The organism is Pseudomonas sp. GW821-FHT01A09, from assembly GCF_058986725.1.
Map to the genome: position 1 here is coordinate 1 of NZ_JBYSWB010000030.1, position 55,471 is coordinate 55,471.

The following is a 55,471-nucleotide window of genomic DNA, read 5'->3' on the forward strand; positions in this document are numbered from 1 at the left end:
CCTCCCTCCCCCCCCTCCCCCCCCCCCCCCCCCCCCTTCCCCTCCCCCCCCCCCCCCCCCCCCCCCCCCCCCCCCCTCACTACAGGGATTGAGTGCCCATTCCATAAATTTTCGAACACCCCCTTGAGCCTTTGCATTTATGGTTGTACGATGACGTACGACTTCGGCAATGGCTGCTGAAGCCCATGCCTTCATCTCATTACTTTCAAGGGTGTTCGAACAATGACTCCACAAGAACTCAAGTCCATCCTCTCGTCCGGCCTGCTGTCTTTCCCGGTCACCGACTTCAATGCCCAGGGCGATTTCCACAAGGCAGGCTACATCAAGCGCCTCGAGTGGCTCGCTCCGTACGGCGCCAGCGCGCTGTTCGCCGCCGGCGGTACCGGTGAGTTCTTCTCCCTGGCTGCCAGCGAATACTCGGAAGTCATCAAGACTGCCGTCGACACCTGCGCCAAGAGCGTGCCGATCCTCGCCGGTGTCGGTGGTTCGACCCGCCAGGCCATCGAATACGCTCAAGAAGCCGAGCGTCTGGGCGCCAAAGGCCTGCTGCTGCTGCCGCACTACCTGACTGAAGCCAGCCAGGACGGCGTTGCCGCTCACGTCGAAGCCGTGTGCAAATCGGTCAAGATCGGCGTGATCGTCTACAACCGTAACGTCAGCCGCCTGACCGCTCCGCTGCTGGAGCGCCTGGCCGAGCGTTGCCCGAACCTGATCGGTTACAAGGATGGCCTGGGCGACATCGAACTGATGGTCTCGATCCGTCGCCGTCTGGGCGACCGCTTCAGCTACCTGGGCGGCTTGCCGACCGCTGAAGTCTACGCCGCTGCCTACAAGGCGCTGGGCGTGCCGGTCTACTCCTCGGCCGTGTTCAACTTCATCCCGAAAACCGCGATGGACTTCTACCACGCGATCGCCAAGGATGATCACGAAACCGTCGGCAAGCTGATCGACGATTTCTTCCTGCCGTACCTGGACATCCGTAACCGCAAGTCGGGTTACGCTGTAAGTATCGTCAAGGCCGGCGCCAAGATCGCGGGCTACGACGCAGGCCCGGTGCGCACCCCGCTGACCGACCTGACCGGCGAAGAGTACGAAATGCTCGCTGCCCTGATGGACAAGATGGGTCCGCAGTAACGCTGTGGTGAGGGGGCTTGCTCCCGAGAGGTCCTGACTGATTCACCTTGGTGTGTCAGTCAAGGCCTATCGGGGGCAAGCCCCCTCGCTACCTGGATGCCAGGTGCAGCTTTCGCACCTGTGGATCACCCGGCCACAAGCCCCCGATCCTGACCTTCCTATTGGCTGCCTCGCGCAGCACCCAGCGCGCCACGAGCGCGCTTTTTTATGGGCGGCTGGCTATGATAGCCAGCTAACGACAGGCAACAGGTCCCCACCGCATGATGGCAATCTTTCTGCAGACGCTCGCTATCACCGCTCCGGTGTTCGTCATGTTGTTTCTGGGGCTGATGCTCAAGCGCATCGAGTGGATCGACGACAACTTCATCCGCGTCGCCTCGGGCCTGGTCTTCAACGTCACCATGCCGGCGCTGCTGTTCCTCGGCATCCTCCACGCCGACTTGCGCACGGCGTTGCGTCCTTCGGTGCTGATCTACTTTATCGCGGCGACCTTGCTCAGCTTCGCGGCGGCCTGGGGCTGGGCCATCTGGCGCTGCCCCAAGGTCGATCGCGGGGTGTACGTGCAAGGCGCCTTTCGTGGCAACAACGGCATTATCGGCCTGGCGCTGGCGGCCAGCATGTACGGTGCCTACGGGATCTCCATGGGTGCCGTGCTCGCCGGCCTGGTGATTCTGTTCTACAACGCCCTGTCGGCGATCATCCTGGCGATCTACAGCCCAGTGATGAAGTCCGATCCGTGGAGCCTGTTCGTCAACATCGTGCGCAACCCGTTGATCATCAGCGTGGTCGCGGCCATTCCCTTCGCCTACTGGCAGATCGGCTTGCCGCGCTGGCTTGAGGGCTCGGCGCAGAGCCTGGGCAACATGACCTTGCCGCTGGCGCTGATCTGTGTGGGCGGCACCTTGTCACTGGCGTCGCTACGAGAAAGCAGCCGACTGGCGATCAGCGCCAGCCTGGTGAAGATGGTCGGCTTGCCTTTCATCGGCACCCTGGGCGCCTGGCTGTGCGGGTTCCGCGGCGCCGACCTGGGCATCCTGTTCCTGTATTTCGCCGCGCCCACGGCCTCGTCCAGCTACATCATGGCCCGCGAGGCCAAGGGCAATCACCAACTGGCGGCCGCCATCGTGGTGATCACTACGGTCGCGGCGGCGGTGACCACCAATATCGGTGTGTTCATCCTGCAGTGGGGTGGGTGGATCTAAGCGCTCTTCGCCGCCGAACGCGCAATTGTGCAGCCAACTCTGTGGGAGCACAGCTTGCTGGCGAAGGGGCCGGTACAGCTTGCCCAAAACCATAGAATGTCCGAAGGTGCAGAGCCGCACCCCTGGCGTCGCTACGGGAAAGCAGCCGCCTGGCTATCAGTGCCAGCTTGGTGAAGATGGTCGGCTTGCCGTTCATTGGCACGCCGGGTGCCTGGTCAGGTATTTGCAGCCACAGTGTCGTGCACGCTCGAAGCATTGATTGATCGGTTATTGGTAGTTTGGTTGACGACCAAAAGCGATAGTGCCTGCCCTTTTCCCCAATAAGCCCGTGACGCCACGCTTATACGTTGTGAGGCGCGGGGGCAGCCCCCTTAGCCTATCGTCGGGTCATTAGCCATGCCGTTTTCGATCACCAACAATAGTTCAGCGCATCCACCCGCAGGTATCAAGACTCCACCGGAAACAGGTTCACCTCTTCAGGCGGTATTGCAGTCGGTGCTCAACGTCTCGACAGCTATTCGCAGCGTCCCCGAGCCGATGCGTGGACATCTATCTTCCCAACATCCTCTTGCAGGGACACACCAGGGTGCTGATTTGCCTCCGGTCGTTGGCGGAGTCAATAACCATGAACTACCTCCAGCCATTGCACGCATGCTGTATGAGGGAGGGGCCGGGCCAGATGATTTCAAGCCTGTTGTTCTGCCTGAGCGCTTTGGCGCTTCAACCTTGGCAGGGCAAGATGTTGCGTCCCGGGCTTATAAGGAGCTTGTGAAACGGGGATTTTTCGAACGACACCCCGAGATCCAGACCTGGAACAACGTAGCCAGCTTCCTGAACGAGCGGCGCGATGCTATTGCTGAGGCTCTGGGTCGCGGTGTATGCCCAGAAGGAGTAACACGCACCGAGGACTACCAATGTTTACACTATTTGTTGCAAAGCGCTAAAAATCGTTCACAGCAATTGTTTTCAATGGGAATAGCTGGGTATAGCCCTGAGCAATTTGAAAACCTTAAAGAAAATACTAAGCTTTTCGAGCGATTAGCAGAGAAGGCGTTGGCACTTTGGGAGTCTGAAGCGGTGCTCATCGAGCATCACAAGGATCCTGACCTCGCCAGATCGTCTTCAGCCAACACTCCGGTGAGTCTGCTGAGCGATGCGCCTGAAGCCTATACACCAGTTTAGCAGGCATTCATTCCACCAGATTGCTACTTCAGCCCGGATCTTTCTGCCGTGGTGCTGGCGGCAAAGAAGGTTGCGCCGCATTACTTGGGCTCTCCCAGGTATTTGCCGGGAAGGCATGTAGGCACCATGCCTTATTGGTCAGAGTTTACGAAGGAACAAGGCGTCATCCGGACACTGCATAAAACCGGGCATCAATTCAGGGCTGATGCCCAATACGAGAGCAAGATCGAAGCCCATCAATGGACGTTTCGCGCCAACTACCGGCATGGTGGCGCTTATGCGAGTGAGATCTTCGCGAGTCACTATCTAGCTATAGCGAAAAAAGACGGCTTTCTTGGCTTGCTTCCCAAGGTAGTCAAGCGAGAGGAGGTCGTCAACGTAGATACCAATTCGATAATGAGCAGGTTCCTCAGTGGATCGCCAGAAGCGCTCGACCAGTTCCTCACGTCGACGGCAAATGGCAAGAGTACCCAGCGTATTTTAGATTTGTTCGGGTTGAAGGCGTTAAGCGTAACTTATGATCGCACCATGGAGGCTGGACGTGATTACTATATTGCGGTTGAACTCAAGTAGCGAGATCCATTTAAAAGCGGCCTCGGCTCTGCTTTGTGTTCTGGCACCTGGCCTAAGTTATTTGGCATAAGGAATTCTCAGGGTGCCAATATCATCGTTGACAACTAATCATTCAAACAGCGCTGTGCCTATCGCTGCCAATCAGCCGACGCGTAATATCTTGTTGCCCGGTTTTAGCTGCGCAAATAACGCCCCTGGCGTCATGCGTCCTGTCGAGGAGGTATCAAGTAGTGCAGACAAGTCCCTCGCGAGCCGGTTGGTAAATCAGAACGCAGGTGCAGTCGAATTAGAGCTGTGTGGCGACGCCCATCAGGGCTTCGCCTCTATTATGACGGGCATAATGGCTGCAGCCAGCCGAGTTCAGCCGCATTTTGAATGCACTGCGGCAGAGCACTCGCGGGTCGGGAAGGATGTGTTGTCCTACTGCTCCAGCATATCTGTTTCGGGAAGCATAACGACTACGTATAGCTCGGGATGTGCCTCCATAAAGCGGAGTAGCTACATTACCAACATAAAACAGGACGTTTGGGAGTTTTGGTGCAATTATCGGTACGAGGGGGTGTATGCCAGTGAGATTTTCGCCAAACAATATGTCCTTTGTGCTGAGAAAGCTGGTTTCTCAGGTCTGCTCCCTCACACAATAGCGCGCCGGTGCGTCTTCAATATTCAAACCAATGCGTGTATGCATCAGTATGAAAGCGATACGCCCGAAGCCTTGGAGGCGTTTCTTGAGCGTACCAAAACGGCAAAAGTACAGCGCGCATAATGCACCTGTTCGGACTCGAAGCGGTCAGCATCAAGTATAAGAAAAAGCCGAGTGCAGCGCGGAGCCATGCTTATCTCTTGACCGTCCGGCCTATTTCTACTGCCGCGATTCAAAGCATGTAGAAGAGCGCCAGCGCGAGCGACCGGCTCTGGTGATCCTTTTGCCGGACGATTACGCGCTTCGGCGGGCCGGCCTCAATGCTGTCGCCGCCAGGCGCGCCAGGTGCCAAACGCGATCAACACCCCAATCGGCGGCAGCACATAGCGCAGCATCGCGTGTTCAAGCCGGGCCGCAAGCGGCATGCCGGTGGCGAAGGACACCAGATGCAGGCCGTATAGCGCGTACAGCGCCAGCAGCATCAGGCCCTCGCCGCGGGTGATGCGCAGCCCTGAATAGAACAGCGGCAGGCTCAGCGCCGCCACCCCGAGCATCGCTGGCAGGTCGAACGCCAGCGCATTGGGGGAGATCGACAGCGGCAGCGGTGCCAGCAGCGCGGTGAACCCCAGCACCCCGAGCAGATTGAGCAGGTTGCTGCCCACCACATTGGCCACGGCGATGTCACGCTGGCCACGCAGGGCGGCGATCAGTGAGGTGACCAGTTCCGGCAGCGAGGCGCTGACGGCCACCAGCGTCAGGCCGATGACCCGCTCCGACAAGCCCAAGTCGCCGGCCACGTCGACCGTGGCCTCCAGTAGCCAATGGCCGCCGCCCACCAGCAGACCGATGCCCACCACGAACATGATGGTGCAGCGTGGCCAAGTGCGGGTCGGTACCGGCGCGGCCGGATAGGTGCGGCCATGTTCCCGGGCCTGGCGCAGCAGCAACAGCAGATAACCCGCCAGGGCCGCCAGCAGTACGATGCCTTCGACCGGGCCCAATGGCCCCTTGAGCGCCAGCACGAAGACCAGCGCACTGGCACCGAGCATCATCGGCAGATCCAGGCGCACCAGTTGCCGAGACACTCGCAGCGGAGTGATCAGCGCGCAACAGCCCAGGGTCACCAGCAAGCTGAAGACGCTGCTGCCGATCACGCTGCCGACGGCGATATCGGGCGCATCATTGAGGACCGCCTGGGTGCTGATCGCCATTTGTGGCGCACTGCTGCCGAAGGCCACCACCGTCAGGCCGACGATCAGTGGCCGCACCTGCAGCCTGGCGGCGACGCGCAGGGTCGAGCGCACCATCAGCTCGGCGCCGACGACGAGCATCATCAGGCCCAGAGCCAGTTGCATCAGGCTGAAGGCGGGCAGGTTGGCGAGGTCGAAGATAAGTGTGCTTCCTTGTCAGTCGATAAGGTCCTGGACGCGGACCGGAGCGGTACCGGTGCCGATCATGCCCAGTTGTTCGGCCGCCGCGCGCGAGACATCGACCAGGCGATTGCGCGTGTGCGGGCCGCGGTCATTGATGCGCACTACTACGCTGCGGTCGTTGTTCAGGTTGGTGATCTTGACCCGCGTACCGAACGGCAGTCGCCGATGGGCCGCGGTGAGGTCATGCTGATCGAAGCGCTCACCGCTGGCGGTGCGATTGCCTTGATGAGCAGAACCGTAGAAAGAGGCTACGCCGGTTTCGTCATAACCGTGCGGATCGATGGGGGAGTCGTCCTGGCTGGCACAGCCGGCGAGCAGGAGGAGGGCGACAGCGAAAAACGGGTAGCGCATTGCCGGTTCCTGGTAATCAAGACACATGTAGCGAGGGGGCTTGCCCCCGAAAGATAGTCAGGCACCGCGAAGTGTCAGACATACCGAATCGGGGGCAAGCCCCCTCGCCACAGAGATCAGCCCTCGAGCTTGCGCTTGAGCAGTTCGTTCACCTGTTGCGGGTTGGCCTTGCCCTTGGAGGCTTTCATGGCCTGGCCGACGAAGAAACCGAACATCTTGCCGCGCTTGGCCTCGTCGGCGGCGCGGTACTGTTCGACCTGCTCGGCGTTGGCCGCGAGCATTTCGTCCAGCACCTTCTCGATCGCGCCGCTGTCGGTGACCTGCTTGAGGCCCTTGGCTTCGATGATCTGATCGGCGCTGCCTTCGCCATTGGCCATGGCTTCAAAGATCACCTTGGCGATCTTGCCGGAGATGGTGTTGTCCTTGATGCGCAGCAACATGCCACCCAACTGTTCGGCGCTGACCGGTGAGGCGTCGATCTCGACGCCGAGCTTGTTGAGCAGGCTGCCCAGCTCGACCATCACCCAGTTGGCAGCCAGCTTGGCGTCGCCACTGATGCCCGCGACCTGTTCGAAGTAGTCCGCTTGCTCGCGGCTCGACGCCAGCACGCTGGCGTCGTACAGCGACAGACCGAACTGGCTCTGGAAGCGCTCGCGCTTTTGCGGCGGCAGCTCGGGCAGCGTGGCGCGGGTAGCCTCCAGGAAGGCGTCCTCGATGACCACTGGCAGCAGGTCCGGATCGGGGAAGTAACGGTAGTCGTTGGCTTCCTCCTTGCTGCGCATGGCGCGGGTTTCGTTGGTGTTGGGGTCATACAGGCGCGTCTGCTGGATGACCTTGCCACCGTCTTCGATCAGCTCGATCTGGCGCTGGATCTCGCTGTTGATCGCCTTCTCGATGAAGCGGAACGAGTTGACGTTCTTGATCTCGCAGCGAGTGCCGAACTCGACCTGGCCTTTGGGGCGAATCGACACGTTGCAGTCGCAACGCAGCGAGCCTTCGGCCATGTTGCCGTCGCAGATGCCCAGGTAGCGCACCAGCGAGTGCATGGCCTTGACGTAGGCCACGGCCTCCTTGGCGCTGCTCATCTCGGGCTCCGAGACGATTTCCAGCAGCGGTGTGCCGGCGCGGTTGAGGTCGATGCCGGTGCTGCCGGCGAAGTCCTCGTGCAGGCTCTTGCCGGCGTCTTCTTCAAGGTGCGCGCGGGTCACGCCGATACGCTTGATGGTGCCGTCTTCCAGAGTGATGTCCAGGTGGCCCTTGCCGACGATCGGCAGCTCCATCTGGCTGATCTGGTAGCCCTTGGGCAGGTCCGGGTAAAAATAGTTTTTGCGCGCGAACACGTTGTGCTGGCCGATTTCGGCATCGATGGCCAGGCCGAACATCACCGCCATGCGCACGGCTTCCTGGTTGAGCACCGGCAATACGCCGGGCATGCCGAGGTCGACCAGGCTGGCCTGGGTGTTGGGCTCGGAGCCGAACGTGGTGGCGCTGCCGGAGAAAATCTTCGACTGGGTGGCGAGCTGGGTGTGAATCTCCAGCCCGATCACGACTTCCCATTGCATAGTCATAATTCCTTAAAAGCCCTGAGGAGCACGGGTGTGCCAGTCGGTGACTTGCTGGTACTGGTGCGCCACGTTGAGCAGGCGGCCTTCCTGGAAGTACGGCGCCAGCAGTTGCACGCCCACCGGCAGGCCGTCGGCGAAACCGGCCGGCATCGACAGGCCAGGCAGGCCGGCGAGGTTGGCGGTGATGGTGTAGACGTCCTCGAGGTACGCGGCAGTCGGATCGGCGTTCTTGGCGCCGAGCTTCCAGGCCGGGTTCGGCGTGGTCGGGCTGAGGATCAGGTCGACATCGTGGAATGCGGCCATGAAGTCGTTCTTGATCAGGCGACGGATCTTCTGTGCCTGCAGGTAGTAGGCGTCGTAGTAGCCGGCCGACAGCGCGTAGGCGCCGACCAGGATGCGGCGCTGCACCTCGACCCCGAAACCTTCGGCGCGCGAGCGCTTGTAGAGGTCGGTGAGGTCCTTGGGGTTTTCGCAGCGATGGCCGAAGCGCACGCCGTCGAAGCGCGACAGGTTGGACGAGGCTTCAGCGGGCGCGATCACGTAGTAGGCCGGGATGGCTTGCTGCATGTTCGGCAGGCTGATCGGCACGACCTGCGCGCCGAGCTTCTCCAGCTCCTTGATGCTGGCCTGGACCAGATCGGCGATGCGAGCGTCCAGGCCGGCGCCGAAGTATTCCTTCGGTACGCCGATGCGCAGGCCTTGCAACGGTGCGTTGAGGGTGGCGCTGTAGTCCGCCACGGGCTCGTCGATGCTGGTGGAGTCGAGCGGGTCGAAGCCGGCCATGCCTTGCAGCAGCAGCGCGCAGTCTTGCGCGGTGCGGGCCAGCACGCCACCCTGATCAAGGCTTGAAGCGTAGGCGATCATGCCCCAGCGCGACACGCGGCCGTAGGTAGGCTTGATGCCGGTGAGGTTGGTGAAGGCCGCTGGCTGGCGGATCGAGCCGCCGGTATCGGTGGCGGTGGCCACAGGCAGCAGGCGCGCCGCCACCGCCGCCGCCGAGCCACCCGACGAACCACCAGGCACGTGCTCGAGGTTCCACGGGTTCTTGACCGCGCCGTAGTAGCTGGATTCGTTGGCCGAGCCCATGGCGAACTCGTCCATGTTGGTCTTGCCCAGGGTCACGGTGCCGGCGGCGGCCAGCTTGGCGACCACGGTGGCGTCGTAGGGCGCCTTGAAGTTGTCGAGCATCTTCGAGCCGCAACTGGTGCGGATGCCCTGGGTGCAGAACAGGTCCTTGTGCGCCAGCGGGGCACCCAGCAGGGCACCGGTCTCGCCTTGGGCGCGGCGGGCATCGGCGGCCTGGGCCTGGCTGATGGCCAGCTCCTCGGTGACGCTGATGAAGCTGTTGATCTGCGGATCCAGCTGGGCGATACGCGCCAGCAGGGTGCGGGTCAGTTCTTCGGAAGAAAACTTTTTATCGGCGAGTCCGCGAGCGATCTCGGCCAGAGTCATTTCATGCATGGCAGGCTCTTTTCCCTTACTCGATGACTTGCGGAACCAGATACAGGCCGCTTTCGACCGACGGCGCGATGGCCTGGTAGGCGTCGCGCTGATTGGTTTCGGTAACCTGGTCGGCGCGCAGCCGCTGGCTGGCCTCCAGGGGGTGGGCCAGGGGTTCGATACCCTGGGTGTCGACGGCTTGCATCAAGTCGACCAGCCCGAGAATGCTGTTGAGAGCGTCGAGGGTGTGTGGAATATCGGCTTCTGCCAGGCCCAGGCGGGCCAGGTGAGCGATCTTTTCCACGTCAGAGCGTTCAAGCGCCATGGGGAGTCTCCAGTGGAAAACAAAACGGATACATTCCGCCTGTCAGGGAACACAATTGCGATTTTACGGTCATATGGCGCGATTGTGTGGTGGCGTGTCCGGAAAAACAGCCAATTTAACATATTGGCGCCTTGCCCAAAATCCCCGTCGTTGTTAGAGTTTGCCGCACTTTTTTACCCACGCGTTGCCTAGGGTCACTTTCCCATGTTCAAGAAACTGCGTGGCATGTTCTCCAGCGATCTTTCCATCGACCTGGGGACTGCCAACACCCTTATTTACGTGCGTGAGCGCGGTATCGTCCTCAATGAGCCATCAGTTGTGGCCATTCGTACCCACGGCAACCAGAAAAGTGTTGTCGCCGTCGGCACCGAGGCCAAGCGCATGCTCGGCCGTACGCCGGGCAACATTGCCGCCATTCGGCCGATGAAGGACGGCGTGATCGCCGATTTCAGCGTCTGCGAGAAGATGCTGCAATATTTCATCAACAAAGTTCACGAAAACAGCTTCCTGCAGCCCAGCCCTCGTGTGCTGATCTGCGTGCCTTGCAAATCCACCCAGGTGGAACGTCGCGCCATTCGCGAATCGGCCCTCGGTGCCGGCGCTCGTGAAGTGTTCCTGATCGAAGAGCCCATGGCCGCCGCCATCGGTGCCGGTCTGCCGGTCGAAGAGGCCCGTGGTTCGATGGTCGTCGACATCGGTGGTGGTACCACTGAAATCGCGCTGATCTCCCTGAACGGTGTGGTCTATGCCGAATCCGTACGGGTCGGTGGCGACCGTTTCGACGAAGCCATCGTCACCTACGTGCGTCGCAACTACGGCAGCCTCATCGGTGAATCCACCGCCGAGCGCATCAAGCAGGAAATCGGCACCGCGTATCCGGGTGGCGAAGTCCGCGAAGTCGACGTACGCGGTCGCAATCTGGCCGAGGGCGTGCCGCGTGCATTCACCCTCAACTCCAACGAAGTGCTCGAAGCGCTGCAGGAGTCCCTGGCGACCATCGTCCAGGCGGTCAAGAGCGCGCTGGAGCAATCCCCGCCCGAGCTGGCTTCGGACATCGCCGAGCGTGGTCTGGTGCTGACCGGTGGTGGCGCGTTGTTGCGTGATCTCGACAAGCTGCTGGCACAGGAAACCGGCCTGCCGGTGATCGTCGCCGAAGATCCGCTGACCTGCGTTGCTCGCGGCGGTGGTCGTGCGCTGGAAATGATGGACAAACACACCATGGACCTGCTCTCCAGCGAGTAAGCTGGCCAGTCGGTATCAAGGTGCCCGGTTTACAGGCAGCGCCAGCGGTGCTACCTGTAAGCGTCGGGTCGACGCCCTCACGGGCGTTTTCTGTTTATCTGCATTTCAGTCGGTTTGTCTGCTCATGAATCACTCTTCGAACATCTCCCCGCGAGGAGCGGCTTATTAAACCGCTTTTCGCCAAGGGCCCCACACTGGGCGTACGCCTGCTGGTGCTGGCCGTGCTGTCGGTTGCGTTGATGGTGGTCGATGCCCGCTTCACGCTGCTCAAGCCAGTGCGCAGCCAGATGTCGCTGGTGCTGATGGAGTCCTACACCCTCACTGATCTGCCCGGGCGGTTGTGGCAGGGTGTGGCCAGCCAGTTCGGCAGCCGTACCGAGCTGATCGCCGAAAACGAAAAACTCAAGACCGAAGCCTTGCTGCTGCAAGGTCGCCTGCAAAAGCTAGCGGCCTTGACTGAGCAGAACGTACGGTTGCGCGAGTTGCTCAATTCCTCGACGCTGGTGAACGAGAAGGTCGAAGTGGCCGAGCTGATCGGCATCGACCCCAACCCCTTCACCCATCGCATCCTGATCAACAAGGGTGAGCGCGATGGCGTGGTGCTGGGCCAGCCGGTGCTCGATGCCCGCGGCCTGATGGGCCAGGTGGTCGAGTTGATGCCCTACACCTCGCGCGTGCTGTTGTTGACGGACAGCACCCACAGCATCCCGGTGCAGGTCAACCGCAACGGCCTGCGCGCCATCGCCAGCGGCACCGGCAACCCGGAGCGTCTGGAGTTGCGCCATGTGGCGGATACTGCGGACATAAAGGAAGGCGACCTGCTGGTGAGTTCCGGGCTGGGCCAGCGCTTCCCGGCGGGTTATCCGGTGGCGACGGTCAAGGAGGTCATTCATGACTCCGGCCAGCCGTTCGCGATCGTCCGCGCCGTACCTACCGCGGCCATGAACCGCAGCCGCTATGTGTTGCTGGTGTTTACCGACAACCGCACGCCGGAAGAACGCGCCGCCCAGGCGGCCCAGGCCCAGGAAGCGGCCGATGGACAGCCGGTGGCGCCGGGCATTGCCGCAGTGCGAGATTCTGCCGCGGCTGCAGCAGCGGCTGCCGCTGCTGCAGCCGCCGCAGCGCCCGCGGTGACCGCCGGAGGATTGGTGGGCACGGCTATCACTAAAAACGCCGCCGCTGCCCATGGCGCCGCGCCAGCCCACACCCGGGCACCGGGGGCCGCCGCCCCGGCGCATTCCGGCGGTGCGCCGGCCAATCCGGCCAATGCCACTCCAGCCAACCCTGCCACTCCAGTGGCGCCTGCCGCCAGCCCGGCACCCCGCGCCGCCGCCCCAGCTACCGTGCCTGCCCGCAGCACCACACCGAATGCTGCGCCTGCGCGTAGCGCCACCCCCGCCGCGCAGGAGAGGGAATAATGCCCAGTTCGCGTAAAAGCCGTGGGTGGATCGTGTGGTTCACCTTTCTCGTCGGGTTGCTGCTGACCATCTCGCCGTTGCCGCAGTTCATGGAGGTCTTGCGGCCGATGTGGCTGGCCCTGTTGATGGCGTTCTGGTCGCTGGAGTTGCCGCAGAAGATCGGCATGACCACCGCCTGGCTTCTGGGCCTGTGCATAGACGTGCTGTACGGCACCTATCTGGGGCAGAACGCCCTGATCCTGACGCTCATCACCTTCCTGGTGCTGTCATTGCAGCAGCGCATGCGCACCTTCCCGATGTGGCAGCAGTGCCTGATCATCCTGGTGGTGTTCGGCCTGGCGCAGCTGGTGCAGCTATGGCTCAGCGCGCTGACCGGCAATCGTCAACCGACCCTGGCGCTGCTGCTGCCGGCACTGGTGAGTGCCCTGCTGTGGCCGTGGGTGAGCTTCGGCCTGCGTGGCCTGACCCGCCGCTACAAAATCAATTGAGCCGCGCGCGCGTCCTTGGGTGACGCGCCCGTGCCGACAGGGAGATGTCTTGATGAACCCGATCTACCTGGCCTCCGGCTCCCCAAGGCGACGCGAACTGCTGACCCAGATCGGCGTGCCCTTCGTGCCCCTCAGCGCTTCCATCGATGAAACCCCGCAACCTGGTGAGGCACCGGCCGACTATGTCGCGCGCCTGGCGCTGGGCAAGGCGCGCACCGGATTTGCCAGCCTGCCCGCCCAGGCAGGTCAGGCCGTGGTACTGGGCGCCGATACCGCCGTGATCATCGACGGCCGCATCCTCGGCAAGCCCGTGGATCAAGCCGACGCCCTGGCCATGCTCGCCACCCTGTCCGGCCGCGAGCATCAGGTGCTGACCGCCGTAGCCCTGTTCGATGGCACGCGCAGTGAAGTGGTCAACGTCAGCGCGCAGGTCGGTTTTCGTGTCATCGCGGCGGCTGAGGCGCAGGCGTACTGGGCCAGCGGCGAACCGGTCGACAAGGCAGGTGGCTACGCGATACAAGGACTGGGGGCGGTGTTCGTCGCCAGCCTGCAGGGCAGCTATTCGGCCGTGGTCGGGTTGCCGCTGTGTGAAACCGCCGCCTTGCTGGGGCGTTTCGGCGTACCCTGCTGGCAATAGAGTTACGTCGACTGCGCCTCGGTGTGACAGTCGTCCTCAATAACAAGACTTCGCAATCGATGTCGACAACGCACGGGACCGCGCCATGAGTGAAGAGATTCTGATCAATATCACGCCAATGGAATCGCGCGTGGCGGTGGTGGAAAACGGTGTGCTGCAAGAAGTGCACGTCGAGCGCACGCAACGTCGCGGCATCGTCGGCAACATCTACAAAGGCAAGGTGGTGCGGGTATTGCCGGGCATGCAGGCGGCCTTCATCGACATCGGCCTGGAGCGCGCGGCGTTCATTCATGCCTCGGAAATCTCCCTGCGCGAAGGCTCCGCGGTCGAGACCATCAGCGCCCTGGTGCATGAAGGCCAGAGTCTGGTGGTGCAAGTCACCAAGGACCCGATCGGTTCCAAGGGCGCACGCCTGACCACCCAGTTGTCGATTCCCTCGCGCTATCTGGTGTACATGCCGCGGACCAGCCACGTGGGCATCTCGTTGAAAATCGAAGACGAAGCCGAGCGCGAGCGCCTCAAGCAGGTAGTGAGCGATTGCGTGGCCCAGGAGGGCATCAAGGAAACCGGCGGTTTCATTCTGCGTACCGCGGCCGAAGGCGCCCGCGCCGAAGAGATCCTCATGGACATCCGCTACCTGCGCCGGCTGTGGGATCAGATCGCCGCGCAGATCAAGACCGTCGGCGCCCCCACGGAAATCTACGAAGACCTCGGCCTGGCGCTGCGCACCCTGCGTGATCTGGTCAGCCCGAAGATCGAGAAGATCCGCATCGATTCCCGGGAAACCTTCCAGAAGACCACGCAATTTGTCGCCGAACTGATGCCTGAAATCGCCGATCGCCTGGAGCACTACCCAGGCGAGCGGCCGATTTTCGATCTGTACGGCGTCGAGGACGAAATCCAGCGCGCCCTCGATCGCAAGGTGCTGCTCAAGTCCGGCGGCTATCTGGTGGTCGATCCGGCCGAAGCCATGACCACCATCGACGTCAACACCGGCGCGTTCGTCGGCCACCGCAATCTTGAGGAAACCATCTTCAAGACCAATCTCGAGGCGGCCACGGCCATCGCCCGGCAGCTGCGCCTGCGCAATATCGGCGGCATCATCATCATCGACTTCATCGACATGGAAGACGAGGAGCACCAGCGCCAGGTGTTGCGCACGCTGGAAAAACAGCTGGAGCGCGATCACGCCAAGACCAACATCATCGGCATCACCGAGTTGGGCCTGGTGCAGATGACCCGCAAGCGCACGCGCGAGAGCCTCGAGCAGATCCTCTGCGAACCCTGCGCGTGCTGCGTCGGGCGGGGCAAGCTGAAAACCCCTGAAACGATCTGCTACGAAATTTTCCGCGAGATCTTGCGCGAAGCCCGTGCCTATCAGGCTGTAGGGTATAGAGTGCTCGCCAATCAGAAAGTGGTCGATCGCTTGCTGGATGAAGAGTCCGGCAATGTGGCGGAACTCGAAGCCTTTATCGGCCGCACCATCAGGTTTCAGGTAGAAACTTTGTACTCGCAGGAACAATACGATGTGGTGCTGCTCTGAATCAGCGTGAAGCCGCTGTAGTTACCGTCATGAGGGACCGGGCTGTCGAGTCGTTCCAGCCCGCTGCCCGTCTGCAAAGCGCTGCCCGGCTTGAGTCGCGGCGCGCCAATGTTCATTTTTTTGTTTCCGGGAAATTTCTTGCATGGGGCGTCTGACGCGTTTCCTCGGCGCCCTGACCCGCTGGGGCTTGGGGCTGGCGGCCTTGCTGCTGGTGCTGATGGCGCTGTACGTGAGCCTTGGGCGGCAACTGACGCCGCTGGTGGCGGAGTACCGTGATGAGGTGCAAAGCAAGGCCGCGACCGCGCTGGGCATGCCGGTGTCGATCGGCAGCCTCGAAGGCCGCTGGAGCGGCATGGTACCGATCATTCTGGTTCACGATGTGCTGGTGGGGCAGGGGCGCAATGCCTTGCGCCTCGATGACGTGCGGGTAGTGCCCGATCTATGGGGGAGCCTGACCCACCGCGAAGTCCGTATCGGTCATTTGCAAGTCAGCGGTCTGCAATTGACCGCGACCCAGGCGGCTGACGGCCAGTGGGCGCTCAAAGGGCTCCCGGCCACTGGCGCCGACGCGCCCGCTGCGGATCCGGCGCAGATGCTCCAGCGCTTGCAGCAGCTGGAGCAGATATCGATCCTCGACAGCCAGCTGACACTGGTGCCCAACGATCATGCACCCATGACCCTCACCTATGTGGGCGTCAATCTGCGCACGGGCTCCTCGCGTCAGCGCCTGGACCTGCGCCTGACCTTGCCGGATGGCCAGCCGCTGGCGCTCAACGTGCTGGCCCGGGTCAACCCCGAGCAATGGCGCGACAGCCAGGCGCAGGCGTATCTGAGCCTGCCGCAGAGCGACTGGGCCAACTGGTTGCCGCCTTCGCTGCTGCGGCAGTGGAAGGTGAGCAACTTCAAGGCAGGTGGCGAATTCTGGCTCGATTGGCGTGAAGGGGCGCTGCAAAGCGCGGCGCTGCGTTTCAATGCGCCGAGCATCAAGGCCGGTTACGCCAATCGCCCCCCCATTGCGCTGGACAATCTGGCGCTCAGCGCCTGGCTCAAGCGCACCAATGACGGCCTCACCGCCACGGTCGATTCGTTGGCCTTGAACCTCGGCAAGCAGCGCTGGGAGTCACGCCTGCAGCTGCAAGGCAGTGGCGCTGGAACTGCGGACGAGCGCTGGCACCTGCAGGCCGACCGTCTCGATCTGACCCCGGTGACGCCGGTGCTCGACGCCCTGGCACCCTGGCCCGACAAGGTCGCCGCGGTCATCGATGCGCTCAAGGTCACCGGCACCGCGCGCAACGTATTGCTCGACTACCGGCCGCAAGCCCAGGGCAACCAGCGCCTCGCGTTCGCCGCCAATCTCGACAAGGTCGGTTTCAATGCCACTCACGGCGCGCCGGCGGCCGGCAACGTCAGCGGCAGTATCAGCGGGGATCTCGGACAGGGCGAGCTGCGCCTCGATACAGACGACTTCATGCTGCATCTCGAGCCGATCTTCGCCAAACCCTGGTATTACAAACACGCCAACGCGCGCCTGACCTGGACCCTGACGCCGGACACCTTCACCCTCATCGCGCCCTACATCAAGGTACTGGGCGATGAGGGCAAGATCGCCAGCGACTTCCTTATTCGTATCCCGTTGGCACCCGATCACGAACCGTACATGGACTTGCGCGTCGGCATGACCGAGGGCGACGGCCGCTACACCAGCAAGTACCTGCCTACGGCGCTCAGCCCGCAAGTAACCGAATGGCTGAGCACGGCGATTCTCAAGGGCACGGTCGATCAGGGCTACTTCCAGTACCAGGGCTCGCTGGCCAAGGCCGCGCCGGATCACGCGCGCAGCATCAGCCTGTTCTTCAAGGTGCGCGATGCCAGCCTGGCGTTCCAGCCTGGGTGGCCGCAGCTCGATGGCGTCGATGGCAACGTCTATGTGCAGGACGGCGACGTGCGGGTCGAGGCCAGCAAGGGCCAGTTGCTCGGCGCGGCGTTGAGTCAGGTGGTGGTGCACGTGCCCCATGTGCCGGCCAGCGAACATGCCCATCTGTTCGTCAATGGCGCTTTTGACGGTGGCTTGGCCGATGGCATCAAGATTCTGCAGCAGGCACCGATCGGCACCGGCTCGATCTTCGCCGGCTGGCAGGCTGATGGTCCGCTGCGCGGCAAGGTCGACCTGGATATCCCGCTGGTCAAGGGCCAGGAGCCGAAGGTGGTGGTGGATTTCAACACCCAGGCGGCGCAGTTGAAAATCGCCAATCCGGCGCTGGACCTCAGCCAATTGAGCGGCACCTTCCGTTTCGATCTGGACAAGGGCCTCAGTGGCCAGGGTGTGACCGGTCAGGCGTTCGGCAAGCCAATCGCCGCGCAGATCATCGCCGACGGCAAACCGGGCAGCCCGCTGACTCGGGTCAACGTCAGCGGCCAGATCGGCCTCAAGACGCTTACCGACTGGTTGAACGTCAAGCAGACGCTGCCCGCGTCTGGCAATTTGCCCTACCAGCTGCAACTGGCACTCGGCGGCGCCGCCAGCCGGCTGACCATCGACTCCGATCTGAAGGGCCTGGCGGTCGATCTACCGGCGCCTTTCGGCAAAGGCGCCGACGATGTCCGTGCCAGCCGCTTCAGCATGAACCTGCAGGGCGATGAACGGCGCTTCGAGGGCTACTACGCCGAGCTGGCAAAATTTGCCTACGCGGCGCCGGCCAGCGACCTGGCCCAGGGTCGCGGTGAGCTGGCCGTTGGCGGCGGCCCGGCGACGGTGCCCGCAGACAAAGGCATTCGCGTCAGCGGTCAGCTCGCGGAGCTTGATCTGGCGCCTTGGCAGGCGGTAGCGGCGCGTTACACCGGTCAAAGTGCCACGGCGGCTCCGGGGGCTCCCGCCGGTTCCGCTACTGCCACGACGCCGCCAGCGACACCCGCTCCGGCCGGCGCGCCGAGCAGTTCATTGCTCAGCGGCCTCAATCTGCAGATCACCAAACTGAGCGGCTACGGCGTCACCCTCGATCAAGCCTCGGTGGCGCTCAAGCGTTCGACGGCGGCCTGGGAGGCCACCGTCGACAGCCAGCAAGTGACCGGTTCCGCACGGCTGCCGGACGCCAGCGGGCAACCGATCGTGGTCAATCTGCAGACGCTGCGTCTGCCGCCCGCAGCCACGCCGAAGCCGGACGCGCCGCCGCCCGAAGATACGCCTGACCCGCTGGCCACGGTCGATCCGCGCAAGATTCCGGCGGTGGACCTCAGTATCGCCAGTCTGTATCAAGGCGATGACCTGGTCGGGGCCTGGTCGATGAAGGTCCGGCCGACCCCCACCGGGGTGCTGTTCAGCGACCTCGACCTCGGGCTCAAGGGCTTGCAGCTCAAGGGCTTGCTGGGTTGGGACGGCAGCCCGGGGGCGAGCAACAGCTGGTTCCGCGGCCACCTGGAGGGCAAGAATCTTGCCGATGTGCTCAAGGCGTGGAAGTTCGCGCCGACGGTCACCAGCCAGGACTTCAGCCTTGAAGCCGAAGGCGGCTGGCCCGGCTCGCCGGCGTGGATTTCGCCCAAGCGCTATTCCGGCAGCCTGGATGCCACCCTCAATCGCGGCCAGTTCGTCGAAGTCGAGGGCGGTGCGCAAGCGTTGCGGGTGTTCGGTCTGCTCAATTTCAACTCTATCGGCCGGCGGCTGCGTCTGGATTTCTCCGACCTGTTGGGCAAAGGCCTGAGCTATGATCGAGTCAAGGGCGTGCTTGCCGCGAGCAATGGCGTGTATGTGACGCGCGTGCCGATTACCATGACCGGACCATCGAGCAACTTCGAGCTGGACGGCACCCTGGACATGGTTGCCGATCAGGTGCACGCCAAGCTGTCGGTGACCTTGCCGGTGACCAACAACCTGCCGATCGCCGCGTTGATCGTCGGGGCGCCGGCCATTGGCGGTGCGTTGTTCCTGGTGGACAAACTGCTGGGCGATCGTGTCGCGCGGTTCGCGAGTGTGCAATACAGTGTCGAAGGGCCGTGGAAGGAACCGAAGATCACCTTTCTCAAGCCGTTCAAGAAATAACCCTACACCTGTAGCGGGGGGGCTTGCCCCCGAAAATAGGGTCAGCGACACCGATGTGGCTGATAAACCTTTCGGGGGCAAGCCCCCTCGCTACAAGGGTCTTGCGCCGTCTCAGGAGTCTGGTTCATGTCATTCGCCGTCATTCAAATGGTCAGCCAGCCCGATGTCGCCACCAATCTGGCGCAGGCGCGCAAGCTCCTCGAACAGGCCGCCGAGCGCGGTGCGCGGCTGGCGGTGCTGCCGGAAAACTTCGCCGCCATGGGCCGCAAGGACGCCGCCATTGGCCGTGCCGAGGCGCTGGGTGAAGGTCCGATCCTGCCATGGTTGAAACAGACCGCCCGCGACCTCACCTTATGGATAGTCGCCGGCACCATTCCCCTGCCACCCGCCGAAGCGCCAGACGCCAAAGTCCGTGCCTGCTCGCTGTTGGTGAATGACCAGGGTGAAGTCGTCGCGCGTTACGACAAGCTGCACCTGTTCGACGTGGATGTTGCCGATGCCCGTGGGCGCTATCGAGAATCGGATGACTATGCTCACGGTCAAGACGTGGTCGTGGTGGATACGCCGGTAGGGCGGCTGGGTCTGAGCGTGTGCTACGACCTGCGCTTCCCCGAGTTGTACACGGCCCTGCGCGAAGCAGGCGCCGAGTTGATCACCGCCCCCTCGGCCTTTACCGCCGTGACGGGGGCAGCGCATTGGGACATATTGATCCGTGCCCGGGCCATCGAGAGCCAGTGTTATATGCTGGCGGCGGCACAGGGCGGCATTCACCCCGGCCCACGTGAGACTTACGGGCATGCCGCCATCATCGACCCCTGGGGGCGGGTGCTGACACAACAGGATTCAGGCGAGGCCGTGCTGCTGGCCGATCGCGACAGTAACGAACAAGCGTCCATCCGGGCGCGCATGCCGGTCAGCAGTCACCGGCGCTTTTTCTCGCAGGACGCCTTGCGGCCTGCGCACATCGCGGAGTGAATATGAGCGAGATGTTATCCACCGTCAGCGAACACCTGCTGGCCCCCGGCGGCCTCACCCTCGACAGCCTGCAATCGGTGCTGGGCGAGCTGGCCGGCCCGGGCATTGACGCCGCCGACCTGTATTTTCAAGGGCAGATCTCCGAGTCCTGGGCGCTGGAAGACGGCATCGTCAAGGAAGGCAGCTTCAACCTCGACCAAGGGGTTGGCGTACGTGCCCAATCGGCGGAAAAAACCGGCTTCGCCTACAGCAATACCATCACCGAAGATGCCCTGATGCAGGCCGCCCGTGCGGCTCGCTCGATCTCCCGCGCCGGGCAGAACGGCCGGGTGCAGACGTTCAGCTCCCACGATGTCACCCAGCTGTACGGTGAAGGCAATCCTCTGGAAGTGCTGACCCGTGCCGAGAAAGTCGACCTGCTCAAGCGCGTCGATGCCGCCACACGCCTGCTCGACCCGCGCATCCAGCAGGTCACGGTGAGCATGGCCGGGGTCTGGGAGCGCATTCTGGTGGCAGCCGCCGACGGCAGCCTGGCCGCCGATGTGCGGCCGCTGGTGCGCTTCAACGTCAGCGTGATCGTCGAGCAGAACGGCCGCCGCGAACGCGGTGGCCATGGCGGCGGCGGGCGTACCGACTACCGCTACTTTCTCGAGGACGACCGCGCCATGAGTTACGCCCGCGAGGCGCTGCGCCAGGCGCTGGTCAACCTCGAGGCGATTCCGGCGCCAGCGGGGACCTTTCCGGTGGTGATGGGCTCGGGCTGGTCCGGCGTGCTGCTGCACGAAGCCGTCGGCCACGGTCTGGAAGGCGACTTCAACCGCAAGGGCAGCTCCGCCTACAGCGGCCGCATCGGCGAGAAAGTCGCCTCTAGCCTGTGCACCATCGTCGATGACGGCACCCTGGCAGGCCGCCGTGGTTCCCTGAGCGTCGACGACGAAGGCACGCCGACCTCCTGCACCACGCTGATCGAGAACGGCGTGCTCAAGGGCTACATGCAGGACAAGCTCAATGCTCGGCTGATGGGCGTGGCCCGCACCGGCAATGGCCGGCGCGAGTCCTACTCGCATCTGCCGATGCCGCGAATGACCAATACCTACATGCTGGCGGGCGAAAGCGACCCGGCGGAAATCATTGCCTCGGTGAAAAAGGGCATCTACTGCGCCAACCTCGGCGGCGGTCAGGTGGACATCACCAGCGGCAAGTTCGTGTTTTCCACCAGTGAGGCGTACCTGATCGAAGACGGCAAGATCACCGTCCCGGTCAAGGGTGCGACCCTGATCGGCAATGGCCCGGAGGCGATGAGCAAGGTGTCGATGGTCGGTAACGACCTGTCGCTCGACAGCGGCGTGGGGACTTGCGGCAAGGATGGCCAGTCAGTGCCGGTCGGCGTTGGCCAGCCGACCCTGAAGATTGATGCGATCACTGTCGGTGGTACCGGCGGCTGATGTTGATCATTGTAGGAGTGAGCGCTGCTCGCGAAGCTATCAAAAGCCTCGCGGGTAGAACCCGCTCCCACTGGGGGAGCATCAACGCAAGCCGCGTTTGCTCTCGTCCAGTTCGCGGATGTACTTGAAGATTTTACGCGTGGACGCCGGTGGCTTGTTATGGGCGTTCTCGTGCTGGGCCTGACGGATGAGGCCACGCAGGTGTTGCCGATCGGTATCGGGATATTCGCTGAAGAAGGTCTCCAGGACCGCATCGGTGCCCGTGATCAGGCGGTCACGCCAGCGTTCCAGGTTGTGGAAGCGCTCGTTGTACTGGCGCGTGGAGGCGTCGAGCTGGTCGAGCAACTGCAGGATGGCGTCAGTGTCCTGGTCGCGCATCAGCTTGCCGATGAACTGGATGTGCCGTTTGCGAGCGATGTTGGCCGTGTGCTTGGGCGCATCGGCCAGCGCCTTGCGCAGCGCATCGGTCAACGGCAGCTTGTTCAGCGTGTCCGCCTTGAGAGTGGTCAGGCGCTCACCAAGATCCACCAGCGCATGCAACTCGCGCTTGACCTGAGTTTTGCTTTTTCCCTCGTCGAGGGAGTCGTCGTAAGAATCAACCATGGGGGCAGTCCGAAAATAATCGCCGCCATGATAACCAGTCGGGGGCCGCTTGTCCGGCCCGGTCGTAGATTGACCCGTGCCGAACACAGAATTTGAGTGGAGAGCACTATGAGCGCAGTCCAAAGCGTCGGTCCGCAGGCCTTGCCGGCACTGCAGGAGCAAGTCGAGCAGATCATCGCCGAAGCCAAGCGTCAGGGCGCCAGTGCCTGTGAAGTGGCGGTGTCCCTGGAGCAGGGGCTGTCGACGTCGGTGCGTCAGCGTGAAGTCGAGACCGTGGAATTCAACCGTGATCAGGGTTTTGGTATCACCCTGTACGTCGGTCAGCGCAAGGGCTCGGCCAGCACCTCGGCGAGCGGTCCGGAGGCCATTCGCGAAACAGTCGCGGCAGCGCTGGCGATCGCCAAACACACGTCTGAAGACTCCGCCTCCGGGTTGGCCGATGCCGCCCTGATGGCCCGCGAGCAGGCGGATTTCGATCTGTACCACGCCTGGGATATCAGTCCGGAGCAGGCCATCGAGCAGGCACTGGCGTGCGAGGCCGCGGCCTTCGACGCCGACCTACGCATCAAGAACGCCGATGGCACCACCCTCAATACCCATCAGGGCTGCCGTGTGTACGGCAACAGCCACGGTTTTGTCGGGGGTTACGCGTCTACCCGCCACAGCCTCAGCTGCGTGATGATCGCCGAGGCCGACGGCCAGATGCAGCGCGACTACTGGTATGACGTCAATCGCAAGGGCCCGTTGCTGGCATCGGCGCAGAGCATCGGCCAGCGTGCTGCGCAACGGGCGGCCAGTCGCCTGGGTTCGCGGCCGGTGCCGACGTGCGAAGTGCCGGTGCTGTTTTCCGCCGAGTTGGCGGGTGGCCTGTTCGGCAGTTTTCTCGGGGCCATTTCGGGGGGCAACCTGTACCGTAAATCGTCCTTCCTCGAAGGCACCATGGGCCAGCGGCTATTTCCTGAGTGGTTGACCCTCGATGAGCGTCCGCACCTGCGCGGCGGCATGGCCAGTGCCGCCTTCGACGGTGATGGCCTGGCGACCTACGCCAAGCCGTTCGTCGAAAACGGTCATTTGGTCTCCTACGTGCTCGGCACCTACTCCGGGCGCAAGCTGGGCCTGCCGAGTACCGCCAACTCTGGCGGCGTACACAACTTGTTCGTCACCCACGGCGTCGAGGATCAGGATGCGCTGATCCGGCGCATGGGCCGAGGCTTGCTGGTAACGGAGTTGATGGGCAGCGGCTTGAACATGGTCACCGGCGATTACTCCCGTGGAGCGGCCGGTTTCTGGGTGGAAAACGGCGAGATCCAGTTCCCTGTGCAGGAAATTACCATCGCCGGCAATATGAAGGATATGTTCCAGCAGATTGTGGCGATTGGCAGCGATCTGGAAACCCGCAGCAATATCCACACGGGCTCCGTTCTGATTGAGAAAATGACCGTAGCAGGCAGCTGACGTCCATTTGTAGCGAGGGGGCTCGCCCCCGAAAATCCATCTGGCAACGCCACTCTTTGGCTGGAAGTTGAATCGGGGGCAAGCCCCCTCGCTACAGTAAAGGGGGTGGACACGAAGGGGCGCGCCGTTATGAACGGCGCGCCCTTTTGTTATTGGCACTTGCTGGCACTTGCTTCGATTCTCAATATCAAATAATAATAAATATCATTATCGAGAGTTGTGGGCGTTTCGATGAGGGCTATCGTTCAGGATGCACCCTATCAAGACAACTGGCGCTGGCTGAGCTTGCAGATACGTTGCGCCCTCGAGCCCGACGAGCCGCGTCTGATCGATCATTACCTGGCAGAAGGCCGCTACCTGGCGAACTGCACACCGACCTCGCCGTGGACGGTTGCCGAAACCTCCTTTCGATTGCTCCTCGACACCGCTTGCGACTGCGCGCTGCCCTGGCACTGGCGCAGTCTCTGCCTGGATCAAGCCTGGCGCCCGCTGCGCGATCTACGCGCCGCCGCCAGCAGCCTTGAACATCGCCGCCGCTGGCAGAGCTGGGCCGCGCAGCTGGCTGGCTGCAGCCTCAGGCCGTCTCTTTCCTCCACTGAACTGCTGCAAGGATATTCCGATGAGTAATACCCGTATCGAGCGCGACAGCATGGGCGAACTGCACGTCCCCGAGCAGGCCTTGTATGGCGCCCAGACTCAGCGCGCGGTCAATAATTTCCCGATCAGCCATCAGCGCATGCCGACGCAGTTCATCCGTGCACTGATCCTTGCCAAGGCGGCTGCGGCCCATGCGAACATCGAGCTCAAGCAGATCAGCGCCGAACAGGGCAAGGCCATCGTCGGAGCCTGCGAGCAATTGCTGGCCGGGGATTTCATGCAGCATTTCCCGGTGGATATCTACCAGACCGGCTCCGGCACCAGCTCCAACATGAACGCCAACGAAGTCATCGCCACCCTTGCCACGCGGCTGCTGGGCGATACCGTCAACCCCAACGACCACGTCAACTGCGGCCAGAGCAGCAATGACATCATCCCCACCACCATTCACGTCAGTGCTGCGCTGGCCCTGCATGAGCAGTTGTTGCCGGCACTGAGCTATCTGGTGGCGGTGACCGAGCGCAAGGCTACCGAGGTGCATCAGTACGTCAAGACCGGCCGCACTCACCTGATGGACGCCATGCCCGTGCGCATGAGCCAGGTCCTCGATGGCTGGGCCGCGCAGCTCAACGCCAATATCGCCCACCTGCAGGCGCAACTGCCGGCGTTGCAGTCCCTCGCCCAGGGCGGCACGGCGGTCGGTACCGGGATCAACGCCCACCCCGAATTCGCTCTGCGCTTCAGCAGCCATCTCAGCGCCTTGACCAAGGTGCAGTTCGTACCGGGCAAGAATCTGTTCGCCTTGATCGGCTCCCAGGACACCGCGGTGGCCGTCTCGGGCCAGCTCAAGGGCACTGCCGTGTCGCTGATGAAAATCGCCAACGACCTGCGCTGGATGAACTCCGGGCCGCTGGCCGGCCTGGGCGAAATCGAGCTCGAAGGCTTGCAGCCCGGCTCCTCGATCATGCCGGGCAAGGTCAATCCGGTGATCCCGGAAGCCACTGCCATGGTCGCCGCGCAGGTCATCGGCAACGATGCCACCATCACCGTAGCCGGGCAGTCGGGGAATTTCGAGCTCAACGTCATGCTGCCGATCATCGCGCAGAACCTGCTGAGCAGCATCGAGCTGATGGCCAATAGCTCGCGCCTGCTGGCGGACAAGGCGATCGCGACCTTCCGGGTCAATGAAGCCAAGCTCAAGGAGGCGTTGTCGCGCAACCCCATCCTGGTCACCGCGCTGAACCCGATCATCGGTTACCAGAAGGCCGCCGAGATCGCCAAGCTAGCCTATAAACAGGGTCGTCCGATCATCGATGTCGCGCTGGAAAACACCGATCTGCAACGCAGCCAACTGGAAGCCTTGCTGGATCCCGAAAAGCTGACGGCAGGCGGTATCTGAAGGCGCCTGCGCCTGATCACCGCTACGCCTGGGAGAATCACCATGCAGCACTGGAAACGCACCATCGAACGGGCCAACGAGTGTTTCAACAAGGACGAACTGGTCGACGCCCGTGAGCATTACCTCCAGGCGCTGGCCTGGGCGCAAGTGCTCTTCGAACGCTGGCCCGATCCTGACGAGGCGGTGGCTGCCTGCGTGATCTCCCATCACAACCTGGCCGATCTGCACTTGCGCCTGAACCAGCCGGAGGAGAGCGCCGAATACCTCTGCGCCATTCATCAGCGACTGCTGCAGGCGGCCCAAGACCCACGGCTAAAACCTGAACTTCGTCAGGCGGCCCTGCGTCACAGTGGTAAGACCTACGCCGAATTGCTGGCTTTTATCGGCGAACACGGCGAATACCCTCGCACCTCACGCCTGCTCTACAGCGGCGTGCAATCCGTCGAAAGCGCCGCCGTCGGCGCTGCGACCCACCGATATGGAGTTCATTGACATGGCTTACACCTTGCCTGCATTGCCTTACGCTTACGATGCCCTGGAACCGCATCTCGATGCCAAGACCATGGAAATCCACCACACCAAGCACCACCAGACCTACATCACCAACATCAACGCCGCCATCGAAGGCACCGAGTATGCCGAGTGGCCGGTCGAGAAGCTGGTGGGCGCGGTCAAGCAGCTGCCGGAGAAACTCCAGGGGGTGGTGACCAACCACGGCGGCGGTCACGCTAACCACTCGCTGTTCTGGACCGTCATGGCGCCCAACGCCGGCGGTACCCCGACTGGTCCGGTGGCCAAGGCCATCGACGAGCAGCTTGGCGGCTTCGAAGCCTTCAAGGACGCCTTCACCAAAGCCGCCGTATCGCGTTTCGGCAGCGGCTGGGCGTGGCTGAGCGTCACCCCGGAGAAGAAACTGGTGGTCGAAAGCAGCGGCAACCAAGACAGCCCGCTGATGCACGGCAATACGCCGATCCTCGGCCTGGACGTCTGGGAGCACGCCTATTACCTGAAGTATCAAAACCGTCGGCCGGAATACATTTCGGCGTTTTATAGCGTGATCAACTGGGCTGAAGTCGAGCGCCGTTACCAGGCTGCCGTGGCCTGATCGGCACCTTTGCATGATTCTGCCCAAGGTCATTTATGCGTTCAGATAGTCTGTCAGTCAGCAGTGGGCGGATGTTTCGCCTCGCCATGGGAGTCCTGCTATTGCTGATCGGCATGGCGGCATTGGGTGGCATGGCCGTCGCCTGGCTCGACCTTGATCCGCGGATGATGCGGGCCTTGGAGGGCGGCGCGGTCTGCGCCTTGGGCACCGCGTTGGGCGCGGTCCCGGTGCTGGTGATCCGCAACATGCCCGTGGCGATCGCTGACTGCCTGTTGGGTTTCGGTGCGGGCGTCATGCTGGCCGCCACGGCGTTTTCATTGATCATTCCGGGGATCGATGCGGCGCAAAGCATCGGTCTTGGGCGTTGGGGCGCAGGTGGGGTGGTCAGCTTCGGCATTCTGTTCGGCGCGTTCTGCCTGTTCTTGCTGGATCGCAAGGTGTCGGCACCCACGCCGGACTTGCTGGTGATCGACCCGAATCGCCCGCATATCCCGCCGCGCATCTGGGTCTTCGTGATCGCTATCATTGCCCACAATATTCCTGAAGGCATGGCTGTGGGCGTATCGGCGGGCGGCGCCATGCCGGACGCCAACAGCCTGGCCATGGGCATCGCTCTGCAGGATGTGCCGGAAGGGCTGGTGATCGCGCTGGTGCTGGCCGGGGCAGGGATGTCGCGGTTCAAGGCGTTTCTGATCGGTGCCGCGTCCGGGCTGGTGGAGCCGGTGGCCGCGTTGATCTGCGCGTGGCTGGTACGCCTGGGGGAAATTCTGCTGCCACTCGGCCTGGCCTTCGCGGCGGGGGCCATGCTGTTGGTGGTAACTCAGGAAATCATTCCCGAATCCCGTGCCAATGGTCATCATCGACTGGCCAGTGCCGGATTGTGCGTGGGCTTTTGCCTGATGATGTTGATGGATACCGCATTGGGTTGAGTGGGGGGGGCTATAGCGGGGAGGGCAGCCTCCCGCTACAACTGCCAGGCATTATTCGCCTTCGTCGAACTTGTCATTGATCAGCTTTACCAATCCATCCAGTGCTTCCTGTTCCTGCTCGCCTTCGGTGCTCAGGTGAATCTGTGTGCCCTTGCCGGCGGCCAGCATCATCACGGCCATGATGCTTTTGCCGTCGACCATGGACGCGGGGGTGCGCCCCACACGGACCTGGCAGGGAAAACGGCCGGCGACGCCGACGAACTTGGCGGCCGCACGAGCATGCAAGCCGAGCTTGTTGATGATGGTGATTTCTAGAGCGGGCATCGCGGGGTGGGTCCTTTCAGCTGAGGTCGCGGTGGCGGACCTGGACATTCTTGAGGGTCGGTTGCAGCAGCTTGCCCAGCCGTTCGGTGAGGTACACCGAACGATGGTGCCCGCCAGTGCAGCCGATGGCGATCGTCACGTAAGCACGGTTGCTGGCGGCAAAGCGCGGCAGCCATTTGAGCAGGTAGCTGGAGATGTCCTGGAACATCTCTTCGACATCCGGCTGGGCGGCCAGATAATCGGCCACCGGTTGATCGAGCCCCGATTGCTCGCGCAATTCGGGCTTCCAGTAGGGATTGGGCAGGCAGCGCACGTCGAATACCACATCGGCGTCCACCGGCATGCCGCGCTTGAAGCCGAACGACTCGAACAGGAAGGCCGTACCTGCCTCGGGCTTGTCCAACAGCCGCAGCTTGATGATGTCGCGCAGCTGATAGAGGTTGAGGCTGGTGGTGTTGATCTTGAGATCGGAGAGGTCGGCAATCGGGCCCAGCAGCTCGCTTTCGACCCGGATGGCTTCGGCTAGCGAGCGATTGGCGCTGCTCAGTGGATGCCGGCGGCGGGTTTCGGAAAAGCGCTTGAGCAGGGTTTCTTCGTCGGCATCCAGATACAGCACATCGCATTGAATGTGGCGGCCGCGGACCTCATCGAGCAGCTCCGGGAAGCGGCTCAGGTGGCTGGGCAGGTTGCGGGCGTCGATGGAAACGGCCACCAGTGGCTGGGCCAGTTCGGTGTGGATCAACGCGCGCTCCGCCAACTCGGGCAGCAAGCCGGCCGGCAGGTTGTCGATGCAGTAGAAGCCGTTGTCTTCCAGTACATCCAGGGCTGTGCTCTTGCCGGAGCCGGAGCGGCCGCTGACGATGATCAAGCGCATGGTTAATGACCGTTCTGGGCGTCCAACACGACTTGGTACAGGGCCTCGCTGCTGCTGGCTCTGCGTAGGTTGTCACGAACTTCCTTGCGATCAAGCATGCTGGCAATCTGGCGCAACAACTCGAGGTGCGCATCGGTGGCGGCCTCGGGCACCAGCAGCACGAACAGCAGATCGACCGGCGCACCGTCGATCGCGTCGAAATCTATAGGGTGTTGCAGATGGAGCAGGGCGCTGATGGGTGAGTCGCAACCCTTCATGCGGCAATGAGGAATGGCGATACCGTTGCCGAAACCGGTGGAACCAAGCTTTTCACGAGCAAGCAGCGCTTCATATACGGCCTGCTTGGGCAGCGCGGGTACTTGTTCGGCGATCAGATCGGCGATCTTTTCGATGGCGCTTTTTTTACTGCTCCCCGGCACGTTCACGAGGGAACGGCCAGGGGTCAGGATGTTTTCAAGTCGGATCATGGGTTGGGGTATCAGCGAGCGGCAGCACCTTGAAGCTGGCTTAGCTGTTTTTCCTTATGCTTGAGCAATTGTCGGTCGAGCTTGTCGGTCAGCAGGTCGATGGCAGCGTACATGTCGTCATGTTCGGCGTTGGCAACGATATCCTTGGCGCCAGCGACGTGCAGGGTGGCTTCGATTTTCTGTTTCAGCTTCTCGACCTCCATGATCACCTGCACGTTGGTAATCTTGCCCACATGCCGCTCCAGTTTGGCGAGTTTTTCGCTTACGTAGCTGCGCATGGGGTCGGTCACATCCAGTTGATGTCCACTGATGTTGACTTGCATACCGCTTCTCCTTATTGCCAGTGCATAAAGAGACAGGCTGAACGCCTGCCACTGGAACGCTGTGGCGCATCCAGGCGCTACATCAACCGCTTGCGTTCACTGGAAGGTGCGATCCCCAGAGATTCGCGATACTTGGCGACAGTGCGACGTGCTACCTGGATGCCTTGTGCCTCCAGTAAACCAGCGATCTTGCTGTCGCTCAATGGCTTTTTCTGATTTTCCGCCGCGACCAGTTTCTTGATGATCGCGCGGATCGCCGTTGACGAGCATTCACCGCCTTCGGAGGTGCTGACATGGCTTGAAAAAAAGTATTTCAATTCATAGATGCCGCGGGGCGTATGCATGTATTTCTGCGTAGTGACCCGGGAAATCGTCGATTCGTGCATGCCGACCGCCTCGGCGATGTCATGCAGCACCAGCGGCTTCATGGCCTCATCGCCGTAATCGAGAAAGCCGCGCTGGTGCTCGACGATCTGCGTGGCGACCTTCATCAGGGTCTCGTTGCGGCTCTGCAGGCTCTTGATGAACCAGCGGGCTTCCTGCAACTGGTTGCGCATGAAGGTGTTGTCGGCGCTGGTATCGGCACGACGTACGAAGCCTGCGTACTGTGGATTGACGCGCAGGCGCGGCACGCTTTCTTGGTTCAGTTCCACCAGCCAGCGTTCGTTGTCCTTGCGCACGATCACATCAGGGACCACGTATTCGGGTTCGGAGGATTCGATCTGCGAGCCCGGGCGCGGGTTGAGGCTCTGGACCAGTTCGATGACCTGGCGCAGTTCGTCTTCCTTGATCTTCATGCGCCGCATCAGCTGGCTGTAATCGCGGCTGCCGAGCAGGTCGATGAAGTCGGTGACCAGGCGCTGCGCTTCAGCCAGCCAGCGGGTGCGCGGCGGCATCTGGCGCAGTTGCAGCAGCAGGCATTCGCTGAGGGTGCGCGCGCCGATCCCGGACGGCTCGAATTGCTGGATGCGGTGCAATACGGCTTCGACCTCGTCAAGCTCGATGTCAAGCTCGGGGTCGAAGGAGTCGCAGACTTCCTGCAGCGTCTCGTCCAGATAACCCTGGTTGTTGATGCAGTCGATCAAGGTTACCGCGATCAGGCGATCGGTGTCCGACATCGGCGCCAGGTTCAGCTGCCAGAGCAAATGGCTCTGCAGGCTTTCGCCGGCCGAGGTGCGAGTGGTGAAGTCCCACTCGTCGTCGTCATTGCTGGGCAGGCTGCTGGCGCTGGTCTGGTAGATGTCTTCCCAGGCGGTATCGACCGGCAGCTCGTTGGGTATACGCTCGCCCCATTCCCCTTCTTCAAGGTTGTCGACCGTGGGAGCGCTGCTCTCGAACGTGGGCTCCTGGATATCCGGAGTGGTTTTCTGTTCGATATTGTCCGCCAGCGGATCGCTGTTATCGAAGTCGTCACCTTCCTCCTGGCGTTCGAGCATAGGATTGGATTCCAGCGCTTCCTGGATTTCCTGCTGGAGGTCCAGGGTCGAGAGCTGGAGAAGGCGGATGGCCTGTTGCAACTGCGGTGTCATCGTCAGTTGCTGGCCCATTCTTAGGACGAGCGAGGGTTTCATGGCTGGGGCTTAACACCTTATTCGCCGGCGCAGAGCGCCATCCACTACAAGACGCCGAGGCGCCCGGCTTTATGTCGTAAGCAAATTATATGCCTGAAACCCGAGTGTTTGCCTAGAGCGTTTATCCAATTTCAACCAAAAGGTTTCATGGGCAGTGGAAAACGCTCCGGTTGCGGGTGCTTCTACAGGCGGAACTCGTGACCGAGGTAAACCTCTTTGACCAGTTCATTGGCCATGATAGCGGCTGCGTCGCCTTCGGCAATCAGCTGGCCATCATTGACGATGTAGGCGGTCTCGCAGATGTCCAGTGTCTCGCGCACATTGTGGTCGGTGATCAGTACTCCGATGCCCTTGGCCTTGAGGTGGTGGATGATCTGCTTGATGTCGCCGACCGAAATAGGGTCCACGCCCGCGAAGGGTTCGTCCAGCAGGATGAATTTCGGCGCCGTGGCCAGGGCCCGGGCAATCTCCACGCGGCGACGTTCGCCACCGGACAGGCTCATGCCGAGGTTGTCACGGATATGGGTGATGTGGAATTCCTGCAGCAGGCTTTCGAGTTCCTTGCGCCGGGCATCGCCGTCGAGCTCCTTGCGGGTCTCGAGGATGGCCATGATGTTGTCCGCGACCGAAAGCTTGCGAAAGATCGAGGCTTCCTGAGGCAGATAACCGATACCGGACTTGGCGCGACCGTGCATGGGCTGGTGGCTGACGTCTAGATCGTCGATCAGCACGCGCCCCTGATCGGCCTGGACCAGCCCGACGATCATGTAGAAGCAGGTGGTCTTGCCCGCGCCGTTGGGGCCCAGCAGGCCGACGATCTGCCCGCTGTCGATGGACAGGCTGACGTCGCGCACGACTTGCCGGCCCTTGTAGGCCTTGGCCAGGTGTTGTGCTTTGAGGGTCGCCATTACTGAGCCTTCTGGTCGGCGGGCTTGTTCTTCGGCTGGATCACCATGTCGATGCGAGGACGCGGCGCAGTGATCTTGGAGCCATTGCCACGGCCGGCGTTGACCACCTGTTTGACGGTGTCGTAGACGATCTTCTCGCCTTCGGAGGTGTTGCCGTCATTGATGACCTTGGCCTTGTCGATCAGCACGATGCGGTTCTGCGGCGCAAAGTACTGAATGGTCACGCCCCAGGCCTGAACGATAGGCTTGTCGACCTGCGGCTTCTGCTCGTAATAGGCCAGGTTGCCGACAGCCGTGAAGACGTCGACTTCACCGTTGGGCGCGCGCGTGATGGTCACCGTGTTGCCGGTGATTTTCAGCGTGCCCTGGGTGATGATCACGTTGCCCTTGTAGGTCGCAACGCCCTGCTTGTCATCGATCTGCGCGTCATCGGACTGGATATGAATAGGCTGATCGCGGTCTGTCGGCAGAGCCAAGGCGCTCGCGCTTCCCAGTGCTGCGCTCAGGCTGAGCAAAAAAGGGAGGGTTTTAACGAGCCTCATACTGTCCTCTTACGTTGGACAGCAGGTTCATCCTGCTGTCGTTCAAGTACGCCTTCATCCCTGTCGCCGTAGTGACACTGCCGGCAGCTTCGATTCTAACGTTTTGCTCGGTTTGCGCATATTGCTTCTGCGGGAAGACAGTCATGCGTGGGCCGGTGATGATGGTGGTGCGTTTCTTTTCGTCGGTGCGAGCGACCCTGACGTTTTCAATCAGCTCGACTTGGGTGCCGTCCGGATTGACCTCGGCGCGCACGCTCTGGATATGCCAAGGGAATTCGGTACCGCGGTACATGTTGACGTCTGGGGTGGTCACGTAGCTGATCTGGCTGACCTGCATGTGTTCGACCTTGTCCCCGGTCATCTCGTACTGGCGCTTGCCTTCCAGATTGAATTGCACGGTGTGGACGTTGGTCGCGTAATAGTCGATCTGCGTCGGATCCGCCTGTGCTGCGGCTGGCGGATCCAGCAGGCGCTCGGGGCTGATATTCCAGTAGCCCACGGCGACCAGCACGGCCGCCAGGACGAAGAGTATTAGAATGTTGCGAAACTTTTTGCTCGGCATATCTGACTCTACAGGTAGTCGGCGTAAGCCGCGTCGAGGTTGCCCTGAGCCTGCAGGATCAGCTCGCAGAACTCGCGGGCAGCGCCTTCACCGCCGCGCGCCTGGGTAACCCCGTGGGCGTGCTCGCGGACGAAAGGTGCAGCGTTGGGTACAGTCATGCCCAATCCGACCCGGCGAATCGCCGGAAGGTCAGGCAGATCGTCGCCCAGATAGGCGACCTGTTCGTAGCTCAGGCCCAGCTCGGCCATCAACTGCTCGAGCACCACGCGTTTGTCTTCGCGCCCCTGTACCAGGTGGGCGACGCCCAGCGCCTTGGCACGACGTTCGACCATGGGCGACTTGCGTCCGGTAATGATAGCGATGGTCACACCCGAGGCGATCAGCATCTTGAAGCCCTGGCCGTCGAGGGTGTTGAAGGCTTTCATCTCGCTGCCGTCTTCAAGGAAGTACAGGCGGCCATCGGTAAGGATGCCATCGACATCGAAAACCGCCAGTTTGACGGGCTTGCCGCGTTCTAGCAAATTCATGGTCATCAAATGACTCCGGCACGCAGCAAGTCGTGCATGTTGAGGGCGCCGACCGGGCGATTGTCTTCATCGATCACGATCAGGGCGCCGATTTTGTGATCTTCCATGATTTTCAGCGCTTCGGCGGCGAGCATCTCGGGCCGGGCGGTCTTGCCGTGTGGGGTCATGACGTCGTCGATCAGCGCCGTACGCAGGTCGATCTCGCGGTCCAGCGTGCGGCGCAGGTCGCCGTCGGTGAAGATCCCCGCCAGGCGCCCGTCGCTGTCCTGGATCACGGTCATGCCCAAGCCCTTGCGGGTCATCTCCATCAACGCCAGTTTCAGCGAAGTGCCGCGCTGCACCTGAGGCAGTTCGGCGCCGGCATGCATGACGTTTTCGACCTTTAATAGCAGGCGTCGGCCCAAGGCGCCGCCGGGATGGGAAAAGGCGAAGTCCTCGGCGGTGAAGCCGCGTGCCTCCAAGAGGGCTATGGACAGGGCGTCACCCATCACCAGCGCCGCAGTGGTAGAGGAGGTCGGGGCCAGGTTGAGTGGGCAGGCTTCCTGAGCCACGCGTACATCGAGGTTGACCTCGGCGGTCTTGGCTAGTGTCGACTCCGGGTTGCCGGTAACGCTGATCAGCTGGATGCCCAGACGCTTGATCAAGGGCAGCAGGGTGACGATTTCAGCGGTGGTGCCGGAGTTCGACAGGGCCAGAATGATGTCATCGCGGGTGATCATGCCCATGTCGCCGTGGCTGGCTTCGGCCGGGTGCACGAAAAACGCCGGGGTGCCGGTGCTGGCCAGGGTGGCTGCGATCTTTTTGCCGACATGTCCGGACTTGCCCATGCCCAGCACCACGACCCGTCCTTTGCTGCCGAGGATCATCTCGCAAGCGCGTACGAAATCGGCGTCGATATGGGCCAGCAGGCCCTCTACCGCTTCGATCTCGTAACGGATGGTGCGCTGGGCGGATTGGATCAGTTCGTTGGCCTGGGTCATGTCGAAAATCGGAATGCCTGATGAAAAGGCGGCGATTATAGCGGTAATACGTGAAACCCTCACGCGTGTTCATAACTTTCATGCATTTGGACAAAGACTGTTTTGTTTCGAGCTTTGGACGTCTGTGTCTGCGGTGATATAGTTCGCCGCCTGTTCGGCCATCTCGGTCCTCGTAGGGCACTTTTGCGTCCGTACGCACGAGCAAGAGGCTGCATCGAAAGGAGTTTCAATTGAGTGCCGATAACGCCTACGCGGTCGAATTGAAGGGCGTTTCCTTCAAGCGAGGATCGCGCAGCATTTTCAACAACGTCGATATTCGTATTCCCAAGGGCAAGGTGACCGGCATCATGGGGCCGTCCGGTTGCGGCAAGACCACGCTCCTGCGGTTGATGGGCGCGCAGTTGCGGCCTTCTGCCGGTGAGGTCTGGGTCAATGGCCAGAACCTGCCCAAGCTGTCGCGCAGCGATCTGTTCGACGCCCGCAAGCACATGGGCGTGCTGTTCCAGAGCGGCGCGCTGTTCACCGATCTGGACGTCTTCGAGAACGTCGCCTTCCCGTTGCGGGTGCACACCGAGCTGCCCGAAGAGATGATCCGCGACATCGTCCTGATGAAACTGCAGGCGGTGGGCTTGCGCGGCGCCGTCGAGTTGATGCCCGACGAGCTCTCCGGTGGCATGAAGCGCCGCGTGGCGCTGGCCCGGGCGATCGCCATGGATCCGCAGATCCTCATGTACGACGAGCCTTTCGTGGGTCAGGACCCGATCGCCATGGGCGTGCTGGTGCGGCTTATTCGCCTGCTCAACGATGCGCTGGGCATTACCAGCGTGGTCGTTTCCCACGACCTGGCCGAGACCGCCAGTATCGCCGACTACATCTATGTGGTCGGTGACGGCCAGGTGCTGGGGCAGGGGACGCCGACGGAACTCATGGGCTCCGATAACCCGCGCATTCGCCAATTCATGAAAGGGGACCCCGACGGTCCTGTGCCCTTCCACTTTCCTGCGCCGGCTCTCGACGCTGATTTCCTGGGGAAGCGCTGATGCGTCGCAAGACATTGACCGACCGCGTGGCCCTGTTTGGCCGTTCCGCCATCGAGGCCGTGGCCATTCTGGGCCGCTCCACGCTTTTTCTGTTTCATGCTTTGTTCGGCCGCAGTACCAGTGGCGGCGGTTTTCAGCTGCTGGTCAAGCAACTGTATTCAGTCGGGGTGATGTCCCTGGCCATCGTCGTGGTGTCCGGGATGTTCATCGGCATGGTGCTGGCGCTGCAGGGCTTCAGCATCCTGACCAAGTATGGGTCCGAGCAGGCCACCGGGCAGATGGTTGCCCTGACCCTGCTGCGCGAACTGGGGCCGGTGGTCACCGCGCTGTTGTTCGCCGGTCGTGCCGGGTCGGCGTTGACCGCCGAGATCGGCAACATGAAGTCGACCGAACAGCTCTCCAGCCTCGAGATGATCGGCGTCGATCCGCTCAAGCACATCGCCGCGCCGCGTCTCTGGGCCGGTTTCGTTTCGTTGCCGGTGCTGGCGCTGATCTTCAGCGTGGTCGGCATCTGGGGCGGCTCGTGGGTCGCGATCGACTGGCTGGGTGTATATTCCGGCTCGTTCTGGGCCAACATGCAAAACAGCGTGACCTTCAACACCGATGTTCTCAACGGCGTGATCAAAAGCGTTGTTTTCGCCTTTGTAGTGACCTGGATCGCCGTGTTCCAGGGGTATGACTGCGAGCCCACTTCCGAGGGGATCAGCCGTGCCACGACCAAGACCGTTGTCTACGCCTCGTTGGCCGTGCTCGGCCTGGATTTCATTCTGACCGCTTTGATGTTTGGAGATTTCTGATGCAAAACCGCACCCTGGAAGTCGGTGTCGGCCTGTTTTTACTGGCCGGGATCCTGGCTCTGCTCTTGTTGGCCTTGCGCGTCAGCGGTCTTGCAGCCACGCCGTCCGCCGACACTTATAAACTTTATGCTTATTTCGACAATATCGCCGGTTTGACGGTCAGAGCCAAGGTGAGCATGGCCGGTGTCACCATCGGCAAGGTCACCGCGATCGATCTGGATCGCGATAACTTCACTGGCCGGGTGACCATGCAGATAGACAAGAAGGTCGACAATCTGCCGATCGACTCGACTGCATCGATCCTGACCGCGGGCTTGCTGGGCGAGAAGTACGTCGGCATCAGCGTGGGTGGCGACGACAAGCTGCTCGCCAACGGCGGCACGATTCACGATACCCAGTCCTCGCTGGTGCTGGAGGACCTGATTGGCAAGTTCCTGCTCAACAGTGTGGGCAAAGACGCCAAAGACGCCAAATAAGGAGTTGTTCAATGATTTCGATCTTGCGACGCAGTCTGCTGGTCCTGCTGGCGGCTCTACCGATGTTCGCCAACGCCGCACCCGCCGTATCGGCTCATGATCTGGTGCAAAACACCACGCACGACCTGCTGGGCGACCTGGCCACCAACCGTGCTCAGTACAAGGCCAACCCGCAGGCCTTCTATGATGCGCTCAACCGCATCGTCGGGCCGGTCGTGGACGCCGAAGGTATCTCCAAGAGCGTCATGACGGTCAAGTACTCGCGCAAAGCGACACCTGAGCAGATGGCGCGCTTCCAGGAGAACTTCAAGCGTGGCCTGTTCCAGTTCTATGGCAATGCACTGCTCGACTACAACGACCAAGGCATCACCGTGGCGCCGGCCAAGGATGAAAGCGGCGACCGCACCAGCGTCGACATGACCGTCAAGGGCAATAACGGCGCGGTCTACCCTGTGTCCTATACCCTCGAGAAAATCAACGGCGAGTGGAAAGTGCGCAACGTGATCCTCAACGGCATCAACGTCGGCAAGCTGTTCCGCGATCAGTTCGCTGATGCCATGCAGCAGAACAACAATGACCTGGACAAGACCATCGATGGTTGGGCGGGTCAGGTCGCCAAGGCCAAGGCCACTACCGACAGCGCTGCTCCGGCGCCAGCCCAATGACGGCCAGTGTCAGCCTGCTGGACTCCGGTGTGCTCGCGCTCGCCGGTGTGCTGGACTATCGCTCCGGGCCGGCCCTGCGTGAGCAGGGCCGCAAGCTGATCGCCAGCAGCAGTGCCGATCCATTGATCGTCGACTGCGCGGCGGTAGAGAAGGCCAACAGCGTCGGCGTATCCTTGCTGCTGGGCTTCACCCGTGACGCCAGGGCGAGCGGCCAGACCCTGGTAGTACGTGCCTTGCCCAACGACATGGCACAGATTGCCGAAGTATCCGGGATCGGCACACTGCTGGTCCGTGACTGAAAACGCCATCAGCGTCAACGCCCTCCGTCAGAGTCCTCGTATCCGGGTTCGCAGGCGCGGGGCTTTTTTTGTATGATGGCCGACCCGCGCGCACAGGGCGCCGATTGAGGTTGAGCATGCAGGCCGTAGAAGTTAAGAGCTTCCTTGAAGGAAAGCTGCCGCAAGTCCAGGTGGAAGTCGAAGGCGAAGGCTGCAACTTCCAGTTGAATGTGATCAGTGACGAAATCGCCGCCCTCAGACCGGTCGCCCGTCAGCAGCAGATCTATGCTCATTTGAACCCTTGGATCGCCGACGGCAGTATCCATGCGGTAACGATGAAATTCTTCAGCCGCGCAGCCTGGGCTGAGCGCACCTGAGCCCTTTGGGGTCGAGATTCTAATGGACAAACTGATTATTACTGGCGGCATTCCTCTCGATGGGGAAATCCGCATTTCCGGGGCGAAGAACTCCGCTCTGCCGATTCTGGCAGCCACCTTGCTGGCCGATGCGCCGGTCACGGTCGCCAACCTGCCGCACCTGCACGACATCACCACGATGATCGAGCTGTTCGGCCGCATGGGTATCGAACCGATCATCGACGAAAAGATGGCCGTGGAAATCGATCCGCGCACCATCAAGACTCTGATCGCCCCTTACGAGCTGGTGAAAACCATGCGCGCGTCGATCCTGGTGCTGGGCCCGATGGTCGCGCGTTTTGGTGAGGCCGAAGTGGCCTTGCCTGGCGGTTGCGCCATTGGTTCGCGTCCGGTCGACCTGCACATTCGTGGCCTTGAAGCCATGGGCGCGGTCATCGAGGTCGAAGCCGGCTACATCAAGGCCAAGGCACCGGAAGGTGGCCTGCGCGGCGCCAACTTCTTCTTCGATACCGTCAGTGTGACCGGTACCGAGAACATCATGATGGCCGCTTCCCTGGCCAACGGCCGTACCGTGCTGCAGAACGCTGCGCGCGAGCCGGAAGTCGTCGACCTGGCCAACTTCATCAACGCCATGGGCGGTGACGTCAAGGGCGCTGGCACCGACACCATCACCATCGACGGCGTCAAACGCCTGGGTGCGGCTCACTACAAAGTGATGCCGGACCGCATCGAGACCGGTACCTACCTGGTCGCCGCTGCCGCCACCGGTGGCCGCGTCAAGCTCAAGGACACCGATCCGACCATCCTCGAAGCGGTGCTCGACAAGCTGCGTGAAGCCGGCGCCGAGATCACCACCGGCGAAGACTGGATCGAGCTGAACATGCACGGCAAGCGGCCCAAGGCCGTCAACCTGCGGACCGCTCCGTACCCGGCGTTCCCGACCGACATGCAGGCGCAATTCGTCTCGCTCAACGCCATCGCCGAAGGCACTGGCGCAGTCATTGAGACGGTGTTCGAAAACCGTTTCATGCACGTCTATGAAATGGTCCGCATGGGCGCGCACATTCTGGTCGAAGGTAACACCGCCGTCGTCACCGGCACGGCGAAGCTCAAGGGCGCGCCAGTCATGGCCACCGACCTGCGTGCTTCCGCCAGCCTGGTCATCGCCGCGCTGGTCGCCGAAGGCGATACCCTGATCGATCGCATCTACCACATCGACCGTGGTTACGAGTGCATCGAAGAAAAACTGCAGATGCTCGGCGCCAAGATTCGCCGCGTACCGGGCTAGTGCTTCCGGGCGCAGGGAAGCGCCCCATGGGTTATTGCTGAATTATTGATAAGGATCGATGTTTTCCATGTTGACCATCGCGCTGTCCAAGGGCCGCATCCTCGACGACACCCTGCCGCTGCTGGCTGCAGCCGGTATCGTGCCGACCGAGAATCCGGACAAAAGCCGCAAACTGATCATCCCGACCACGCAGGACGACGTACGCCTGCTGATCGTGCGCGCCACGGACGTTCCGACCTATGTCGAGCACGGCGCCGCCGACCTCGGCGTGGCGGGCAAGGATGTGCTCATGGAGTACGGCGGCCAGGGCCTGTATGAGCCGCTGGACCTGCAGATCGCCCGTTGCAAACTGATGACCGCCGGTGCCGTCGGGGTTCCCGAACCCAAAGGCCGCCTGCGCGTCGCTACCAAATTCGTCAATGTCGCCAAGCGTTACTACGCCGAACAGGGCCGTCAGGTCGACATCATCAAGCTCTATGGCTCGATGGAACTGGCACCTCTGGTCGGTCTGGCCGACAAGATCATCGACGTCGTCGATACCGGCAACACCCTGCGTGCCAATGGCCTGGAACCCCAGGAAATGATCGCCGACATCAGCTCCCGGCTGGTGGTCAACAAGGCTTCCATGAAGATGCAGCACGCCCGCATCCAGGCCTTGATCGATACCCTGCGCACTGCGGTAGAGTCGCGACACCGCGGCTGAATCACTCGCACGCCGTGCTGCGCGTGCCCATCTATCCGCGTCATAGCCAAAATCTCAGGTGCCCACGCGGATGGCTTGGTAGTCTAGCGACGCCTGAGATTCGCCATTTGTGCCCCGCCAATTATTGAGGCCCCTGTCATGACCATGACTGCTCCTACCGCAATCCGCCGACTCAACGCGCTTGACCCGGACTTCGCACACCATCTGGATCATCTGTTGAGCTGGGAAAGCGTGTCTGACGAGTCGGTCAACCAGCGCGTGCTGGACATCATCAAGGCCGTGCGCGAGCGCGGTGACGAAGCGCTGGTGGAGTTCACCAAGCGTTTCGACGGCCTGGATGTGGCCTCGATGGCCGACCTGATCCTGCCTCGCGAGCGTCTCGAACTGGCCCTGACCCGGATCACCGCGCCTCAGCGCGAGGCGTTGGAGAAAGCCGCGGCCCGCGTGCGCAGCTACCACGAGAAGCAGAAGCAGGACTCCTGGAGCTACACCGAAGCCGACGGCACGGTGCTGGGCCAGAAGGTTACGCCGCTGGATCGCGCTGGCCTGTATGTGCCCGGTGGCAAGGCCTCCTATCCGTCGTCGGTGCTGATGAACGCCATTCCGGCCAAAGTTGCCGGTGTCAGTGAAGTGGTCATGGTGGTGCCCACGCCCCGTGGCGAAATCAACGAGCTGGTGTTGGCCGCCGCCTGCATCGCCGGGGTCGACCGGGTGTTCACCATTGGTGGCGCCCAGGCCGTCGCCGCGCTGGCCTACGGCACCGAAAGCGTACCCCAGGTCGACAAGGTGGTCGGGCCGGGCAACATCTATGTGGCGACTGCCAAGCGCCACGTGTTCGGGCAAGTGGGCATCGACATGATCGCTGGCCCGTCCGAGATCCTCGTGGTCTGCGACGGCGGCACCGATCCGGACTGGATCGCCATGGACCTGTTCTCCCAGGCCGAGCACGACGAAGATGCCCAGGCGATTCTGGTCAGCCCGGATGCCGAGTTCCTCGACAAGGTCGCGGCCAGCATCGAAAAACTGTTGCCGACCATGGACCGCGCAGAGATCATCAAAACTTCCATCAACGGCCGCGGCGCGCTGATTCAGGTACGGGACATGCAGCAGGCCATCGAAGTGGCCAACCGCATCGCCCCGGAACACCTCGAACTCTCGGTCGCCGACCCCGAGGCCTGGTTGCCCCAGATCCGCCACGCCGGCGCGATCTTCATGGGGCGCCACACCTCCGAGGCGCTGGGCGACTACTGCGCAGGCCCCAACCACGTGTTGCCGACTTCCGGCACCGCACGGTTTTCCTCGCCGCTGGGGGTGTATGACTTCCAGAAACGCTCGTCGATCATCTTCTGCTCCGAAGCCGGTGCGTCCGAGCTGGGCAAGACCGCTTCGGTGCTGGCCCGCGGCGAGTCCCTCAGCGCCCACGCCCGCAGCGCCGAATACCGCATTCTGGAAGGTAAATAAGCATGAGCAAGTTCTGGAGTCCTTTCGTCAAGAGCCTGGTGCCCTACGTGCCGGGCGAGCAGCCCAAGCTCACCAAACTGGTCAAGCTCAATACCAACGAGAACCCCTATGGCCCTTCGCCCAAGGCGCTGGAGGCCATGCGCGCAGAGCTGAACGACGACCTGCGGCTGTATCCCGACCCTAACGGCGATCTGCTCAAACAGGCGGTCGCCGATTACTACGGCGTGCAGACTGGCCAGGTTTTCGTCGGCAACGGTTCGGATGAAGTGCTAGCGCACATCTTCCATGGCCTGTTCCAGCAGGATCTACCGCTGTTGTTCCCGGACATCAGCTACAGCTTCTACCCGGTGTACTGCGGCCTGTATGGCATCGAGCACGTATTGGTGCCGCTGGACGAGCAGTTCCAGATTCGTGTCGCCGATTACGCGCGCCCCAACGGCGGGATCATTTTCCCCAATCCCAACGCGCCAACCGGCTGCGTGCTGGCGCTGGACGCGGTCGAGCAGTTGCTCAACGCCAGTCCGGATTCGGTGGTGGTGGTCGATGAAGCCTACATCGACTTCGGTGGCGAAACCGCCATCAGCCTGGTGGACCGCTATCCGAACCTGCTGGTGACCCAGACGCTGTCCAAGTCCCGTTCGCTGGCGGGCCTGCGGGTCGGCCTGGCGGTCGGCCACCCGGACCTGATCGAGGCGCTGGAGCGAGTCAAGAACAGCTTCAACTCCTATCCGCTGGACCGCATGGCCATCGCCGGCGCCGCTGCGGCGTTCAATGACAAGGCGTATTTCCAGCAGACCTGCAAAGCGGTGATCGACAGCCGTGAACGTCTGGTGGCCGAGCTGCAAAAGCGCGGGTTCGAGGTGCTGCCGTCGGCGGCCAACTTCATCTTCGCCCGCCATCCGCAGCAAGACGCCGCGGGCATCGCCGCCAAAGTGCGTGAGAAAGGCGTGATAGTGCGCCACTTCGAGCAAGAACGCATCGCCCAGTTCCTGCGTATCAGCATCGGTACGCCGGAGCAGAATCAGGCGTTGCTGGACGCACTCTGATTGCAGGAACGGGCTGCGGCCCGACGCGCTTTTCCTGTAGCGAGGGGGCTTGCCCCCGATTGCGTTGTATCAGCCGCAGGTGACGTGGCTGACACTGCAATCGGGGGCAAGCCCCCTCGCTACAGGTGTAGTGGTTACTTCTCTTCCGGCGCTACCGCCGTGGGGGCGGGTGGTGGCCGCAGGCCGACTTCCGCGGTCAGTTTCAACTGCTTGCCGTTGCGCATGACTTCAATGGCGATCTTGTCGTTGGGCTTGGTGCGTGCCACCTGATTCATCGAGCGACGCCCGTCGCCGGCAGGTTCGCCGTTGATGCTGAGGATCACGTCACCCAGTTGCAGGCCGGCCTTCTGCGCCGGGCCACCGGCGAAAATCCCCGCGACGACGATACCGGGTTTGTCTTTCAGGCCGTAGGACGCGGCCAGGTCTTCGGTCAGCGGCTGCACTTCGATGCCCAGCCAGCCGCGGATCACCTGGCCGTGCTCGATGATCGACTTCATCACATCGACGGCCAGCTTGATGGGGATGGCGAAGCCGATGCCCTGGGAACCACCGGACTTGGAGAAGATCGCCGTGTTGATGCCGGTCAGGTTGCCGTTGGCATCCACCAGCGCACCACCGGAGTTGCCGGGGTTGATGGCCGCGTCGGTCTGGATGAAGTCTTCATAGGTGTTGAGGCCCAACTGGTTGCGGCCCGTGGCGCTGATGATGCCCATGGTCACCGTCTGGCCGACGCCGAAGGGGTTGCCGATGGCGAGCGCGACGTCGCCGATATGGATGTTGTCGGAGCTGCCGATGGTGATCGAAGGCAGGTTCTTGAGGTCGATCTTGAGCACCGCCAGATCGGTTTCCGGGTCGCTGCCGATGACGCGGGCGAGGGTCTCGCGCCCGTCCTTGAGCGCCACCACGATCTGGTCGGCGCCAGCGGTTACATGGTTGTTGGTCAGCAGGTAGCCTTCGGGGCTCATGATCACGCCCGAGCCGAGGCTCGATTCCCAGCGCCGCTGCTTGGGCAGGTTGTCACCGAAGAAGCGCCGGAACTGCGGGTCTTCGAACAGCGGATGGTTGGTCTTGTTGACCACCTTGGTGGTGTACAGATTCGCCACGGCGGGCGCGGCGAGGGTGACGGCGCTGGCATAGGACACCGGGCCTTGAACCACGGTGGCCGATTGCGGTGCCTGTTGCAGATTGATGTCCTGGCTCGGCAAGCCGACCCATTCGGGGAAGCGCTGGATGATCAGCAAGGCAATCAAGATACCGGTCAATAATGGCCAACCAACAAAACGTAGCGCCTTGAACATTTAACGATTCCCGGGAGATGGCGGTCGGGCGTTTCCACATGGCTTGGGACGCCCCATAATGGCCGCCATTATACGAGGCCTTTAGCGGCTCTGAACGGCCTTTATGGAGACTTTTATGGCTATTGCCTTGACGACCCTGGTGGAGGAAGCGGATCGCTATCTCGCCAGCGCCAAAATCCAGGATTACTGCCCCAACGGCCTGCAGGTCGAGGGCCGCGCCCAGGTGCTGCGCATTGCCAGCGGCGTGACTGCCAGCCAGGCGCTGCTGGAGGCCGCCGCCGAAGCAGGCGCCGACGTGGTGCTGGTGCATCATGGGTATTTCTGGAAGGGTGAAAACCCTTGCGTGACCGGGATGAAGCAGCGGCGTCTGAAGACCTTGCTGCAAAACGACATGAGCCTGCTGGCCTATCACCTGCCGCTGGACGTGCACCCGGAAGTCGGCAACAACGTGCAGTTGGCCCGCCAGCTCGATATCACCGTCGAGGGCCCGCTGGATCCGAGCAATCCGCGCATCGTCGGGCTGCTGGGCTCCCTCGACGAGCCCATGAGCGCCCGTGATTTTGCCCGCAAGGTGCAAGAGGTGATGGGCCGCGAGCCATTGCTGATCGCGGGCAGTGGCATGATCCGCCGGGTCGGTTGGTGCACCGGCGGCGGCCAGGGCTACATCGATCAGGCCATCGCCGCCGGGGTCGATCTGTTCATCAGCGGCGAGGCCTCGGAGCAGACTTTTCACAGCGCCCGAGAGAACGACGTGAGCTTCATCGCCGCCGGTCATCACGCCACCGAGCGGTACGGCGTGCAGGCGCTGGGGGATTACCTGGCGCGGCGCTTTGCGCTGGAGCATGTCTTTATCGATATCCCCAATCCGATCTGATCCCTTTCACTGTAGCGAGGGGGCTTGCCCCCGAAAACAATTCGTTCAGCTCCATCGTCAGGGCTCTGCAATTTTCGGGGGCAAGCCCCCCCGCTACAGGGAGTGGCCAAACTCTCGGGTATATCCTTATAACCTTTGCGTCTAGTCGGCTTTTTTCATAGAAACGGCCCCCATGTTAAAGTGCGCGGCTCGAACACGGCCCGTGGGCCGTCCATAAAGAATGTATCCCGTGAGTAACCATGGTCGACAAACTGACGCACCTGAAACAGTTGGAGGCGGAAAGTATCCACATCATTCGTGAAGTGGCCGCCGAATTCGATAACCCGGTGATGCTGTATTCGATCGGCAAGGACTCCGCCGTCATGCTGCACCTGGCGCGCAAGGCGTTCTTTCCGGGCAAGCTGCCGTTCCCGGTGATGCATGTCGATACCCGTTGGAAATTCAAGGAGATGTACCAGTTTCGCGACCGCATGGTCGAAGAAATGGGTCTGGACCTGTTGGTGCACATCAATCCTGACGGCGTCGCCCAGGACATCAATCCGTTCACCCACGGCAGCGCCAAGCACACCGACATCATGAAGACCCAGGGCCTCAAGCAGGCGCTGGACAAGTACGGCTTCGATGCCGCCTTCGGTGGCGCGCGCCGCGACGAAGAGAAGTCCCGCGCCAAGGAGCGGGTTTATTCGTTCCGCGACAGCAAGCATCGCTGGGACCCGAAAAACCAGCGCCCCGAGCTGTGGAACGTCTACAACGGCAAGGTCAACAAGGGCGAATCCATTCGTGTGTTCCCGTTGTCGAACTGGACCGAGCTGGACATCTGGCAGTACATCTACCTCGAAGGCATCCCGATCGTGCCGCTGTACTTCGCTGCCGAGCGTGAAGTCATCGAGAAGAACGGCACCCTGATCATGATCGACGACGAGCGCATCCTCGAGCACCTCAGCAAGGAAGAAAAAGCCCGTATCGTCAAAAAGAAAGTGCGTTTCCGTACGCTTGGCTGCTACCCGTTGACGGGCGCAGTGGAGTCCGAGGCCGAAACCCTCACGGACATCATTCAGGAAATGCTCCTGACGCGAACTTCCGAGCGCCAGGGCCGGGTCATCGACCACGATGGCGCAGGCTCGATGGAAGACAAGAAACGTCAAGGCTATTTCTAAGTAGGGTCAGACCATGTCGCACCAATCAGAATTGATCAGCGAGGACATCCTCGCCTACCTGGCCCAGCACGAGCGCAAGGAACTGTTGCGTTTCCTGACCTGCGGCAACGTCGACGACGGCAAGAGCACCCTGATCGGGCGCCTGCTGCACGACTCCAAGATGATCTACGAAGATCATCTGGAAGCCATCACCCGCGACTCGAAAAAATCCGGCACCACGGGCGATGACATCGACCTGGCGCTGCTGGTGGACGGCCTGCAGGCCGAGCGCGAGCAGGGCATCACCATCGATGTCGCCTACCGCTACTTCTCCACGGCCAAGCGCAAGTTCATCATTGCCGACACCCCGGGCCACGAGCAGTACACCCGCAACATGGCCACCGGTGCCTCCACCTGTGACCTGGCGATCATCCTGGTCGACGCCCGCTATGGCGTGCAGACCCAGACCCGCCGCCACAGCTATATCGCCTCGTTGCTGGGCATCAAGCACATCGTCGTCGCCATCAACAAGATGGACCTCAAGGGCTTCGACGAAGGCGTGTTCGAGTCGATCAAGGCCGACTACCTGAAGTTCGCCGAGGCCATCAATCTCAATCCGACCACCCTGGCCTTCGTGCCGATGTCGGCCCTCAAGGGCGACAACGTGGTGAATCACAGCGAGCAGTCGCCGTGGTACACCGGTCAGACGCTGATGGAAATCCTCGAGACCGTTGACGTCTCGACCGATCGCAACATGACCGACCTGCGCTTCCCGGTGCAGTACGTCAACCGCCCGAACCTGAACTTCCGCGGTTTCGCCGGCACCCTGGCCAGTGGCATCGTGCACAAGGGCGACGAAGTCGTGGTGCTGCCGTCGGGCAAGAGCAGCCGAGTCAAATCCATCGTTACCTACGAAGGTGAGCTGGAGCACGCCGGCCCAGGCCAGGCCGTGACCCTGACCATGGAAGACGAGATCGACATCTCCCGCGGCGACCTGCTGGTGCACGCCGATAACGTGCCACCGGTGACCGACCAGTTCGAGGCCATGCTGGTGTGGATGGCCGAAGAGCCGATGCTGCCGGGCAAGAAGTACGACATCAAGCGCGCCACCAGCTATGTGCCGGGCTCGATCGCCAGCATCGTCCACCGCGTCGACGTCAACACCCTGGAAGAGGGCGCTGCCAGCTCCCTCAAGCTCAACGAGATCGGCAAGGTCAAGGTCGCGCTGGACGCCGCCATCGCCCTGGACGGCTATGAAAGCAACCGCACCACAGGCGCCTTCATCGTCATCGACCGCTTGACCAACGGCACCGTCGGCGCCGGCATGATCATCGCGCCGCCCGTGGTCGGCCAGGGTAGCGGCCATCACGGCAAGCTCGCCCACGTCGCCACCGAAGAGCGCGCCCAGCGCTTCGGCCAGCAGCCCGCCACCGTGCTGTTCACCGGCCTCTCGGGCGCCGGCAAGAGCACCCTGGCCTACGCGGTCGAGCGCAAGCTGTTCGACATGGGCCGTGCGGTCTATGTACTGGATGGCCAGAACCTGCGCCACGACCTCAACAAGGGGCTGCCCCAGGACCGCATCGGGCGCACCGAGAACTGGCGTCGTGCCGCTCATGTGGCGCGCCAGTTCAACGAAGCGGGTCTGTTGACGCTGGCGGCCTTCGTTGCACCGTCGGCCGAAGGTCGCGAGCAAGCGAAGACCCTGATCGGCACCGAGCGCTTGATCACGGTGTATGTGCAGGCTTCGCCGCTGGTATGCCGTCAGCGTGATCCACAGGGTCTGTACGCGGCCGATGGCGACAACATCCCGGGTGAGTCCTTTCCGTACGATGTGCCGCTGAATGCTGATCTGGTGGTGGATACCCAGAGTGCGTCGGTGGAGGATGGGGTGAAGCAGGTGCTGGAGTTGTTGCGTTCGCGTGGGGCTATCTAGGGTCTACGCGAAAAGTATTGTCGCGAACACCTCATGGCACAGTCCAATGAGATCATCGCCGCAAAACTTGTTGCGAGCTTGTCGAAGCGAGTGACGATGCGGCGATTGTCCTTCAGCCACCCGAAAATGCGCTCGGTGATGTTGCGCTGTCGGGTTCTGCGGGCGATCAAACAATCTGGCCAAGCCCGGCTTGGGTTTGCGTTGCATGTCCCGTCATGCGGTACCAGAGCAAAGCATTCAAAGGGTGCCATTGAGCCTCAGGCGCTCACCGACTCACGGGCGTCCGCTGCGGTGGGTTTCAGTGAAAAAGAACGGCATCCACATCTCAGGCTGCTTTGGGGAGGCGAGGGCTTGCCCATTGCCGGCAGATCGATGCCCCCGACTAGGTCCAGAGTGCCGATCACTGGACTTTCGGCTCGGCACGAATAGCAGACGCGGCACGAAGTGTACGCATTCCCAACAGCACGATTACCACCATGGACAGGCCCGCGACAATCGCGACACCGAACCCTGCCTGCGCGCCATAGACGTCGATGACCAGGCCCGCCAATACGCCCCCAAGCGCTACGCCGATGCTGATTCCTGTCGTCATCCACGTGAGTCCTTCGGTGATTCTGGACGGTGGAACAATGATCGTACCGAGATTCATGACGACGACCATCGTTGGCGCAAATGACATACCCGCCACAAACAGCATCCCGGAAAGGATGTAGACATCCGGTGACAAAATGGGCAACACGGCAGTGACTGCCGTTATCAGGACCCCTATAAAGAACTGCTTTTCAATCGGCAAGGAAATCCTTAAAGCGCCGAACGTCAAGCCCGCGATCATCGAGCCGAGCGCATAGGCTGCCAGGATGAAACTGGCAGACGCCGGCCAGTCTTGTGCGTTGGCGAAGGCAACTACCGCCACGTCGATTGATCCGCCAATCACACCAATCGCCAGGAGCGCCAGCACGATGGTACGAACGCCGGGGATAAGGAGGGTCGAGCTTGCGCTCCTTCCAATGCCCACGACTACCTTCGGTTCTGTCTGCCGCTGCCTAAGAAAAGCCGTCACGCCGACAACCAGAAAAAGGACGGCTACAAGTGGTCCGGCTTCGGCGAAAAAGCTGACGCTCAAACCAATGGCAAGTGGCGGCCCGATGATAAAGGCGAGTTCAGTTAGAACTGTATCTAGAGAGAAGGCAGTGTGTAACTGTGGCTTGCCACGGAAAAGCTGCGTCCAGCGTGCTCTTATCATAGCGGGCATGCTCGGCATCGTGCCCGCCAATGCCGCAAGAATAAACAGCAGTGTAGCGGGAGCCCTAATGTAGACGGCAATGATCAGCGCGAGCAACATGCCAACGCTGAAAGTCGTCACAAAGGGCAGAACCCGACGCTGGCCTCGCTGATCAACCAGCTTCGATACTTGCGGACCGATAAGCGCATTCGCCAAGGTAAAAGTACCGGCGACCGAGCCGGCCAGCCAATAAAGGCCCGTCTGCTGCACGAGCATGGTAATGATGCCGATGCCGATCATTGCCTGTGGCAGACGGGCAATGGACCCCGTAATCACTAATCCCATGACGCCTGGGGTGGTGAAGAGTTTGCGGTAAGGATTTGCCATGATTCCTCCGTTTTATTATTTGACAGTTATGGATAGCCCACTTGCTTGTAGGTGGGCTACACGTTTATTCAGCGCCTCTTATAAAGCGATCGATTAAATTTTTAAACCAAGTACTTATGGTTAATAACGTAATTCATTGTGGAGATATGCTCTCTTGGGATAGAAGCAGAACTAATCTCCAGGTCGGAACAAGAGTTCTCTCCACCCGCCTAGCATATCAACCTGCGGCAGCATCCACGGCCCGATACACTAGGAGTTTCTTTCCTGCGGTAGAGATAAACAATAATCTTTAAATGTCTTCAGAAAAATTTCGATTTGATTTCAGCTGCGAATCCCATTCGAGCTAAGGGTCTACCCCTGACACATAAAAGTCAATGCCGGTCGAAAACTGACCCATCCTGCCTTAGGCCTTGTTCCTCGCGATAAGCACGGCGACTTTAGAGAGATGATCTGAATACCGTACGGAAGCTTAGCTTTCGCGGGTTGGTGCTAAAAAATTGAAAGATCATGTGTCAATGATATCCTTGCATCTGTACTGCAATTTCGAATATATCAGTGGCGATTACTTGCAGCGCCGGTAATGATCGAGTGCGCTAAGCACCGGCCTAGAGCTATCTCCGTAAGACGAAGGTTTTTCTAATGAAATATGCTGTTACTTCAAAGATAATCTGTATGGTCTTGATGGCGCTTTGCTGCTATCCCTTCCGCTCACGATCGCGCCCCTCTTTGCTTGAAAGTTGAATGGCGCACCGCATAAAGTGAGCTTTTCAAGACTGATGAGAAGGACACGCTGCTATCGGAATTGACCCCTATATGAAAATTGATGGGATTTCCTGTGAGGCTAAGTGGAGGGAGTGCGGCAGCTTGGATTCTGCCTGTAACACGTATGCACAGCGGAAATGGGTGGCCGTGCAAGCTCATCGAATGACTCTAGTGGGCCTTCGGGTTGTTTTCCTGAATTTTTTATCAGGAGAGGCGATATCGATGCTCACGAGTTTTCAAGAGTGCCTAGATCATTGAAAATCTTAGTGCTAGGGCATTATGTGCTGGCCTTGGTTGCTACAGTCGCAGCTCTGATGATATATGTTTATCTTCGGGTAACTGGTTTAGTCAGTTGAGTGGGAGAAGCCCCGCGCTGGTGACAGTGCGGGGTTTTGCTTTCCAAGCCATTGTCGTGGCGGTTGTTGATTCATGGGCGGTATATTTCCGGTACCTCATCACCCAAAGGATATCGATATGCGAACGGTAGTTATCGAGAACAGTGGCGCCAATCAGACCATTTCACTGCCTGCGGATATGAGCTATCACGGCGTCTCTGAGCTCGAAATCATTCGTGAAGGCGATACCATTACCTTGCGCCCGGTGAGGCCCAGCTGGGAATCATTCGGAACTGTGGCGCGCCTAGATGCGCATTTTCTGCGCGACCGTCCAGATGTCATCCAGGAAGCCGGACGGTTCGATTTGTGACCATCGAGTAATTCTTTATTTTGCAGATGGGGGTCAGCGCGGCCCTATTTCCTGTAACGAGTCCACCAATGCGACTGCCATCTCCGTCAAGAGGATAGAAGCCCAGGCCAGTTCCCTGGAGTTGCTCAATTCGCCATCCGTCATTTCATAGCTGATCGCCGATGCGCAACGCAGGAGCGATGACGCCTGCTGGAGTGCATTCGTCGCATCAAGCCCCGGGTTGACGCTGAAAAGATTGGGTTCTTTGGCGCCGCCTGTGTTGAATGCCAGGTGTCGAGTCTTTTTATTCTTCATTAGGTCTGTCCGTCTGTGGATGAAGTGAGCAGAATTGAACTGTATCTGACTTTCAGATATCTGAGAAGTGGATATAGCGTGCTCGCCTTCACTAGCGCCGGGGCGGGTCATGACTAAAGCTATCTACTCTCGGGAATACGAGATCTACGTTGCGCTGCTTAAGGCGTACCGGGTCGAGGCAGGTCTGACCCAGGCGCAATGCACCGAAGCGTTAGGCCGTCCTCAGTCGTTCATGAGTGACGTCGAACGAGGTTCGCGGCGGCTGGATCTGGTTCAGCTCAGAGAGTTGTTGATGGTGCTGAAAACGGATCTGATTCGGTTCGTGGCGCGCTATGAAGCAGCACTTGCCGAGCTGAGCAAGGGTGATATGCACCAGCCATAAAAAACGGAGCCCGCAGGCTCCGTCGTGTTTTGAGTGAAGCGTTACTTACGCTTCAACCCATACTGCTCATCCAGCATCCCCGGCGAGTTCGGCGCTTTGGGCGCGTAGTCGAGCGGTGGCTCGGCGCCTTGTGGCGGGGTCAGGCGCTCGCGAGGGCCGATCGGTGCGTCGGAGTGCAGCGAGGCCAGCAGGCGCTGGCGGGTCAGTTCGTCCAGGGCCAGGTTGTTGGCGCCCTCGGCGAGGTGATCTTGAACTTCCTGGTAGCTTTGGGTGAGCTTCTTGACCAGGATGGCGGTGCTGTTGAAGTGGGTGACCACCTCGTGCTGGTAGTTATCGAAACGTTCCTGAATTTCGTCCAGCTGACGCTGTGTGCTGCTAGGCGCGGCGTTGGGCGCGAGGCGGGCGATCAGGAAACCGGCGACCACACCGACCACCAGGGCCAGGGTAGGCAACAACCAAACTAAGAGCGAGTGTTCCACGAGTCCTTCCTCTATAAACGGCTTTGCTTTACGTTAACGGCTCGGACCTGCACTGTACACTGCATTACGATGGCAAATATGTCAGACAGGATCTTTCAGCTAGACGAGTCGACCCTATCAGAGGTCACGGAGTTCATCCTTGCTCACCCGCGAAACCCCCTTGATGCTCGATGGCCCGTTGGGCCAACTGGAAGCGCTGTACCTCGATACACCCGATGCCACCGGCCTGGCGCTGATCTGCCATCCGAACCCGGTGCAGGGCGGCAACATGCTCAACAAGGTGGTCTCGACGCTGCAGCGCACTGCGCGGGATGCGGGTCTTGTCACGTTGCGTTTCAATTATCGCGGCACGGGCGCCAGCGCTGGCAGCCATGACATGGGCAGCGGTGAAGTCGATGACGCCCTGGCGGCGGCCACCTGGCTGCAGGCCCAGCACCCTGAGCTGCCGCTGACGCTGTTCGGCTTCTCCTTTGGTGGCTTTGTCGCCGCCAGCCTCGGCGGTCGCCTGGAGGCCCGGGGAAGCACCTTGAAACACTTGTTCATGGTTGCCCCGGCGGTGATGCGCCTCAAGCCCGAGCATCCGCTGCCACAACACTGCCCCATCACGGTCATCCAGCCGGAAACCGACGAAGTGGTCGAGCCGCAGCTGGTATACGACTGGTCCGATGCGCTGGACCGTCCCCATGAGCTGCTGAAAGTGGCAGAATGCGGACACTTTTTTCATGGCAAGCTGACCGATCTCAAGGATCTGGTCGTACCACGCCTTTCGAACTGACCGCAGCCTGACTAAGCGACCCGACATGACCGCCACTCGTATCCTCACCGGTATCACCACCACCGGGACCCCGCACCTGGGCAACTACGCCGGCGCCATCCGCCCGGCCATCGTTGCCAGCCGCCAGAGCGATGCCGATTCGTTCTACTTTCTGGCCGACTACCACGCGCTGATCAAGTGCGACGAGCCGCTGCGCATCCAGCGTTCGCGCCAGGAGATCGCCGCGACCTGGCTGGCGGCGGGGCTGGACGTGGATCGAGTGACCTTCTATCGGCAGTCCGACATCCCCGAGATCCCCGAGCTGACCTGGCTGCTCACCTGCGTCGCGGCCAAGGGCCTGCTCAACCGCGCGCACGCCTACAAAGCCTCGGTGGACAAGAACGTCGAGACCGGCGAAGACCCGGATGCCGGCATCACCATGGGCCTGTACAGCTACCCGATCCTGATGGCGGCGGACATCCTGATGTTCAACGCTCACAAGGTGCCCGTCGGCCGCGATCAGATCCAGCACGTCGAAATGGCTCGCGACATCGGCCAGCGCTTCAACCACCTGTTCGGCCAGGGCAAGGAATTCTTCGTCATGCCCGAAGCGCTGATCGAGGAAAGCGTCGCCACCTTGCCGGGCCTGGACGGGCGCAAGATGTCCAAGAGCTACGACAACACCATCCCGTTGTTCAGCAGCCCCAAGGAGATGAAGGAGGCGATCTCGCGGATCGTCACCGATTCGCGCTTGCCGGGTGAGGCCAAGGATCCGGACAATTCGCACCTGTTCACCCTGTTCGAAGCCTTCGCGACGCCGGAACAAGCCGCCGAATTCCGTGCCGACCTGCTGCAGGGTCTGGGCTGGGGCGAGGCCAAGAATCGCCTGTTCACCCTGCTTGACGCCGACCTGAGCGAGGCGCGAGACAAATACGCGACACTGATCCAGCGGCCGGCCGACCTCGAGGACATCCTCCAGGCGGGCGCCGCCAAGGCGCGCAAGGTAGCCACGCCGTTCCTGGGCCAGTTGCGCGAAGCGGTGGGCCTGCGCTCGTTCCGCGAGCCCGTGCAAGTGGCTACCGCCGGCAAGAAAAAAGCCAGCAAGGCCGCGCGCTTCGTGAGCTTTCGCGAGGACGACGGCAGTTTCCGCTTTCGCCTGCTGGCGGCAGATGGCGAACAGTTGCTGCTATCCCGCAGTTTCGCCGACGGCAAGGCCGCTGGCGCCGTCAGCAAGCAACTGCAGCAGGGCGGCGAGCTGGATGTGCGCCCCGAGCCGGATAGCGCCTTCAGCCTGTGGCTCGACGGTGCCTGCGTGGCCGACGGTCCGCAGTTTGCCGACGATGCCGTTCGCGACCAGGCCGTAGAGGCTCTGCGGCAAGCGTTGCAGCCTCAAGCGGAGTGATGCGACAGCCTGTCGCACAGTCCATTGCCATTCATCAGGGGCGCCGCTACAGTGGCGACCCGTTTTTGTTGCCTTGCTGACGAATATGACGCCTCTAGAACGATATCAAGCCGACCTCAAGCGCCCCGACTTCTTTCACGATGCCGCTCAGGAAAACGCCGTGCGTCATCTGCAGCGTCTGTACGATGATCTGGTGGCCGCGCAGCACAACAAGCCAGGCATGTTCGGCAAGCTGTTCGGCAAGAAAGAGCAGGTGCCGGTCACCGGTCTGTATTTCTGGGGTGGGGTCGGTCGCGGCAAGACCTACCTGGTGGATACCTTTTTCGACGCGCTGCCGTTCGAGCAGAAGGTGCGCACGCACTTTCACCGCTTCATGAAGCGCGTGCACGAAGAGATGCGCACCCTCAAGGACCAGAAAAACCCGCTGACGGTGATCGCCAAGCGCTTCTCCGATGAGGCGCGGGTGATCTGCTTCGACGAGTTCTTCGTCTCCGATATCACCGATGCCATGATCCTCGGCACCCTGATGGAAGAGCTGTTCAAGAACGGCGTGACCCTGGTGGCGACCTCCAACATCGTCCCCGACGGCCTGTACAAGGATGGCCTGCAGCGCGCGCGCTTCCTGCCAGCCATCGCGTTGATCAAGCAGTTCACCGAAGTGGTCAACGTCGACAGCGGCGTCGATTATCGTCTGCGCCACCTCGAGCAGGCCGAACTGTTCCATTGTCCGCTCGATGCAGCGGCCGAGAAGAGCATGCAGGACAGCTTCAAGGCGCTGACCAACAACAGCACCAAGGTCAAGGAAAACGACCCGCTGATGATCGAGAACCGCGAGATCAAGGCCCTGCGTACCTGTGACGATGTGGCCTGGTTCCAGTTTCGCGAGCTCTGCGATGGCCCGCGCAGCCAGAACGACT

Annotated in this window: 56 protein-coding genes and 1 pseudogene (1 of these 57 cut by a window edge); 36 read left to right on the top strand and 21 right to left on the bottom strand. The window is 61.5% G+C overall.

What is annotated here, in order from left to right; genetic code table 11:
• Window positions 1–222 precede the first annotated feature (222 nt).
• From kdgD to AC3WJP_RS24730, 4 genes are all read left to right on the top strand, one after another.
• Entirely contained in the window at window positions 223–1,134 is a 912-nt protein-coding gene (gene kdgD / locus AC3WJP_RS24715) for a 5-dehydro-4-deoxyglucarate dehydratase (RefSeq protein ID WP_493722557.1), read from the top strand.
• Window positions 1,135–1,394: 260 nt separating this feature from the next.
• Window positions 1,395–2,336, top strand: coding sequence for an AEC family transporter (locus AC3WJP_RS24720; protein ID WP_493722558.1), 942 nt, complete (start codon window positions 1,395–1,397; stop codon window positions 2,334–2,336).
• Window positions 2,337–2,732: 396 nt separating this feature from the next.
• Window positions 2,733–3,518, top strand: coding sequence for a hypothetical protein (locus AC3WJP_RS24725; RefSeq protein ID WP_493722559.1), 786 nt, complete (start codon window positions 2,733–2,735; stop codon window positions 3,516–3,518).
• A 48-nt stretch (window positions 3,519–3,566) separates the two neighbouring features.
• Entirely contained in the window at window positions 3,567–4,091 is a 525-nt protein-coding gene (locus AC3WJP_RS24730; RefSeq protein WP_493722560.1) for a hypothetical protein, read from the top strand.
• Window positions 4,092–5,051: 960 nt separating this feature from the next.
• Here the strand turns inward: AC3WJP_RS24730 and AC3WJP_RS24735 are convergent.
• The 5 genes from AC3WJP_RS24735 to gatC all read right to left on the bottom strand — a co-directional run bounded on the left by AC3WJP_RS24735 (window position 5,052) and on the right by gatC (window position 9,848).
• Entirely contained in the window at window positions 5,052–6,089 is a 1,038-nt protein-coding gene (locus AC3WJP_RS24735) for a calcium/sodium antiporter (RefSeq protein WP_493722561.1), read from the bottom strand.
• A 51-nt stretch (window positions 6,090–6,140) separates the two neighbouring features.
• Entirely contained in the window at window positions 6,141–6,518 is a 378-nt protein-coding gene (locus AC3WJP_RS24740; RefSeq protein ID WP_493722562.1) for a septal ring lytic transglycosylase RlpA family protein, read from the bottom strand.
• A gap of 116 nt (window positions 6,519–6,634) precedes the next feature.
• Window positions 6,635–8,080 carry an Asp-tRNA(Asn)/Glu-tRNA(Gln) amidotransferase subunit GatB gene (gene gatB / locus AC3WJP_RS24745; RefSeq protein WP_493722563.1) on the bottom strand — a complete coding sequence of 482 codons (1,446 nt, stop codon included), beginning with the start codon at window positions 8,078–8,080 and terminating at the stop codon, window positions 6,635–6,637.
• A 12-nt stretch (window positions 8,081–8,092) separates the two neighbouring features.
• Window positions 8,093–9,544 (bottom strand): Asp-tRNA(Asn)/Glu-tRNA(Gln) amidotransferase subunit GatA, encoded by a 1,452-nt coding sequence (gene gatA / locus AC3WJP_RS24750; RefSeq protein ID WP_493722564.1) that lies wholly within the window; start codon window positions 9,542–9,544, stop codon window positions 8,093–8,095.
• Window positions 9,545–9,560: 16 nt separating this feature from the next.
• Window positions 9,561–9,848 (bottom strand): Asp-tRNA(Asn)/Glu-tRNA(Gln) amidotransferase subunit GatC, encoded by a 288-nt coding sequence (gene gatC / locus AC3WJP_RS24755; RefSeq protein ID WP_493722565.1) that lies wholly within the window; start codon window positions 9,846–9,848, stop codon window positions 9,561–9,563.
• A gap of 204 nt (window positions 9,849–10,052) precedes the next feature.
• On the opposite strand from gatC, the gene mreB reads away from it, so the two are divergent.
• The 8 genes from mreB (at window position 10,053) to tldD (ending at window position 21,629) form a co-directional block, all read left to right on the top strand.
• Window positions 10,053–11,090, top strand: a complete 1,038-nt coding sequence (gene mreB / locus AC3WJP_RS24760; protein ID WP_008371426.1) for a rod shape-determining protein MreB — start codon at window positions 10,053–10,055, stop codon at window positions 11,088–11,090.
• A 194-nt stretch (window positions 11,091–11,284) separates the two neighbouring features.
• Entirely contained in the window at window positions 11,285–12,508 is a 1,224-nt protein-coding gene (gene mreC / locus AC3WJP_RS24765) for a rod shape-determining protein MreC (protein WP_493722633.1), read from the top strand.
• A complete protein-coding gene (gene mreD / locus AC3WJP_RS24770) occupies window positions 12,508–12,996 on the top strand; it encodes a rod shape-determining protein MreD (RefSeq protein WP_493722566.1) in 489 nt (162 codons plus the stop codon). The genes mreC and mreD overlap by 1 nt, the downstream gene beginning before the upstream one ends.
• Window positions 12,997–13,048: 52 nt before the next feature.
• The gene (locus tag AC3WJP_RS24775; protein ID WP_493722567.1) at window positions 13,049–13,633 is read left to right on the top strand and encodes a Maf family protein; all 585 of its coding nucleotides are present in this window, start codon (window positions 13,049–13,051) and stop codon (window positions 13,631–13,633) included.
• Window positions 13,634–13,718: 85 nt separating this feature from the next.
• Complete coding sequence (gene rng, locus AC3WJP_RS24780) at window positions 13,719–15,176, top strand: ribonuclease G (RefSeq protein WP_493722568.1); 1,458 nt, start codon at window positions 13,719–13,721, stop codon at window positions 15,174–15,176.
• 142 nt (window positions 15,177–15,318) lie between these two features.
• Window positions 15,319–19,209, top strand: a complete 3,891-nt coding sequence (locus AC3WJP_RS24785) for a YhdP family protein (protein ID WP_493722569.1) — start codon at window positions 15,319–15,321, stop codon at window positions 19,207–19,209.
• Window positions 19,210–19,335: 126 nt separating this feature from the next.
• Window positions 19,336–20,184 carry a carbon-nitrogen hydrolase family protein gene (locus AC3WJP_RS24790; protein ID WP_493722570.1) on the top strand — a complete coding sequence of 283 codons (849 nt, stop codon included), beginning with the start codon at window positions 19,336–19,338 and terminating at the stop codon, window positions 20,182–20,184.
• A 2-nt stretch (window positions 20,185–20,186) separates the two neighbouring features.
• Window positions 20,187–21,629, top strand: a complete 1,443-nt coding sequence (gene tldD, locus AC3WJP_RS24795; RefSeq protein ID WP_493722571.1) for a metalloprotease TldD — start codon at window positions 20,187–20,189, stop codon at window positions 21,627–21,629.
• A gap of 81 nt (window positions 21,630–21,710) precedes the next feature.
• On the opposite strand, the gene yjgA is transcribed toward tldD, so the two are convergent.
• Entirely contained in the window at window positions 21,711–22,232 is a 522-nt protein-coding gene (gene yjgA / locus AC3WJP_RS24800) for a ribosome biogenesis factor YjgA (RefSeq protein WP_493722572.1), read from the bottom strand.
• Window positions 22,233–22,340: 108 nt separating this feature from the next.
• Here yjgA and pmbA point away from each other — a divergent pair, with 108 nt between their 5' ends.
• The 6 genes from pmbA to AC3WJP_RS24830 all read left to right on the top strand — a co-directional run bounded on the left by pmbA (window position 22,341) and on the right by AC3WJP_RS24830 (window position 27,717).
• Complete coding sequence (gene pmbA, locus AC3WJP_RS24805; RefSeq protein ID WP_493722573.1) at window positions 22,341–23,687, top strand: metalloprotease PmbA; 1,347 nt, start codon at window positions 22,341–22,343, stop codon at window positions 23,685–23,687.
• A gap of 231 nt (window positions 23,688–23,918) precedes the next feature.
• On the top strand, window positions 23,919–24,314 hold the full coding sequence (locus AC3WJP_RS24810) for a FagA protein (protein WP_493722574.1): 396 nt from the start codon (window positions 23,919–23,921) through the stop codon (window positions 24,312–24,314).
• On the top strand, window positions 24,307–25,683 hold the full coding sequence (locus tag AC3WJP_RS24815; protein WP_493722575.1) for a class II fumarate hydratase: 1,377 nt from the start codon (window positions 24,307–24,309) through the stop codon (window positions 25,681–25,683). Before AC3WJP_RS24810 ends, AC3WJP_RS24815 begins: the two co-directional genes overlap by 8 nt.
• Before the next feature lie 42 nt (window positions 25,684–25,725).
• Window positions 25,726–26,175, top strand: coding sequence for a DUF2753 family protein (locus AC3WJP_RS24820; protein WP_493722576.1), 450 nt, complete (start codon window positions 25,726–25,728; stop codon window positions 26,173–26,175).
• 1 nt (window position 26,176) lies between these two features.
• Window positions 26,177–26,788 carry a superoxide dismutase gene (locus tag AC3WJP_RS24825; protein ID WP_493722577.1) on the top strand — a complete coding sequence of 204 codons (612 nt, stop codon included), beginning with the start codon at window positions 26,177–26,179 and terminating at the stop codon, window positions 26,786–26,788.
• 35 nt (window positions 26,789–26,823) lie between these two features.
• Window positions 26,824–27,717 (top strand): ZIP family metal transporter, encoded by an 894-nt coding sequence (locus AC3WJP_RS24830; RefSeq protein ID WP_493722578.1) that lies wholly within the window; start codon window positions 26,824–26,826, stop codon window positions 27,715–27,717.
• A gap of 51 nt (window positions 27,718–27,768) precedes the next feature.
• Here the strand turns inward: AC3WJP_RS24830 and AC3WJP_RS24835 are convergent, their stop codons facing one another.
• The 10 genes from AC3WJP_RS24835 to AC3WJP_RS24880 form a co-directional block, all read right to left on the bottom strand.
• Window positions 27,769–28,041 (bottom strand): HPr family phosphocarrier protein, encoded by a 273-nt coding sequence (locus AC3WJP_RS24835; protein ID WP_493722579.1) that lies wholly within the window; start codon window positions 28,039–28,041, stop codon window positions 27,769–27,771.
• 16 nt (window positions 28,042–28,057) lie between these two features.
• Complete coding sequence (rapZ, locus tag AC3WJP_RS24840) at window positions 28,058–28,915, bottom strand: RNase adapter RapZ (RefSeq protein WP_493722580.1); 858 nt, start codon at window positions 28,913–28,915, stop codon at window positions 28,058–28,060.
• 2 nt (window positions 28,916–28,917) lie between these two features.
• A complete protein-coding gene (gene ptsN / locus AC3WJP_RS24845) occupies window positions 28,918–29,382 on the bottom strand; it encodes a PTS IIA-like nitrogen regulatory protein PtsN (protein WP_493722581.1) in 465 nt (154 codons plus the stop codon).
• An 11-nt stretch (window positions 29,383–29,393) separates the two neighbouring features.
• The gene (gene hpf, locus AC3WJP_RS24850) at window positions 29,394–29,705 is read right to left on the bottom strand and encodes a ribosome hibernation-promoting factor, HPF/YfiA family (RefSeq protein WP_493722582.1); all 312 of its coding nucleotides are present in this window, start codon (window positions 29,703–29,705) and stop codon (window positions 29,394–29,396) included.
• A gap of 77 nt (window positions 29,706–29,782) precedes the next feature.
• Window positions 29,783–31,276: an RNA polymerase factor sigma-54 gene (locus tag AC3WJP_RS24855; protein ID WP_493722583.1), complete on the bottom strand. Its 1,494-nt coding sequence runs from the start codon at window positions 31,274–31,276 to the stop codon at window positions 29,783–29,785.
• Between the two features lie 182 nt (window positions 31,277–31,458).
• On the bottom strand, window positions 31,459–32,184 hold the full coding sequence (gene lptB, locus AC3WJP_RS24860; RefSeq protein WP_493722584.1) for an LPS export ABC transporter ATP-binding protein: 726 nt from the start codon (window positions 32,182–32,184) through the stop codon (window positions 31,459–31,461).
• A complete protein-coding gene (gene lptA, locus AC3WJP_RS24865; RefSeq protein ID WP_493722585.1) occupies window positions 32,184–32,726 on the bottom strand; it encodes a lipopolysaccharide transport periplasmic protein LptA in 543 nt (180 codons plus the stop codon). Before lptA ends, lptB begins: the two co-directional genes overlap by 1 nt.
• The gene (lptC, locus tag AC3WJP_RS24870; protein ID WP_493722586.1) at window positions 32,713–33,288 is read right to left on the bottom strand and encodes an LPS export ABC transporter periplasmic protein LptC; all 576 of its coding nucleotides are present in this window, start codon (window positions 33,286–33,288) and stop codon (window positions 32,713–32,715) included. Before lptC ends, lptA begins: the two co-directional genes overlap by 14 nt.
• Window positions 33,289–33,296: 8 nt before the next feature.
• Entirely contained in the window at window positions 33,297–33,821 is a 525-nt protein-coding gene (locus AC3WJP_RS24875; protein WP_493722587.1) for a KdsC family phosphatase, read from the bottom strand.
• Window positions 33,821–34,795, bottom strand: a complete 975-nt coding sequence (locus AC3WJP_RS24880; RefSeq protein WP_493722588.1) for a KpsF/GutQ family sugar-phosphate isomerase — start codon at window positions 34,793–34,795, stop codon at window positions 33,821–33,823. The genes AC3WJP_RS24875 and AC3WJP_RS24880 overlap by 1 nt, the downstream gene beginning before the upstream one ends.
• Window positions 34,796–35,025: 230 nt before the next feature.
• Here AC3WJP_RS24880 and AC3WJP_RS24885 point away from each other — a divergent pair, with 230 nt between their 5' ends.
• The 10 genes from AC3WJP_RS24885 (at window position 35,026) to hisC (ending at window position 42,926) form a co-directional block, all read left to right on the top strand.
• On the top strand, window positions 35,026–35,835 hold the full coding sequence (locus AC3WJP_RS24885; protein WP_493722589.1) for an ATP-binding cassette domain-containing protein: 810 nt from the start codon (window positions 35,026–35,028) through the stop codon (window positions 35,833–35,835).
• A complete protein-coding gene (mlaE, locus tag AC3WJP_RS24890) occupies window positions 35,835–36,632 on the top strand; it encodes a lipid asymmetry maintenance ABC transporter permease subunit MlaE (RefSeq protein ID WP_493722590.1) in 798 nt (265 codons plus the stop codon). The genes AC3WJP_RS24885 and mlaE overlap by 1 nt, the downstream gene beginning before the upstream one ends.
• Complete coding sequence (gene mlaD, locus AC3WJP_RS24895; RefSeq protein WP_226502895.1) at window positions 36,632–37,108, top strand: outer membrane lipid asymmetry maintenance protein MlaD; 477 nt, start codon at window positions 36,632–36,634, stop codon at window positions 37,106–37,108. The genes mlaE and mlaD overlap by 1 nt, the downstream gene beginning before the upstream one ends.
• Window positions 37,109–37,119: 11 nt before the next feature.
• Complete coding sequence (locus AC3WJP_RS24900) at window positions 37,120–37,773, top strand: MlaC/ttg2D family ABC transporter substrate-binding protein (RefSeq protein WP_493722591.1); 654 nt, start codon at window positions 37,120–37,122, stop codon at window positions 37,771–37,773.
• The gene (locus AC3WJP_RS24905) at window positions 37,770–38,072 is read left to right on the top strand and encodes an STAS domain-containing protein (protein WP_493722592.1); all 303 of its coding nucleotides are present in this window, start codon (window positions 37,770–37,772) and stop codon (window positions 38,070–38,072) included. The genes AC3WJP_RS24900 and AC3WJP_RS24905 overlap by 4 nt, the downstream gene beginning before the upstream one ends.
• Window positions 38,073–38,188: 116 nt before the next feature.
• On the top strand, window positions 38,189–38,428 hold the full coding sequence (locus AC3WJP_RS24910) for a BolA family protein (protein ID WP_226502898.1): 240 nt from the start codon (window positions 38,189–38,191) through the stop codon (window positions 38,426–38,428).
• 22 nt (window positions 38,429–38,450) lie between these two features.
• Entirely contained in the window at window positions 38,451–39,716 is a 1,266-nt protein-coding gene (gene murA, locus AC3WJP_RS24915; RefSeq protein WP_493722593.1) for a UDP-N-acetylglucosamine 1-carboxyvinyltransferase, read from the top strand.
• Window positions 39,717–39,783: 67 nt separating this feature from the next.
• Window positions 39,784–40,419 (top strand): ATP phosphoribosyltransferase, encoded by a 636-nt coding sequence (gene hisG, locus AC3WJP_RS24920; protein ID WP_493722594.1) that lies wholly within the window; start codon window positions 39,784–39,786, stop codon window positions 40,417–40,419.
• A gap of 144 nt (window positions 40,420–40,563) precedes the next feature.
• Window positions 40,564–41,880 carry a histidinol dehydrogenase gene (gene hisD / locus AC3WJP_RS24925; RefSeq protein ID WP_493722634.1) on the top strand — a complete coding sequence of 439 codons (1,317 nt, stop codon included), beginning with the start codon at window positions 40,564–40,566 and terminating at the stop codon, window positions 41,878–41,880.
• A 2-nt stretch (window positions 41,881–41,882) separates the two neighbouring features.
• Window positions 41,883–42,926 (top strand): histidinol-phosphate transaminase, encoded by a 1,044-nt coding sequence (gene hisC / locus AC3WJP_RS24930; RefSeq protein WP_493722595.1) that lies wholly within the window; start codon window positions 41,883–41,885, stop codon window positions 42,924–42,926.
• Window positions 42,927–43,060: 134 nt separating this feature from the next.
• Here hisC and algW read toward each other — a convergent pair whose 3' ends face one another.
• Window positions 43,061–44,224: a Do family serine endopeptidase AlgW gene (gene algW / locus AC3WJP_RS24935; RefSeq protein ID WP_493722596.1), complete on the bottom strand. Its 1,164-nt coding sequence runs from the start codon at window positions 44,222–44,224 to the stop codon at window positions 43,061–43,063.
• A 115-nt stretch (window positions 44,225–44,339) separates the two neighbouring features.
• Here algW and AC3WJP_RS24940 point away from each other — a divergent pair, with 115 nt between their 5' ends.
• From AC3WJP_RS24940 to cysN, 3 genes are all read left to right on the top strand, one after another.
• A complete protein-coding gene (locus tag AC3WJP_RS24940; RefSeq protein ID WP_493722597.1) occupies window positions 44,340–45,098 on the top strand; it encodes a Nif3-like dinuclear metal center hexameric protein in 759 nt (252 codons plus the stop codon).
• A gap of 239 nt (window positions 45,099–45,337) precedes the next feature.
• A complete protein-coding gene (cysD, locus tag AC3WJP_RS24945; protein WP_493722598.1) occupies window positions 45,338–46,255 on the top strand; it encodes a sulfate adenylyltransferase subunit CysD in 918 nt (305 codons plus the stop codon).
• Window positions 46,256–46,268: 13 nt separating this feature from the next.
• On the top strand, window positions 46,269–48,167 hold the full coding sequence (gene cysN, locus AC3WJP_RS24950; RefSeq protein WP_493722599.1) for a sulfate adenylyltransferase subunit CysN: 1,899 nt from the start codon (window positions 46,269–46,271) through the stop codon (window positions 48,165–48,167).
• Here the strand turns inward: cysN and AC3WJP_RS24955 are convergent.
• Window positions 48,164–48,380, bottom strand: a pseudogene (locus AC3WJP_RS24955) (IS5/IS1182 family transposase); the annotation flags it as partial. The gene cysN and the pseudogene AC3WJP_RS24955 sit on opposite strands and share 4 nt — an antisense overlap.
• A 187-nt stretch (window positions 48,381–48,567) precedes the next feature.
• Window positions 48,568–49,776, bottom strand: a complete 1,209-nt coding sequence (locus tag AC3WJP_RS24960) for an MFS transporter (protein WP_493722600.1) — start codon at window positions 49,774–49,776, stop codon at window positions 48,568–48,570.
• Between the two features lie 1,236 nt (window positions 49,777–51,012).
• Here AC3WJP_RS24960 and AC3WJP_RS24965 point away from each other — a divergent pair.
• The gene (locus AC3WJP_RS24965) at window positions 51,013–51,243 is read left to right on the top strand and encodes an AbrB/MazE/SpoVT family DNA-binding domain-containing protein (RefSeq protein WP_493722601.1); all 231 of its coding nucleotides are present in this window, start codon (window positions 51,013–51,015) and stop codon (window positions 51,241–51,243) included.
• Window positions 51,244–51,276: 33 nt separating this feature from the next.
• Here AC3WJP_RS24965 and AC3WJP_RS24970 read toward each other — a convergent pair whose 3' ends face one another.
• Entirely contained in the window at window positions 51,277–51,537 is a 261-nt protein-coding gene (locus tag AC3WJP_RS24970) for a DUF6124 family protein (RefSeq protein WP_493722602.1), read from the bottom strand.
• A 109-nt stretch (window positions 51,538–51,646) separates the two neighbouring features.
• Between AC3WJP_RS24970 and AC3WJP_RS24975 the strand changes: the two genes are divergently transcribed.
• Window positions 51,647–51,919, top strand: coding sequence for a helix-turn-helix domain-containing protein (locus tag AC3WJP_RS24975; RefSeq protein WP_493722603.1), 273 nt, complete (start codon window positions 51,647–51,649; stop codon window positions 51,917–51,919).
• A 41-nt stretch (window positions 51,920–51,960) separates the two neighbouring features.
• Here AC3WJP_RS24975 and AC3WJP_RS24980 read toward each other — a convergent pair whose 3' ends face one another.
• Window positions 51,961–52,398, bottom strand: coding sequence for a Z-ring associated ZapG family protein (locus AC3WJP_RS24980; protein WP_493722604.1), 438 nt, complete (start codon window positions 52,396–52,398; stop codon window positions 51,961–51,963).
• Between the two features lie 139 nt (window positions 52,399–52,537).
• Here AC3WJP_RS24980 and AC3WJP_RS24985 point away from each other — a divergent pair, with 139 nt between their 5' ends.
• The 3 genes from AC3WJP_RS24985 to zapE form a co-directional block, all read left to right on the top strand.
• Complete coding sequence (locus AC3WJP_RS24985) at window positions 52,538–53,173, top strand: alpha/beta hydrolase (RefSeq protein ID WP_493722605.1); 636 nt, start codon at window positions 52,538–52,540, stop codon at window positions 53,171–53,173.
• A gap of 25 nt (window positions 53,174–53,198) precedes the next feature.
• Window positions 53,199–54,554, top strand: coding sequence for a tryptophan--tRNA ligase (locus tag AC3WJP_RS24990; RefSeq protein WP_493722606.1), 1,356 nt, complete (start codon window positions 53,199–53,201; stop codon window positions 54,552–54,554).
• An 85-nt stretch (window positions 54,555–54,639) separates the two neighbouring features.
• Window positions 54,640–55,471 carry the 5' portion of a cell division protein ZapE gene (gene zapE / locus AC3WJP_RS24995; RefSeq protein ID WP_493722607.1) on the top strand. The gene runs 263 nt beyond the window's last position, so the window shows 832 of its 1,095 coding nt (coding positions 1–832); the start codon lies at window positions 54,640–54,642; its stop codon lies off the right edge, out of view.

What these genes read in the sequence shown, in the direction of transcription:
- kdgD (WP_493722557.1), top strand. Translation starts at nt 223, where the DNA reads ATGACTCCACAAGAACTCAAGTCCATCCTCTCGTCCGGCCTGCTGTCT.
- AC3WJP_RS24720 (WP_493722558.1), top strand. Translation starts at nt 1,395, where the DNA reads ATGATGGCAATCTTTCTGCAGACGCTCGCTATCACCGCTCCGGTGTTC.
- AC3WJP_RS24725 (WP_493722559.1), top strand. Translation starts at nt 2,733, where the DNA reads ATGCCGTTTTCGATCACCAACAATAGTTCAGCGCATCCACCCGCAGGT.
- AC3WJP_RS24735 (WP_493722561.1), bottom strand. Translation starts at nt 6,089, where the DNA reads ATGCAACTGGCTCTGGGCCTGATGATGCTCGTCGTCGGCGCCGAGCTG.
- AC3WJP_RS24740 (WP_493722562.1), bottom strand. Translation starts at nt 6,518, where the DNA reads ATGCGCTACCCGTTTTTCGCTGTCGCCCTCCTCCTGCTCGCCGGCTGT.
- gatB (WP_493722563.1), bottom strand. Translation starts at nt 8,080, where the DNA reads ATGCAATGGGAAGTCGTGATCGGGCTGGAGATTCACACCCAGCTCGCC.
- gatA (WP_493722564.1), bottom strand. Translation starts at nt 9,544, where the DNA reads ATGCATGAAATGACTCTGGCCGAGATCGCTCGCGGACTCGCCGATAAA.
- gatC (WP_493722565.1), bottom strand. Translation starts at nt 9,848, where the DNA reads ATGGCGCTTGAACGCTCTGACGTGGAAAAGATCGCTCACCTGGCCCGC.
- mreB (WP_008371426.1), top strand. Translation starts at nt 10,053, where the DNA reads ATGTTCAAGAAACTGCGTGGCATGTTCTCCAGCGATCTTTCCATCGAC.
- mreD (WP_493722566.1), top strand. Translation starts at nt 12,508, where the DNA reads ATGCCCAGTTCGCGTAAAAGCCGTGGGTGGATCGTGTGGTTCACCTTT.
- AC3WJP_RS24775 (WP_493722567.1), top strand. Translation starts at nt 13,049, where the DNA reads ATGAACCCGATCTACCTGGCCTCCGGCTCCCCAAGGCGACGCGAACTG.
- rng (WP_493722568.1), top strand. Translation starts at nt 13,719, where the DNA reads ATGAGTGAAGAGATTCTGATCAATATCACGCCAATGGAATCGCGCGTG.
- AC3WJP_RS24785 (WP_493722569.1), top strand. Translation starts at nt 15,319, where the DNA reads ATGGGGCGTCTGACGCGTTTCCTCGGCGCCCTGACCCGCTGGGGCTTG.
- AC3WJP_RS24790 (WP_493722570.1), top strand. Translation starts at nt 19,336, where the DNA reads ATGTCATTCGCCGTCATTCAAATGGTCAGCCAGCCCGATGTCGCCACC.
- tldD (WP_493722571.1), top strand. Translation starts at nt 20,187, where the DNA reads ATGAGCGAGATGTTATCCACCGTCAGCGAACACCTGCTGGCCCCCGGC.
- yjgA (WP_493722572.1), bottom strand. Translation starts at nt 22,232, where the DNA reads ATGGTTGATTCTTACGACGACTCCCTCGACGAGGGAAAAAGCAAAACT.
- pmbA (WP_493722573.1), top strand. Translation starts at nt 22,341, where the DNA reads ATGAGCGCAGTCCAAAGCGTCGGTCCGCAGGCCTTGCCGGCACTGCAG.
- AC3WJP_RS24810 (WP_493722574.1), top strand. Translation starts at nt 23,919, where the DNA reads ATGAGGGCTATCGTTCAGGATGCACCCTATCAAGACAACTGGCGCTGG.
- AC3WJP_RS24815 (WP_493722575.1), top strand. Translation starts at nt 24,307, where the DNA reads ATGAGTAATACCCGTATCGAGCGCGACAGCATGGGCGAACTGCACGTC.
- AC3WJP_RS24820 (WP_493722576.1), top strand. Translation starts at nt 25,726, where the DNA reads ATGCAGCACTGGAAACGCACCATCGAACGGGCCAACGAGTGTTTCAAC.
- AC3WJP_RS24825 (WP_493722577.1), top strand. Translation starts at nt 26,177, where the DNA reads ATGGCTTACACCTTGCCTGCATTGCCTTACGCTTACGATGCCCTGGAA.
- AC3WJP_RS24830 (WP_493722578.1), top strand. Translation starts at nt 26,824, where the DNA reads ATGCGTTCAGATAGTCTGTCAGTCAGCAGTGGGCGGATGTTTCGCCTC.
- AC3WJP_RS24835 (WP_493722579.1), bottom strand. Translation starts at nt 28,041, where the DNA reads ATGCCCGCTCTAGAAATCACCATCATCAACAAGCTCGGCTTGCATGCT.
- rapZ (WP_493722580.1), bottom strand. Translation starts at nt 28,915, where the DNA reads ATGCGCTTGATCATCGTCAGCGGCCGCTCCGGCTCCGGCAAGAGCACA.
- ptsN (WP_493722581.1), bottom strand. Translation starts at nt 29,382, where the DNA reads ATGATCCGACTTGAAAACATCCTGACCCCTGGCCGTTCCCTCGTGAAC.
- hpf (WP_493722582.1), bottom strand. Translation starts at nt 29,705, where the DNA reads ATGCAAGTCAACATCAGTGGACATCAACTGGATGTGACCGACCCCATG.
- AC3WJP_RS24855 (WP_493722583.1), bottom strand. Translation starts at nt 31,276, where the DNA reads ATGAAACCCTCGCTCGTCCTAAGAATGGGCCAGCAACTGACGATGACA.
- lptB (WP_493722584.1), bottom strand. Translation starts at nt 32,184, where the DNA reads ATGGCGACCCTCAAAGCACAACACCTGGCCAAGGCCTACAAGGGCCGG.
- lptA (WP_493722585.1), bottom strand. Translation starts at nt 32,726, where the DNA reads ATGAGGCTCGTTAAAACCCTCCCTTTTTTGCTCAGCCTGAGCGCAGCA.
- lptC (WP_493722586.1), bottom strand. Translation starts at nt 33,288, where the DNA reads ATGCCGAGCAAAAAGTTTCGCAACATTCTAATACTCTTCGTCCTGGCG.
- AC3WJP_RS24875 (WP_493722587.1), bottom strand. Translation starts at nt 33,821, where the DNA reads ATGACCATGAATTTGCTAGAACGCGGCAAGCCCGTCAAACTGGCGGTT.
- AC3WJP_RS24880 (WP_493722588.1), bottom strand. Translation starts at nt 34,795, where the DNA reads ATGACCCAGGCCAACGAACTGATCCAATCCGCCCAGCGCACCATCCGT.
- mlaE (WP_493722590.1), top strand. Translation starts at nt 35,835, where the DNA reads ATGCGTCGCAAGACATTGACCGACCGCGTGGCCCTGTTTGGCCGTTCC.
- mlaD (WP_226502895.1), top strand. Translation starts at nt 36,632, where the DNA reads ATGCAAAACCGCACCCTGGAAGTCGGTGTCGGCCTGTTTTTACTGGCC.
- AC3WJP_RS24900 (WP_493722591.1), top strand. Translation starts at nt 37,120, where the DNA reads ATGATTTCGATCTTGCGACGCAGTCTGCTGGTCCTGCTGGCGGCTCTA.
- AC3WJP_RS24905 (WP_493722592.1), top strand. Translation starts at nt 37,770, where the DNA reads ATGACGGCCAGTGTCAGCCTGCTGGACTCCGGTGTGCTCGCGCTCGCC.
- AC3WJP_RS24910 (WP_226502898.1), top strand. Translation starts at nt 38,189, where the DNA reads ATGCAGGCCGTAGAAGTTAAGAGCTTCCTTGAAGGAAAGCTGCCGCAA.
- murA (WP_493722593.1), top strand. Translation starts at nt 38,451, where the DNA reads ATGGACAAACTGATTATTACTGGCGGCATTCCTCTCGATGGGGAAATC.
- hisG (WP_493722594.1), top strand. Translation starts at nt 39,784, where the DNA reads ATGTTGACCATCGCGCTGTCCAAGGGCCGCATCCTCGACGACACCCTG.
- hisD (WP_493722634.1), top strand. Translation starts at nt 40,564, where the DNA reads ATGACTGCTCCTACCGCAATCCGCCGACTCAACGCGCTTGACCCGGAC.
- hisC (WP_493722595.1), top strand. Translation starts at nt 41,883, where the DNA reads ATGAGCAAGTTCTGGAGTCCTTTCGTCAAGAGCCTGGTGCCCTACGTG.
- algW (WP_493722596.1), bottom strand. Translation starts at nt 44,224, where the DNA reads ATGTTCAAGGCGCTACGTTTTGTTGGTTGGCCATTATTGACCGGTATC.
- AC3WJP_RS24940 (WP_493722597.1), top strand. Translation starts at nt 44,340, where the DNA reads ATGGCTATTGCCTTGACGACCCTGGTGGAGGAAGCGGATCGCTATCTC.
- cysD (WP_493722598.1), top strand. Translation starts at nt 45,338, where the DNA reads ATGGTCGACAAACTGACGCACCTGAAACAGTTGGAGGCGGAAAGTATC.
- cysN (WP_493722599.1), top strand. Translation starts at nt 46,269, where the DNA reads ATGTCGCACCAATCAGAATTGATCAGCGAGGACATCCTCGCCTACCTG.
- AC3WJP_RS24960 (WP_493722600.1), bottom strand. Translation starts at nt 49,776, where the DNA reads ATGGCAAATCCTTACCGCAAACTCTTCACCACCCCAGGCGTCATGGGA.
- AC3WJP_RS24965 (WP_493722601.1), top strand. Translation starts at nt 51,013, where the DNA reads ATGCGAACGGTAGTTATCGAGAACAGTGGCGCCAATCAGACCATTTCA.
- AC3WJP_RS24970 (WP_493722602.1), bottom strand. Translation starts at nt 51,537, where the DNA reads ATGAAGAATAAAAAGACTCGACACCTGGCATTCAACACAGGCGGCGCC.
- AC3WJP_RS24975 (WP_493722603.1), top strand. Translation starts at nt 51,647, where the DNA reads ATGACTAAAGCTATCTACTCTCGGGAATACGAGATCTACGTTGCGCTG.
- AC3WJP_RS24990 (WP_493722606.1), top strand. Translation starts at nt 53,199, where the DNA reads ATGACCGCCACTCGTATCCTCACCGGTATCACCACCACCGGGACCCCG.